This is a genomic window from Acetobacter sp. DmW_125128 (assembly GCF_008704325.1).
Lineage (GTDB): Bacteria > Pseudomonadota > Alphaproteobacteria > Acetobacterales > Acetobacteraceae > Acetobacter > Acetobacter oryzifermentans.
Genome location: NZ_VHOP01000008.1, coordinates 1 through 56,881 on the forward strand (window position 1 = coordinate 1; position 56,881 = coordinate 56,881).

A 56,881-nucleotide genomic window follows, 5' to 3' on the forward strand; every position below is an offset into this window, starting at 1 on the left:
CGCAAAAACCGTCAATCAAATCGCCAAAACCCAGAAATTACCGGCCAAGCACATCAATCAAGGGTTCTTCGATCCCTCCACCTGTTTGGGGCATGGCACCTCTTACAAGAGATCATCTTTTCGTGAGCGGAGATGATGATATAACGCGCATCCTTCTATTACAAAACGCGTATAAAACCCCTCTTTTCATTCTTTTTCTTTAGAGGAGAAATCATGACAGCCCGTACGGGACATGATGCCAAGCTGGTTATTGCCATTCTGCTGGTAACAATGGCAATGGGCATGCTGGATGCCATATCCCTACTGCATCTGAAGATTTTTGCAGGATATATGACAGCCACCATTATTCTTATGGCTGTTAATATTGCCACTTCTCAGGCCATTGTTCTTTCTGGTCTGGAAGCCATTGCCTGCTACTTTACGGGGGCCGTTATTGGTGGCCGCCTGGTGCGGCGTGAGCGCCATACGCGCCTTGTGGTGGGTGACATTCTGTTAGGCGTTGGCTGTCTTGTAGGGCTGGCCGCATTTGTATGGTGTGCGCACATTAACGGCAGCATTTACATTACGCTGGGTATGCTCTCGCTTGCTATGGGGCTGCAAACTTCTGCCACACGCCATGCCAAACTGCCAGATATGGTGTTGCCAGCCGCTACAATGGTGCTGCATGGGCTGGCCCATAACAGCACAGTGGCCGGTGGCACAAATTCTGGCACATGGCGCAGATTAGCCGCTATTGCCAGCCTGTTTGTAGGTGCTGTTATTGGCACGCTGGTTTCTGATAAAAATGTTGGAATTGGTATTGCCGCAGCCGGTATGACCATTTTTGCGGCGGGTGGCCTGCTGCATTGGCGCCGGCACCCTCTTGCGCTGCATCTGGATAAACTGAGTATTCCCTAAACTGCGGGAATACTCAGTTAAACGTAAAGTTCAGCCAGCTTTTTTGTTATTGGTGGCAAAGTAAACGGCCATAAGGTAGCACACCACTGTGCTGCCCATGGTTGCCAGAGCCGTCATCCGTTCGGATGGGTTCAGCAGCATAGCCACAAACACCAGCACCACACCGGCCAGCGTAAGGTAATTGCACAGCGGAAAAAACGGCAACGTGTAATTTTCTGCTTCTGTGCCAGCCTGCCGTGCTGCCCGGCGCGTCACAATGTAAGATGTTACAATCAGACTGTAGATTAACAGAATAACGCCACCACTACAGCTTAGCAGGAAAGCAAAGATGGTGCCCGGTGCAAGAATGGATGAGAAAGCCACCAACGTACCCGCCACACTGCTAACGATAATGGCCTTACGCGGCACAACAGCAGCCGAACTCCGCGCCAGAAACGCCGGGGCATCACCCTGAGCAGCCAGCTCTGTCAGAATACGCGATGTAATATACATGGCGGAGTTCAGGCAGGATAAAATGGCGCTTAGCACCACAATGCGCATCAGCAGCCCCGCGCCCGGTACGCCCATAACATCCATAGCCGCCACAAAAGGTGACTTGCCAGCTACAATGTTTGTCCACGGCACCACAATCAGGATCATACCCACGGCGGCTACGTAAAACAGTGTAATACGGCGGCCAAGGCTGCGGGTTACGCGGGCCACATTTTTACCCGGCTCTGGAGATTCAGCCGCTGCCACTGTGGCAATTTCCGAACCCATCATGGTGAACAAAATGGTGGGAATAATAGAAAGGAGCGCCACAATACCATGCGGAAAAAGCCCGCCATGCCCCAGCAGGTTTTCCTTTACAGAAACGCCGGGCCCAAACACATGCGCCACATATAAAAGAGAAATAGCAATAAAGGCGATAATGCTGAAAACCTTAATGGCAGAAAGCCAGAATTCACATTCACCAAAAACACGGGGGGCAGCAAAGTTGATCAGTTTAAGAATAAGAATCAGCACAATAGAAAGCAGCCAAACCGGCAGATGCACCCAATCCTGTAACAAAATGGCGCCGGCTATGGCCTCACTGCCCAACACCACCACCCAGAAGAACCAGTAAAGCCACCCAGCGGTAAAGCCCACCTTATCTCCATGTGCGGCGCGAATATATTCCACAAAGGACCCACGCCCGGGGTCCGCCACAACCATTTCCCCCAGCATGCGCATCACCAGGATAACCAGAAATCCTACCAGCAGAAACGCCAGCAGAACCGCAGGCCCTGTTGCTGCAATGGCAGCGCCACTGCCAACAAACAGACCAGCCCCAATAGTGCCACCCAAAGCGATCATGGCAATGTGGCGATTACGCAGCCCGTCTGCAGGTTTTCCCGCAGGGAGGGTTGTCGGTTCGGGCATCAGGAAATCCTTTGTTCTTGTTATCCTGTAAGTGTTTCTACCCCAAAACGTTTTGTTTTGGGAAATCTTCGTTAAAAATGCTTGTAAAAATAGGCTTCCAGCACGCCTGCATGCCGCCCGATATTGTGCATGCGATACCCCGTTGGCACCCCCGCACGAGAAAGCGCACGCCCTGCCGGGCCACTAAAGGCCGTGCCTGCGGCAACAGCGGCTGATGTGGTTTCATCCAGCATATATTCGGCCGTAAAATCCACTTCGTTTGAAACATGGCGGCCCACGTTCTTCAGCCCCATGCCAGAGGGATACAGCAAGGAGAGATCGTAAAAATGCACACCCAGCTTAAGCTCATCCTTTTTACGAAACAGGTGCACCGGTGGCGTGCCTGTTAGATCAAACTGGTGCACTTCCAGATCAGAAAGTGGGGCCAGATACATGCCCACAATTTCACCCGGCCAGTAACCGCCATAGGTGTAGCGCTTACCATCGTACAAAAAGAACGTATCGTAATTGCGCTTAACCGAACCTTCGGCATTTTTGCCGCCGCCAAAGCGCGTGTACCGATAAAACAGATGCGGCTTCCACGGCAGCATGGAAAACGTATAGCCGGGTTCGAAAAACATGCCGTAGGCTTCTACAGATTTGTAGCCATTGCCTGGGTGGCTGTTCTGCTCGGATACAAAGTTGCCATAGAACGTAAAGTTCTTGGAAATTCCCAACACCTTAACGGGAAACAACGTGCCGCCCCAGCTTAGAGCCGCCACGTTCATGCCGTTACGATCTGCACGCGTGGAATAATCGTAATGAGATGACCCATCTGCATCGCGCACATGGAAGTAGGTTAACGTTACATACGCAGCACGATCTGCATATGTAGAACCCCCATGCCCACCGGGTTTGTTCTTGAACCAAGATACATCAAACCCAACAAACTTGGTTTTGGGGCGGTCATACCCGCGGTCAATGTCGTTGTCGGAATTACTTTCCAACATAAAGACATCCCCACGCACGGAATCACCTTCCAGCTTGATCACGCCGGGGCCAGAAAACGCATATCGCGGTGCATACCACCATGCGCCTCTATCACCCGCGCTGTAGGTGCCTTTACCAATCAGGAAGCCATCATCCACCGCAAAGGCCTGCCTGCCGCCCAGCACCGTAAGAATCTGGTTGCCACCTGCCATCTTTAACGGCACTTCTACGCCCAGATTGGCTTCTTCCAGATAAATGGAACGCGGCGTGCCAGATGTTTGCGAAACTTCTTCCGCATCACCATCACCCAACGTGGTGGCGCCAATGGCAGATGCCTTGCCAATAACGGTAAAGCCCCAGCCTGTTTGCCAAGACCCCATGAGCATAGGCTTGCCGTAAAATTCGCCATATGTGCTGTTTTTATGCCGCACTAAAGCGCCGGAAGATTTGGTGCCATAAGACCCTGCGCCAAAGTTGGTATTGGGCAGGAAAAAAGCAGACCCACCAATATCCAGCGCACCCTGAAGGGTGATCCCCTTAACGGAAACAAGCGTTTGTTCTGCCCGCACTTCCTCTGGAGCGGCAAAAGCAGCCAGACCAAGCGCTACCAAAGAACAGCTTGCCTTAACAAACCCGCGAGACCCACGGCACACTGAAGTGGCATGAGAGCGCGCATGCCGGACAAAGGAATTATTCATCATCAGCCCGCGCCTGCATGAAGTTGAAACCCAGACGCACACGCACAAAAAAAGCGATAAAGCCGTTTCTGTACAAAAATGATATCCTGCATCAGATATGCCACGTGTAGAGGATCTCCTTGTTGCAATCTGTTACGGGACAGATATGTATTGCATATACACATCTCTTTTTATAATCATCACACAACAATATATGATATTCAAGAGATTATAATAAAAAAATCTGAATCTTTTTTACTTCTATATTTTGTATAATCAAAATGTATTGTTAAATAATAAAAAGAGTATTTTGTATTTCTTTCATGTATTCCAAAACAAAGAATGCTTACCATATCGGATGTGAAACAATAATTTCATAAAAAAATATCTTGCCACATGCACAATGTACATGCGCTTGAGCACACATCTGCTTTCTTAGTGTGGTTTGATTCTATGCGCGATATGTATAATTCTTTGTCTTAAAAATAAAATAACATATATACTATATTAAAAATTTGAGAATTGCAGTTACTGTCATGAATATATTTTTATATATTTATATTGATTTTCTTATTTATTAAAAAACTTTAAATAATATGATACATATATATTACTCTCACACCAAAAATCGGAACAAGTAACGCTTTACACATTCCCATGCCGCAAACACTTGGTCATTCTGGAAGGGCAAAGAAGCCATGCCCTGTTCCAATGTTTTATGGACGCATGACACCAACATTAAAACAGGGCATTCCCACATTACTGCGGCATGCTTGGGTATTTTACGGGCACGTGTTCAGATATACCGCCATCCCACACACCACCTTTGGTGGTATCCGGCGTATCCGGGTCTTCCACCTTTACCTTCTTGGCTGCCCCACCATCCCATACACCGCCTTTGGTTGTATCGGGCTGATCCGGGTTTTTGACCTCAACATGTCTTGAGACACCACCATCCCATGTGGCTGCAGAAGCACTCTGTACAAACCCGAGGCCAAGAACAGCGACACACATATAAAGTGTCTTTTTCATTCCTCTCTCCTCGTTTAACAAAACTGTAACAGAATGTATTTCTTATTTGTTTATTTTCAACACGAGTACTGTGCATTCTCCGTATATCTGCTCTTTAAAAAAGCAGTAATCGTAAGCAGCTCCGCGCAGCCATATCGCCACAAAAAAAGGAACCCAAAAGGGTTCCTTGCTCATGATTTATCTTGTGTAGAGAACATATTTTGCGAAATAAGTACCTTCTCATATCCATTGGAAGAACAACGGCTGACCACCACCAGCACGGTATATCGTGCTACTAGCTGAGGCTCGCAATTTATTGATTTATTTGTCTTCGGGAAGTTGGAGCGGATGAAGGGAATCGAACCCTCGTATGCAGCTTGGGAAGCTGCCGTTCTACCATTGAACTACATCCGCATCTTTATGGCGCGCACTATATCGATACATCTTACAAAAAGCAACGTGTCAGTTTCACTCGGCTTCCATTTCCGCGCTCACCAGATCAGAAATATGGCCGATTTCGCGCAGATGCAGCCCCTCCGGCGGCCGAGAGCGCGTATTACCGCGTGCAATGCGCCGGGGCAGCACGGCACGGTCGAACCCCAGCTTGGCGGCTTCCTTCAAACGGGCATCAGCCTGCGCCACCTGCCGCACTTCGCCAGAAAGACCTACCTCGCCAAAATAAACCTCTCCGGGGCTGGTGGGCACGCCGCTGGCGGCAGAAACCAGAGCCGCTGCCACGGCCAGATCTGCCGCAGGTTCCGCCACTTTCAAACCCCCAGCTACGTTCAGATACACGTCCATGCCAGAAAGTTTGAGCCCGCAGCGTGTTTCCAGCACAGCCAGCAACATAGAAAGGCGGCCTGTATCCCACCCCACCACGGCGCGGCGTGGTGCGCCATCTCCACTTTTAGGGGCCAGTAGCGCCTGCACTTCCAACAAAACGGGGCGCGTGCCCTCTAGCCCGGCAAACACGGCAGACCCGGCAATATTACCCCGCCGTTCAGCCAGAAACAGAGCAGATGGGTTGCTAACTTCCTCCAGCCCGCGGTCTGTCATGGCAAACACGCCAATTTCATCTGTTGCGCCGTAGCGGTTTTTGGCCGCACGTAAAATACGAAACTGGTGGCCTCTATCGCCTTCAAAATACATCACGGCATCTACCATGTGCTCCAACACACGCGGGCCTGCCAGCGCACCTTCCTTGGTGACATGCCCCACCAGAATAAGGCTGAACCCCCGGCGCTTGGCCGTGCGTATCAGCTCAAACGCACAGGCCCGCACCTGAGAGACCGTACCCGGTGCGCTATCTATGGTTTCCAGCCACATGGTTTGGATAGAATCAATCACCACCGCCCGGACATCGGGTTCGGCTTCCAGCGTGGCCACAATATCTGCCACGTTAATAGATGCTGCCAAATCCAGCTTGGCCCCGGCCACACCTAAGCGTTGCGCCCGCAGGCGGATCTGATCTACCGCTTCTTCACCAGAAATATATAGCACTCGCTCGCCCTTGCCTGCCAATTTGCTGGCGGCCTGAAGCAGCAGGGTGGATTTGCCTATGCCGGGGTCTCCCCCCACAAGCACAACAGAGGCAGGCACAAGGCCACCGCCTAAAACCCGATCAAGCTCTGCAATACCTGTTTGGGTGCGCGGTGGAAGTTTGATCTCCCCTTCCAGCGCCTGTAGCGCCACGCGCCGCCCCTTGCCACCACGCACTGCGGCAGAAGATGCGGCCAAGGGTTCTACAGCCATTTCTTCCAGCGTGTTCCATTCACCGCAGGCATCGCACTGCCCTGCCCATTTGGCATGTACAGCGCCACAGTTGGTGCAAACATAGGTGCGGGAAGGTTTTTTAGCCATCAGGCAAGCTCTTGTGCTATCCAGTTCATGCCCTTGATGTGGAATAAAACGGGAACAAACTCAAGGGCTCGCGGAAACTGTTTTTTATGCGTAGCCCAATTGCGCGTTCAGATCGGCCATGCCGGACTTATGGAAATACGCCTCAAACACATCACACCACGGGTCTGGCTGCTGCCGAACCTTGCCCGAAAATGTTGGGGTGCGTGCACCATATGTCTGCACAAACGCGGCAGACAGGCGCTGCGTGAACTCTGGATTGATGGCCTGCAATTTTTCAATATTATGCGGCTGCAAATCACCCTGCTTCAGACTTTCATAACGCAGCACAATACTTTGGGGCGATGTATCAGCAAGCATCATGCGGGCCATCTGGCGCACATGCTCCAGCCCACGTTCATGCTCTACAGCTAAAAAGGCCGCCACGCGGGCATCGCCTTCCTGCTCACGCCAGAATTGGCCCAGAAAATCATCTGGCTCAGGCGGGATCATGTATAGCAAAAAGCGGAACATGCTTTTCATGATATCACGCAGGTTCCGCACAACAGAAAGCACCACAACGCCTTGGCTGCGCACATGGTCTATTACGTGCTGAAAATCACAATGCGCCACAACGTGCCCACCTTGCAGCGTGGCTGTTACCAGATCCAACGGGCAATACAGCCGCACGCTTTCGGGCATAATGTGCACACGTTCATCCGGCAGGCCACGGTAATCATCCACCACATCCTCTCCACCCAGATGCAGGCGGTGGGAAGGACAGCCTGCCGCCTTTAACGCAGCTTCCACATAATACGTGCCTGCCTTGGGAATGGTGTTGACCATAACGGGCGGCAGGCCCGGTGTTTCACACGTGTTTGTTGTTATCAGGGTGTTAAGATACAGGGGGTATCTGCGGCCTTCTACTGTGCCAGCCCACCCGTTTCCCGTTCGATGATACCGGCTGCTCACCTGCCCCTGCATATTCAGCAGGCACAGCTCCTCTCCATCCATACGCCATGTATGTTCGTTTTCGTGCCGATACCCGTAAAGCTGCCCATCGGGCAGAAAGACAACCTTGCCGTAATTGGTGGTGCAAGGAGACCCAAATACAAAAACAGAACGGGAAACATCATCCATAATTGAACACCCCTATAGAGTGCCATTGTGCAAAATGGCTGGGGGGTGTTTGCCACCTCTGTTCATAAATTTAAACAAATATTTATTATTGCAAGACCACCATCCCCCAACCCCACCACGCAACGATGCTTTGACGAACCCGCCCGCACGGGTTACGGCTCTGGAACTGCCTTTTCACACTTCAGCAGGAACGGACAGTCCACACTCATGGACATGGTGCTTGATCTTGTGGCCCGCCTTGGCCGCGCTACACTTTCCCTTATTCGCGCGGCGGGGGCTTTGGCCCTGTTTGCGGCTTCTGGGCTTTCGCACATTGTGCGCCCCCCGTTTTACGGCCGGGTATTTTTATCCACTTTTTTAGAAACGGGCTTTTTCTCTCTGCCTGTTGTAGCCCTTACGGCGCTATTTTCTGGCGGGGTAATTGCGCTGCAATCCTATACCGGGTTTGCACAATACCACGCCCAAAGCGCCATTGCCGGTATTGTGGTGCTGGCCGTTACGCGTGAACTGGGGCCTGTGCTGGCGGGCCTTATGGTAGCAGGCCGCGTAGGTGCCGCCATGGCTGCCCAGATTGGCACCATGCGTGTAACAGACCAGATAGACGCGCTTACAACCCTTTCCACCAACCCCATGAAGTATCTGGTTGCCCCACGTCTGCTGGCCGGGCTGATTGCCCTGCCCCTGCTGGTGTTGGTGGCAGACATACTGGGCGTTGCGGGTGGCTTTACTGTAGCGGTGGTGAAGCTGGGCTTTTCTGCCCCTGCTTACATTACAGCCACGCTCAACTCTCTTAAGGCCATTGATGTCACGGTGGGGTTAGTAAAGGCGGCGCTGTTTGGGTTCCTTATTGCGCTGATGGGCTGCTATTACGGCTACAACAGTAAAGGCGGGGCAGAAGGTGTGGGCTCTGCCACAACAGCCGCGGTGGTGGCAGCCTCCATCATGCTGCTGGCCTTTGATTACCTGCTGACAGACCTGTTCTTTTCACAATGAGCCAGACCATGACAGGCACCACGCCTAAAATCCGTATTCGGGACCTGCACAAATCCTTCGGCACCAAAAAGGTGTTGGATGGTGTTTCCATGGATGTTGCGCAAGGCACATCCTTTGTTGTTATCGGCGGATCTGGCTCGGGCAAATCCGTGCTGCTGCGCTGTATTCTGGGACTGATTACGCCAGATTCTGGCATTATTGAAATTGATGGCGAAAACGTTCTGGCCGCTCCGGAAAAACGGCGTGAAAAACTGCGCAGCGAAATTGGCATGCTCTTCCAGAACGCCGCGCTGTTTGACAGTTTGACCGTATGGGAAAACGTTACCTTCGGGCTACTGGCCCTGCATAAGATCACCCGCAAGAATGCCCGCAACCATGCAGGCACCATTCTGGCGCAGGTGGGGCTTGATCCTTCTGTAGGGGATTTATACCCCTCCGAACTTTCTGGCGGCATGCAAAAGCGGGTGGGCCTGGCCCGCGCCATTGCCGCCCAGCCAAATATTCTGTTTTTTGATGAACCCACCACTGGGCTAGACCCCATTATGGGCGCGGTCATTGATGGGCTGATTGTAGATTGCGTGAAAAAACTGGGCTCCACCGCCATTGCCATTACGCATGATATGGCCTCTGCCCAACGCATTGGGGATGAAGCCGCCATGCTCTACAAAGGCAAGTTGATCTGGCAGGGCGCGGCATCTTCCCTCATGAACAGCGGCAACCCGTATGTAGATCAGTTCACACACGGGCGGCGTGAAGGGCCCATCAGCATGGAATTGCGGCGTTAATCATACTTGGCTGCAATCTCCACTTGCCCGCGCTGCCCTGCAATGAGATAGAAAAAGCAGACAAAACGGGTAAGGGATATTCGGTAAGATGAAACGCGCGGTTCTGCTGCTAGCCTGCACCTTGGGACTATCCGCCTGTGGCATGTTCAGCTCCAGCGAACCAAAGCATCTGACCACAGCCGCTCAGTGGGAAAAATACGGGTATCATGATCACCTGAAAACTGGTGATGACGACTAACCCCACCTCTTTTCCGATAAGTTGATTTTCACCCCTGCCGCTACTGATGGCAGGGGTTTGCCTGTTGGAATGTGCACAGCATATATGCTGCCTGCACAAAACAGAAACTTGCACATACTCTCCTTATAACACCTCGCTGCTTGCTTAAAAGTGGCGCAACCCCCTCTTGCGCCGCTACGTTACGGACATAAGGGTTATTTTTTCCAGACACCTGAAACACAAGGTTTTCTGATGCGTTTGAAGCGGTTCTGTTCTTTTTTTCTATCGTGCTTTGTACTCACGCAGAGTGCCGTGCTTTTTGGCACCAGTTCCCCCCTTCTGGCAGCAGATACAGAAAATGCACCAGTTACAGCACCGGCCCCAACAACCCTTATTACCAATACTGCGGATATTGTTAGTAACAGCACGCTGGAAAGTATTGGCACAGAAATAAGCGCCATTTACCAAAGCAGCCAGCAGGAAAGAAGCAACGGCCAAAGCACAACAGAGCTTGCCACCCTGCTGCGCCGCGCCAATGCTGTGGCCACGCAAACAGATACCCTGCAAGCCCGCCTAAAACCCTATCAGGCGGTTTATCAGAACTTTCTGGATATTCTGGGCAAACCACCGGGCAAGGATGACCCCGCAGAACCGGCCTCCATTACCGAGCAGCGCACGCTTCTGCTCAAAAAGCAGCAGGATATCAATTCCCGCATGACGCGGCTTAAGCTGTATCAGGTAGAAGCCCAACAGCTTGTAAGTGAACTGCGCCAACATGGCACTGCCATACAGCAAGCCACCTTATGGCAGCGCTTTCCTTCACCGCTTGGGGTCAACTTCTGGTCTCAGTTTACCAATCATTTCCATGCAGACGCCACGCGGTTCAGCGCTCTAGGGGGTGAAGCCCTGGGGGTGCTGGGGGTAGCTTTTGCTGGCAAGCGCATTTTTATTTCTCTGGGTGGCATAGCACTTTCCGCTTTGCTTCTGGTGGGGTGGTTTTTCTCACACGGGATTATCCGCCGGGTGGTAGTGCGTTTTTTGCCTGCGGGGCGTATCCGCCCCATTATTGCAACTCTTATTTGTGGTGTGCTCAGCCTGCTGGCTTGGGGCTTTTCCTTTCAGATTGTGTGGAGCGTTCTAGCCTTTGATAACTCTGCGCTGGATGAAGATTTAAGCACGCTTGGCAGTATGATGGGCGCGCAGTTTCCGCTTTGCGGGCTTGTGATTGAACTGGGGTTTTGCCTGCTTTCACGCCATCCGGAATGGCGTATCTTTCCGATATCGGACGCCATTGCGCGTAATTTACGGCTGTTTCCGCTCTGGTTGGCAGGCGCGCTTATTATGCGCGGGTTCCTGCGTTATATTGATACGCAAAGCGGCATTTCCATGCTGTCCGTACAATTAATGGATGGCCTGTATGTGTTGGCTGTAAGCCCCCTGCTATTTGCCATTCCGCGGGAATTGCGCATTTCCGATCAAACAGAAGATACCCTCAGCCAACCTTCCCGCACTCAGTTTTTAATCAGTCTGGCTATGGGCATTTCCATTATCTGCTGGTTGGCTGTTTTTTCTGGCTACATTCCGCTGGCTTATACCATCATCTCATGGATAAGCATGATGGCTATCAGCATGACGGGCCTTTTGCTGCTTTCTCTTTTGGTTACGGCTATGGCCAGCACGCTTTTTCCGGCCAGTGCACCTTTGGGGCGGCATTTGGTAGAACTGGGCCTGCCCCCGCGGCTTGTAAACCAGATGTGTGTGGTGGTGCCCGGTATTGTAAATGTGCTGTTATTGGCCGTAGCTTATGCCGTTGCCACCAGCGGCGATGGGTTTGACCCACAGCAGATATGGCACCAGCTTTACTGGCTGTTTCATGGTCAGGCCAGCACCGATGGTTCCCACATCTCTCTGGATGCCATTTTGCTGTGCGCTGTGTTGCCGGTGGCAGGCTATTACACCATCAACATTTTAAAATCCTGGTTCAAGCAAAGGTTTTTCCCCACTACACGGTTGGATATCGGGGCGCAGGCCTCTATCCTGAGTATTCTAAGCTATGCAGCATGGATTTTAGTTGGCCTTAGCATGCTGGCGGTGCTGGGCGTTACCGTTAAAAGCATGACATGGGTTGTTAGCGCGCTTTCTGTGGGCATTGGCTTTGGCTTGCAATCCATTGTGCAAAACTTTGTTTCGGGCATTATCCTTATGGCCGAACGCCCGGTTTCCATTGGGGATGTTGTTACTATTGCGGGCGTTACCGGCACGGTGGAACGCATTAGCGTACGCTCTACCGATATCCGGCTAGAGGACAAATCCACCATGATTGTCCCTAACTCGCAGTTTATTACCTCGGCGGTTAAAAACGCTACACGGGCACAAAAGCCCGGTGTGTTTACCATAGAACTCAACCTGCCATTTGCATCTGATCTGGATAAAGCCATGGATGTCATGGCTCGCACTCTGGCCGCGTGCAAGGATGTGGATGAAAGCGTGCAGCCAAGTGTCAGCATGTCTTCTGTATCTGATGGCTCTGCCCTGCTGATTGGATCTGCCAAGGCCGCAAACGGCACAGACATAAAAGTTGTGCGCAGTGCTGCTCTTTTTGAAATCTGGAAGGCGTTTCAGGAAAACAAGATCCCGGTTACGGTGCGGCAAAACCTGATAACCGTTTAACAAGGCCACTCTATTCCTGCGGGCCACCTGTATGGCCCGCAGAAACCCTGCCACGTTGTGTTTTAGGAAAAACGCTGGCGCAATATATCTCTACGTTCGTGCAGTGGCACATACGCCACCACACAACAAGCGTGAGAACTTTTTAAAGTTACGTGGATATTAGAAAGTTTTTACTAAAAAGGCCCCAGCATGCGGGGCCTTTTTAACAGGTTTAATGATCCTGATGAATGGTATCCAAATCTGCAAAGCGCGTGTATTCGCCTTCGAAAAACAGATTGATGGTACCCGTGGGGCCATGACGCTGCTTTTCCAAAATAAGCTCGGCTTTGTTATGCACCAAGCTCATCTTGCGCTGCCATTCATCCATCGCCACGGAGTATTTCTCCATAGATTCAAAAGCTGTTTCCTTGGGCATACGCTGTTGCAGGTAATATTCATCACGGTACACAAACATCACCGCATCGGCGTCCTGCTCAATAGATCCGGATTCACGCAAATCCGACAGCATGGGCCGCTTGTCTTCTCGGCTTTCCACCTGACGAGAAAGCTGGGAAAGCGCAATAACTGGCACTTCCAGTTCCTTGGCAATGGCTTTAAGCCCCTGCGTGATCATGGAAATTTCCAACACACGGCTTTCTGGGCGGGTGCCAACAGATGGCCGCATAAGCTGGAGGTAATCCACCACCACAAGGCACAGGCCCTGCGTACGCTTTAACCTACGGCAGCGCGTGCGCATGGCGGAAAGGGAAATAGCTGGCGTATCATCAATCACCAACGGCAGACGGGCCAGTTCATGGCTGACACGCACAAAGCGGTCAAACTCCTTCTGCCCAATATCACCACGGCGGATACGCTCGCCCGAAACCTCGGCCTGTTCAGACAAAATACGGGTAGCCAACTGCTCTGCCGACATTTCGAGCGAGAAAATAGCCACCGCCCCTTTGGGCTTTTCTCCTGTTTCCTCGGCATCATCCATAATGGCGCGTGCGGCGGAAAAGGCCATTTTAGTTGCCAGCGCCGTTTTCCCCATAGCAGGACGCCCGGCCAGAATCAGCAAGTCCGATGGATGCAGCCCACCTGTTTTTTTATCCAGATCGCGCAAGCCAGATGTCAGGCCTGTAACGTGGCCTTCATTCTGGAAGGCTTGGGCTGCAACAGAAATGGCCCCGCTCAGCGCCTTGTTGAAGGATACAAAATCCCCTTCATTGCCTTTTTCCGTTGCCAGTTTGAACAGGGCTTCTTCCCCTGCCTCAATCTGATCCTGCCCGGAAAGGCCCATGGTGGTGCCAAACGCGCTGTTCACCACGTTTTCACCAATATCAATGAGCTGGCGGCGGATCCATGCATCATGAATGGTGCGGCCGTAATCCCCGGCGTTGATAATCCCGACCATAGAGGACAGCAGCTTGGCCATATAGGCCATACCGCCCACACTGGCCAAAATGCCGGAATGCTCCAGCTCGGCCCGCATGGTAACGGGGTCTGCCAACTGGCCGTTTTCTATGCGCCGGGCAATGGCTTCATAAATCTGGCCATTCACGCGGTTGGCAAAATGCTCACCGGCCAAAAAGTCCGAAACACGATCATAGGCGCGGTTGTTGGTCAGCAACGCGCCAAGCAGCGCCTGTTCGGCCTCCACATTGGCCGGGGGCTGCCGAAGGGTAAGGGCCAGAAGGCTTTCGTCCTTCTGGCTGGGGGTATCTGTTGTTGTCATGCTCACAACACCGCTTGTATCAGATTCGCGCTGCTACGTCCTGCTTACACGCACATTTCCGCACAGCGTTTTTTAGGCCGATGGCACGTAGGCCTGTGCTGCCTGATCTAACGCATCATACGCCGTTACAATATGATAAAGCGAGCTACTTGGTATTTGCATAACGGCAGGCACGCCCTGTGCGTCCAGTTGATCCAGCCATGTGCCCGTGGGGCAGCCCGTAAAATACCGATCAAGCAGATTAGTGGCCATACGCGTAGCCCAACCTGCTTGATCCTGCGGATCATGGCACAGCGCGCCACGCAAGGCCTCGCCTTGCACCCAAAGGCGGAAGGTGGGTTTAAGCACCTGCCCGTTCCGCGCAACGGCATCGCGCACCAATGCTGTTTGGGTATCTACACCATATTGATGTGCAAAATGGTATAAGCGTGCGGCCTGCGCGGTAGTATCTACACCACTTTGACGGGCATAAGCCTGCAACAGCCAAACCCATTCAAAATGATGCCCCGGCTCGCACCACTGGCCTTCTGGCCCTGTGGCGGGTTGCCAGTCTGGCCCAAAATATTCGCCCAATGTGCCGGTGCGTTCATCCATAAAGTATTGGCTGAATAGCGCATATAACGCATGGGCCTGCGCCAGATCTGCGGCATCACCTGTGGTTTCATGCAGGGCAAGAACAGCTTCCAGCAAGTGCATATGGGGGTTTTGCTGCCGCCATGCACCATCGGCAGGCAGGGCATTCATAAACCCGCCGTTTGGCAGCGCCATAGCCTGCCCCAGCCACGCAAGCGTTTGCCGCGCCAATTCTACTGCCCGGCCTGTGCGTTCCACCCGGCCATACCATGCCAGTGCAAACAGCACGAAAGCGATATCGTACAAATCTGCACTGTCATCCAGCACCGCGCCATCACGCGCCAGAAGCTTAACCCATCCGCCATCTGGCCTATGGGCATTGAGCAGAAACCTGAAAAGACTTTCCGCCCGTTGCGCCGCTGGCTGCCAGCCTTTTAACGCAGCCCAAGAAAACACAAAAAGCTGCCGCGCCTGCACCCTTACACGCTTGTATGGCGGCAAGGCTGGCGTGCCCTGTAAGGTCAGACACTCCTGCGCCCCCAAAGCCGCCGGGTTTTGGGGCGTGCCATCACAGCCTGTGCTGGCCCAGAAAGGCAAGGCATCATCAAACAGCCAACGCGCAAAGCGATTGCGCACGGCAATAAGCGGCAGATTTTCTGCGCCGGGCAGGTCATGCACTGTCATGCCTTGCGAATCCGCCCGATTGTAGATGTGGTGGAATGCCCTTGCTGCAAATTGGCCAGCACCAGCTTGCCCCCTGCGGCCTGCACAATATCCGCCCCCACAACCTGTTCGGGCCGGTAATCCGCCCCTTTTACCAGCACATCTGGCATAAGGGCGCGGATAAGCTCCAGCGGCGTATCTTCATCAAACGCCACCACGGCATCTACATAACGGATAGCCGCCATAACAGCCGCGCGAGATTCCAGTGAATTAACAGGCCGTGTTTCACCTTTCAGGCGGCGGACGCTGGCATCTGTGTTCAACGCCACCACCAGCCTGTCACACGCGCTCCGGGCTTCTGCCAGCAAGCTGATATGGCCGGGATGGATGATATCAAAACATCCGTTGGTAAAACCCACACGCAGGCCGCGTGCCTGCCAGCGCGCCACCTGTGCGCAAGCGACCCCTAGTGGCATCAGGTGGGGCACTTCATCCGGGCCGGATTGTTCTTCCAGCTCGTGCAGAACTTCCTGAATATCAGCCGTGGCCGTGCCCAGCTTGCCCACCACCACGCCAGCCGCCGCATTGGCAACGCGCATGCCTTGCTCGAACGACATACCCGCACCAACAGCCAACGCCATAGTGGCAATAACGGTATCTCCCGCGCCGGAAACATCAAACACTTCCCGCGCACGGGCAGGCACTGCCAGCACCTCGCCCTCGCGCCTTACCAGCATCATGCCTTTTTCAGAACGGGTGGCCAAAATAGCCTGCGCATCGGCCTGCGCCATCACCTTGCTGGCGGCGGCCTCTACGTGCGCTGCGGTATCCACCGGCATGCCAGAGGCTGCGGCCAGCTCCTTGGCGTTGGGGGTAATGCAGGTGGCACCTTTGTAAAGTGTGTAATCGGTGGATTTGGGATCTACAAAAACAGGCACGCCAGCTTGCCGCGCCACACGGAACAGATGAGACAGCACGATTGGGCTGCACACACCTTTACCGTAATCAGACACCACCACTGCCTGACAGCCCCCGATATGTGCATCAATCTGGCGGCACAGGGCTTCTTGCTCGGGTTCCGCCATTGGCGCGTGGCTTTCTTCATCCACCCGCACAACCTGCTGATGCGCGGCAATAAAGCGCGTTTTGCAAATTGTGGGCCGGGCCGCACTTTGCACTGTAGCATCCACCAGCCGTTTTTTTTCCGCCAACGTGGTGCGCAGGCAGGCTCCGGCCTCATCCTGACCGCTCAGCCCCACCAGAATGGCCCGCCCCCCAAGCGAGATAATGTTGCTGGCCACATTACCGGCCCCTCCGGGCATTTCCCGCCGGGAATCGAGCAACAACACAGGCACCGGGGCTTCGGGCGAAATCCGATCCATGCTGCCGTATAAAAAACGGTCCAGCATGACATCACCCAAGCACAGCACGGTAATGGCAGAAAAATCCATGCTGTTCAGGCTCCAAAACTGGCAACAAAATCTAAAAGCCCTGTGCGCCTGCGGGTTTGCAAGCGTGCCGCCACCAGCACAGCGCGCGCTTCTGTAATGGCACGATCCAGATCCGTATTGATAATAACGTGATCAAACTCCTGCCAATGCGAGATTTCATCCCGCGCGGCGGCCATGCGGCGGGCAATTTCATCCGGGTGGTCTGATGCCCGGCCACGCAGGCGGCGTTCCAGTTCCTCTAATGATGGCGGCAGCACAAACAGGCTCACCACATCATCGGGCAGCGCGCGGCGGATTTGCTGGTGGCCCTGCCAGTCTATGTCAAACACCATATCGTGCCCGGCGGCCAATGCGGCTTCCACCGGCGCACGGGGGGTGCCGTACCCACGGCCAAACACGGTGGCCCATTCCAGCAGTTCCCCGTTGGCGGCCATGTGCTCAAAATTTTCCATGGTGCGGAAGTGGTAATGCACGCCTTCCTTTTCCCCCGGCCTTGGCTGGCGGGTGGTAACGGAAACCGAATGCTTGAGCGCAGGCTCCGAAGCACGCAGTGCATTGGCAATGGTGGACTTACCCGCCCCAGATGGCGCAGAAATAACCAGGCACACACCGCGCCGCTGTTCTGCTCCGTTATGGTGACCCTGTGCGTTGTGCGCCATGCTGCCTTCCCTGCGTGTTCTGTCTATCCGTCTTGCGCCTTCATGCCAGAAGCCGCCATGCTATGCCATAACCACCATAAGCAAAGGCCGATCTGTAAGATGAAGCATGATACCGTTCTGATTACTGGCGCATCCTCCGGCCTTGGGCAAACACTGGCCCAAACGCTGGCCCGGCCTGGGCGCACCCTTTATCTGGGCGGGCGCAACGTACAACGGCTGAAAGAAACCGCCAAAGCCTGCATTAGCCGAGGGGCCTCCGTGCATTTGCATATTGGTGATGTGGCAAACCGTGCAGAAATGGAGACATGGATCCGCAGCACAAATGGGCTGGATCTGGTTTTAGCCTGTGCAGGCATAACGGGCGGCACCCGCAAGCCGCAAACGCCCGATGGCGCACCGTATGAACCTGCGGCACAGGTTTATCGTATTTTTGAAACAGACATGATAGGCGTGCTCAACACCGTGCTGCCTGCGCTGGATGTCATGCAGCATCAACCGCGCGGAGCCGATGGCATGCGCGGGCGTATTTGCGCCATTTCTTCCGTTGCGGGCGTGGTATCTTATCCCGGCACGCCCTCTTATTCCGCAGCCAAAGCGGCAGTGGACAGGTTTATGGTGGCCACGGGTGGTGATGCCAAAAAGGCTGGTATCTTATTAAGCTCTGTTGTGTGCGGGTTTTTAGATACCCCTATGGTGGCCAAAAACGCCTTTCCCATGCCGGGTCTTACAGATGTTAACAGTGCGTGCCGCCGCATTTTGCGTGGGCTGAGCCGGAATGAGCGGCGCATTACTTTTCCGCTATGGCTGGTGGCGGGCTCCCGCTTTATGGATCTGCTCCCCATCCGGGTGGCAGAGTTCTATTACAACAATCAGCCTACAGGGGCCGCAGGGTCCATGCCCGAACCTGATCTTTCATGATACTGTAGCGCCACCCCCACCACAGCCCCACGCCACAGGATACGCTACCCATGATACAGACACCCCCTTCAGCCCCCCAAACTGGTGGCCTGATGGAGGATCTTTCCGCCGCATCTGTAAGAGAACCCGTTCCGGCGCCGCTAAAAACCATGCCGACCGACCGGGTGTTCTGGAGCCATTTTTCCCCCAATCTTGGCCCCGGCGGCTGGGTAACCGGGGCATTGCTTACAGGCATGGGGCTGGACTTTCGTACAGGTGTGGCCGCCATTATTGTTGGCAACATTATTGGCGCATTACCTGTGGCCCTTGCCGCCGCCATTGGCCCCAAAACCGGGCTAACACAAATGGAGGCTTCTCGCCGGGCCTTGGGGCAAAAAGGCCTGCGCCCTCCGGCGTTTCTAAACTGGATTTATTGCGTGGGGTGGGATGCGGTTAATAACGTGCCCGCCGCTACAGCCCTTATGGCGCTGCTGCTGTTGGCTGGGCTTTCCATGCCGTTCTGGCTGGCTTTGGGCATACTGGCCAGTATTCAGATGGTGGCTTCCATTTACGGGCACCATGTGGTGCAGGCCTTGCAGAAATATCTGGGCACAGTGCTGCTCGTGGTGTTTACGCTTATTGGCGTTGTGTTTGCCATAAAAGGGCAGGCTCCTCTGGCGGCGCATCATGCCGTCAGTTTTTCCACCTTTTTGTTGGCAACTGGCGTGTTGGTCAGCTTCAATTTGTCCTGGGCTTCGTATTCCTCAGATTACACGCGGTATCTGCCCGCCAATACCAGCCCCAAAAAGGTGGTGTTGCTGGCGCTGGCAGGGCTTTTGGGTTCTGCCATTCCGTTCCAGATTCTGGGGCTTATTTCTGCCGGGTCTGTGGCGGAGGCATCCCCCACAGCGGTTATTGCCTCGCTCCAGCAGGCCATGGGGCCGCTTGGGGCTGTGGCTCTTGGGGCTATTGCGCTTTCATCCATTACCGGCAATTCGTTTAACGATAATACTGCCAGCTACAGCCTTATTTCCGCTGGCCTGCATGTACCGCGTATTGCCGCAGCCATTCTTACAGCCAGCCTTGGTTATGTGCTGGCTGTGGCCGGTGCAGGCCGTTACACCACGCTTTATACAGATTACCTGCTGGTAACCATGTACTGGATTGCCCCGTGGATCGGCATTGTGCTGGCAGATTGGTATTTTGGAGACCGCACAGTGCACCCCATTCCACCGGGTTGGACACGTGGAGCTACCATTTTTGCCGTTGTATCCGTGCTGACCATTGCGCTGTTTTCAACCAGCAGCCTTTACACCGGCCCCGTAGCGCGCTGGCTGGGCGGGGCCGATATTGGCTATTACGTCGGCTTTTTTGCCGCGGCTTTTTGGTACGCGCTGGGCATGCCACGGCGCATCAGCTCATAAAGCCCCACAGCGGCCGCTACAGATACGTTCAGGCTTTCCATTTCTCCGGGCATGTAAAGCCCGGCAATTTCATCACAGCTTTCCCGCGTTAGGCGGCGCAGGCCCTTGCCTTCCGCCCCCAACACCAAGGCCACGCGGCGGCCATCAAAACTTGCGCCATCCAGCGTGGTGCCGCCTGCATCCAGCCCTACTGTCCAGCAGCCTGCCTTTTGCAACTGCTCAATCGCGCGGGAGAGGTTGACCTCACGCACCATAGGCACGGTTTCCAACGCACCAGATGCGGCCTTGGCCAGCACAGCCGTTTCTTCTGGCGCGTTTCTGTCCTGCACCACAAGGCAGGCCGCACCAAATGCCGCAGCCGAGCGTAAAATAGCCCCAATGTTGCGTGGGTCTGTTACCTGATCCAGCACCAGCACCGGGCCGGGGCGTTCCAGCGCTTCATCCAGCGGCATGGGGGGCAATATACGCGCCAGCAGCGCCACACCCTGATGCACCGCATCTGGCCCTAACAGATCATCCAGCCGTTGGCGTTGCACCAGTTCCGGGGTTACGCGCACATTTCGGCCAGAACGTGTGGCTTCTTCCAATGCCGGGTGGTTTTCTTCCGTTACCAGCAGGCGTTCATATACACGGCGCGGATTATTAAGGGCGGCGGCCACTGCGTGCGTGCCAAACAGCCAGCATGTGCCCGCCGGAGCCGAAGGCGCGCCTTCCCGCCCACCAGCAGAAGAAACACGAGGGCGCCGCGCAGAACGGCCATGACGAGGTTGACGCATAAACACACAGTTCCGGGTTATTATAGAGTGTAACAGATAAGGCCCTTCTAGCGCATTCCGCCTGCCTGCGCCTATCCCGCATATAAATGTGCGGCCCCGCCATAACAGCGCCATACACAACGTGCAGGAATGGACATTCCATCACGCCGGCTGTATCGGTCTGAAACACAACAGCATACAGCAACAGAACACGCAGGAGCGGGTTATGACCTCTGCCCCATCCGAAGGTGCCATTACACTGCACCGGAACGATCTTCCAGACAACGTGACCTTTACCGGGTCCGTGGCCGTGGATACGGAAACAATGGGCCTGAACCCGCATCGGGATAGACTGTGCCTTGTGCAGCTTTCTGCCGGTGATGGCACAGCGCATCTGGTACAGATCATCCCCACCTCCCTTGGGGGCAAAGGGTATGATTGCCCCAACCTCAAGCGTGTGATGGCTGATCCCTCCATTACCAAGATCATGCATTTTGCACGGTTTGACGTTGCCATCCTGCAGCACGCGCTGGGCATTACCGTAAGCCCGGTGGTGTGCACCAAAATTGCCGCCCGCCTTGTACGCACCTTTACAGACCGCCACGGCCTTGCCGCCCTGTGCCGGGATATGCTGGGGGTAGAACTCAGCAAACAGCAGCAGACATCAGACTGGGGCGCGCTGGAACTTAAACCCGAACAGTTGGCTTATGCTGCATCTGATGTGCTGTATCTGCACGCATTGTGGGATAAAATGTCCGCCCTGCTGGATCGTGAAGGCCGGCGTGAACTGGCACAGGCATGCTATGACTTCCTGCCCGCCCGCGCACGTCTGGATCTGCTGGGCTATGAAGACCCGGATATTTTCTCTCATCGCGCGTAAGCACGCGCTCCTGCATTCCTTTTTCTGATCAACCGGATCGGCTCGGCATGAACATGTCCACCCATATCAGCTCGCAGGCTTCCTCTTCCCCCGGCGTAGAGGCGGCTGACGTTGTACGTACGGAACGTGCAGGGCTGGATGCACTGGCAGAAGCACTGGAAAACCCCGTTGGGTTGGGTGGTGCCTTTGCTGAAGCGGTAGAGATAATTCTGGCGCTGCCGGGCCGGGTAGTTGTAACCGGCATTGGCAAATCCGGCCATATTGCCCGCAAGGTGCAGGCTACATTGGCCAGCACAGGCACGCCCGCCATATTTGTGCACCCAGCAGAAGCCTCTCACGGTGATCTGGGAATGGTGCAAAAAGGTGATGCCGTTCTGGCTTTTTCCAATTCCGGTGAAACAACGGAACTGGGAGACATTGCCGCCCACGCCCGCCGCTCGGGCCTGCCACTGCTGGCCGTAACCAGCCGTGCACATTCCACCTTGGCTTCTGCGGCCACGGTGGCGCTTACGCTGCCATCTTTGCCAGAATCCTGCCCGATGGGGCTGGCCCCCACCACCAGCACCCTTACCCAACTTGCATTTGGTGATGCCTTGGCCGTGGCCCTGCTACGCCAACGTGGTTTTACCGCCACGGATTTTGGCACCTACCACCCCGGCGGCCGCCTTGGCGCACGCCTGCGCACCGTGCGGGAACTGATGCGCACAGATAACGCCATGCCACTGGCCACCCCCAATACCCCCATGCGGGACGTTATTGTGGAAATGACGCACAAGGCGCTAGGATGCGTAGCCATTCTGGGCCAGAATGGCACCTTGGCGGGGCTGATCACGGATGGTGACCTGCGCCGCGCGCTTGATCACGATCTGACGACCACGCTGGCGAAAGATGTCATGAACGATTCACCGCTAACCATAGGGCCGGGAATTTTTGCATCTGAAGCCCTGCGGCTGATGAACGAGCGCAAAAGGCCCATTACATCCCTGTTTGTGCTGGATGATGACCGTAAACCCATAGGCGTTGTGCATGTGCATGACCTGATCCGAGCCGGGGTTGGATGACCAGCCCGGAAGACAAACGCCCGCAACGGGCCGATTTTGCCCGCTCGGAAGAAACCACGCGCCGCCAGCGCGAACGGCTTGCACCTTCCGCCCAGTTGCGCAAACTCCCGGATGCCGCCAAGCTGGCGCGCCGCCGCACTATGCTGCGCTGGGCCAAATGGGTGCTGCCTGCCACGGCTTTGCTGCTGCTGGCCACCATTGCCGTATGGCCCGAAGTAGACAGGCTGCTAAGCGCCAACCAAACCACCATTAAGGAACTGGCCAAGGTTAAGATTGAAAGCGGCAACCTGATAGGCGCTACGTATCGCGGGGTAGATGAACACAACCGCCCCTTTATGATTACGGCGGACAGTGCGCATCAGGTCAATGACAACCGTATGGATCTGATCCGCCCCAAGGCTGATCTGCTCACGCAGGGCGGAAGCTGGCTTTGGGTTGAATCGGAAAAAGGCGTTTACATGCAGCACGCACAGATTCTCGACCTAACCGGAGAAGTAACCCTGTACCGCGATGATGGCCTGATGATGCACAGCCCTGTAGCCGATATTGATGTCAAACGCGGCATTATTGCCTCCGATTCATGGGTGCGGGCAGAAGGGCCTTTTGGCTCGCTTGATGCCAAGGGCTATCTGCTGGCCCAGCATGAAGGCATTGCCCAGTTCCGCGGCCCCGGCCAGTTGATCCTGAATGATGATCGCCACAGTGATTCAGCCCCCAAAGGCAAGGCTTCCTGATATGCGCCGCCTTTTTTCCCGCCCTCGCCCTGCCCTGCGTCTTGCCTCTGCCGTTATGGCGGCATTGCCATGCGCCATGCTGGCCCTTTCTGGCACAGCGCTGGCGCAAGCCATTGATATGTCTCACGGTGGGCAAATTACCGTAACCGCCGCCGGTGGGTTTGACTGGGACCAGAACCAGAAAAAAGTTACCGCCTATGATCAGGCAAAAGCCATCCGTGGGGATGTTACGGTTACGGCAGACAAGCTGATTGCCTATTACCGTAAAAAAGCCCCTGCCCCCGGCGCGCCAGACGCTAACACCCCGGCTGAGGCAAATGGTGCAAAACCGGCAAGCGTGCAGGCCCCGGCAGCCAACGGCGCCACACCGGCCACACCTCCGGCCAGTACAGATCAGCCCCCACCGGCCCCTGCCACCAATGGCAGCGCAGATGCAGGTGGCCAGAAAGCCGCCGGAGGGGATGATCAAGATTCCGGCGCCAACGAAATTTTCCGGCTTGAAGCCATAGGCCACGTACATATCTTCACCCAGACCGATCAGGCATGGGGGGATAAAGCCGTGTACGACATGGATCAGGCCGTGCTTGTCATGACCGGCAAGGCCATGAAGCTGACCACCCCGCAGGATGTGCTGACAGCGCGGGATTCGATGGAATATTATTCGCAGCAGCGTATTTCCATCGGGCGTGGCAACGCTACCGTCACCACGAACGATCAGCGCCAGATCCGGGCTGATGTGTTGGTGGGCTACAGCGCCCCGCCAGATCAGAACGCCCAGCCACAGCAGCAGGCCAGCAACAACAGCAGTTCAGATCCGCTCAGCAGCGGTTCGGGCAAGCTGGAAAAGGTGAACGCCTTTGGCCATGTATGGGTGCACACGCAAACAGAAATCGTAACGGGGGAACGCGGGGTGTATGTGCCTGATACCGGCATTGCCCGCATTGTTGGCAATGTCCATATCACCCGTGGACCAAACCAGATTCAGGGCGCTGCCGCCATTATCAACATGCACACAGGCATAGCCACCATGACAGAACGCCCCGGCAGCCGGGTAAGTGGGTTGGTTGTGCCCAATAACGGCGATACGTCGGACAGGAAATAAGCATGAATCAGGAAGTCACCTGGACGTCGGAAGAAACGGTTCGTGAAGAAGTTGTAGGCGTAGGCGTTGGGCCGGAACCTACTGACATTCATGCCCCGCATCGCCCCGGCCACGGCCTGTACGCACGCGGCATTGGCAAAAGCTATAAAAAGCGCGAGGTGGTGAAAAACGTTTCCATCGAGGTACACCGGGGGGAAGCTGTCGGGCTGCTGGGGCCAAACGGTGCAGGTAAAACCACCAGCTTTTACATGATTGTGGGCCTTGTGCAGCCCGATACCGGCTCCATCACGCTGGACGGGGCGGATATTACGCAGTTACCCATGTATCGGCGCGCCCGGCTGGGCATTGGTTACCTGCCGCAGGAAGCCAGTATTTTCCGTGGCCTGAATGTGGAGCAGAACATTCTGGCCGCCTTGGAAGTGGTAGAGCCAGACCCAGACCAGAGGCAGGTGATGCTGGATGGTCTGTTAAGCGAATTTGGTATCAGCCATCTGCGCCGCTCGCCTTCCCTTGCTCTTTCAGGGGGGGAACGCCGCCGTCTGGAAATTGCACGCGCACTGGCCAGCCAGCCCCATTACATTCTGCTGGATGAACCACTCGCTGGTATTGACCCCATTGCCGTGGGGGAAATTCGTGATCTGGTATCCCACCTCAAAGATCGCGGCATTGGCGTGCTGATTACCGACCATAACGTGCGTGAAACGCTGGAAGTGATTGACCGCGCCTATATCATGCACAGTGGTCAGGTGCTGATGCAGGGTGTGCCAGAAGAAATTGTAGCCCATGAAGATGTGCGCCGCGTGTATCTGGGTGAAAGCTTCTCGCTTTAAGCTTTGGCCATTTGCGCCAACACGTTGGATGGCCCGGAGTCTAATATAGTTACAGGCGCACCCACCTCTATTATGCCGGGCTGTTCTACCACTGCGTTTTGCGCAAACATTATCCCTTTGGCCGTGCGGTGGAACGATGCCAACGTGGCCAGAGGCTCCTTGGGGTAAGGCACTTCTGCTGTGGTCTGATCAATCATTGTCACCACACAGCGCGAACATGGAGCCAGAATACGTAAAATGGCTGTGCCAACACGTATGCGCAGCCAGCCATCCTCGGCCCACGGTGCTGCCCCTTGCACCACAATATTAGGCCGAAACCGCGCCATAGGCACAGCCTGCCCCAAAGGCAAACGCGCGTTTAAATCCGCCAAAGATGCCGTATTAGCCACAAGCAGCGGGTATCCATCTGCAAAGGAAACCGGAACATCTGCCTGATCCAAATGGCGCAGGCGCGCTTGCTGGGGTGTATCCATCCACACCAGCCTGCACGGTTGCGCTAAAGCCTCGGCCAGCCAAACCGCTGCGTCTTTCCCCGCATCCCGTGCCTGCACCGTATCTTTCCATACGGTAACAGAGCGCATGGGCGCGTTGGTATCTGGAAAGCGCACAACGCACGGGGGCATATTGGCCTTGCCCAGTTCCAGCCCTTGTGGCGTAGGCAAAGCAGATATCAGCGCCATATCCCGGCAGGTTCTTTGGGTTATAAACCGGCCTTGTGGATCTGTAATCATCCACCGCCGGTCTGCTTCCAGCCCCCAAGGCCATAATCTGGCTTGGGTGGGAGAAAGCCCGCGCAATCCCTTAACAGGGTAAACATGCACGCCAGCAACGCTTAAATCTGTCATGCAGCAAACTCCCTGTATATCGCCAAACCCTAACTAGCGGCGGTGCCCCGCATGGCGCAGCACCAGCTTTGGGGGTGGAAACTGAACCGGCGCAGGTTGCACAAGCTCTGGTTCAATAGGTGCTGGCGCAGGCGGAATAACCATAGGCAGCTTGATAAAGCGGATAGCAACCCGTGCTGCCGGATTGGGCCGTGGGGCTATTTTTTCATGCGCCAGATGCCATACAAACGCGCCGTACAGCACACCCAGCCCAGCCATGCAGCCCAGCTTAACGCGCACCATCTGCCCGCGGGGCATTTTAGGCATTTCAACCGGCGGAGCAGAGCGCAGCAGCATGGAAAATATACTCTCCTGTCAACAACGGCAGGCAGGCTGCCCCGTATTGTTCTGGCCTTATTGTGTATTGTTAGGCATGGCGGTTTGCCCACTGCAAGCCTGCTAAGTGCTTTTTACGCAGCCATGCAACCGAGAGGCCTAGCCCTGCATTATATTTAAAACAAAGGCATGGACAGCAACCGCCACCCATGCCCAAATGTGAAAGAAGCGTTACAAACACTTCGCGTAACGTAACAAGGCTAACCAGTTGAACCTGATAAAACCCGGTTCTGGTATGGCACCGGTGTTGATTCAGATCTGGAGATTCTGCCACTTAGCAGCAAGGAACGACGTTCTATGCATATTCAGGTTTCAGGTAAACAGATTGATCTGTCCGATGCGCTTAAGCACCGGGTCAATTCCCACCTCGGCAACCTAGCGGAACGATATTTTGACAAAGCCCTGCAAGCACAGGTGACATTCAGCAAGGCGCGTTCGTTCTTTACCTGCGATATTAATGTGCGCACAGGCAGTGGCCTTGTATTGCGCGGTGAAGGCGAAGCCGCAGATGCTAATGGGGCATTTGATGATGCCGCTGAACATATTGCCAAACGCCTGCGCCGGTATAACCGCCGGGTTACATCCCACACACGCGGCGCCCAAAGGCAGGCAACAGCACAAAGCGGTCGCACCTATGTGCTACAACCGCTTAATGAAGATCCGGTGCCATCTGAAGACAGCACAGAAAAACCCGTGCTTTCCACCCAGCCAGAAGGCACGGATACAGAAACTTTTGCCGCCATTATTGCCGAGCAGCCTACGGATATTCCCTTACTAAGCGTTGGCGAGGCCGTTATGCGGCTTGATCTGGCAGGTATTTCCTTCCTGCTGTTCCGTAACGCGGCCAACGAGCAGGTGAGCCTGGTTTACCGGCGGGATGATGGCAATATTGGGTGGATTGATACCAACCCACGCTAAGCCAACAGCGTGATGCGCATAAAAAAGGATCGGCTCATCACCGATCCTTTTTCTATCTGGAAAGACTGAATGGCCCTTGGGCCGCCGCCGCTACTGCAAGCTGGCGGGGATCATATCGTTCTGTACAATTGCGCCCCATGCCGTTTCCAGATCTTCCACCACAGCCAGCAAAGATCCGTCCGCCGCGTAAATGGCGCAACCCACTTCATCATCTTCCATCAGCGCTGGGCGCGTATAGGCAACCTCCCGCAGCCCAAGGGAGCGGAACTGGCTTTCTGAAAGCTGGCGAACATTTGCTGGGCGTTCAGCCGCATGCGGCATAACGGGGGCGCTACCGTTGTAGATGGAACTTTTCATGGCGTCCTCCTTATTGGGTCAGCTTTCATCCACGTCCATCACTGGGCGCAGCATGCGCGATGAGCGGGTTTTAAGCACGCTGCCGCTACCAGCAGCAGGCGCGCGGCCATTTTTTTGCCCACCCTGCACAATTTCAATGCGTTTCACACGCACCTCCGGCTGGGGGCGAAACAGGTCTATATGCAACAGACCGTTATCCAGCCACGCCCCGCCAATTTCTATCCCTTCCGCCAGCACAAATGCTTTTTGGAACTGGCGAGAGGCAATACCTCGGTGCAGAAAAACGCGTTCTTCTCCGTCTTCCATCTGACGACCACGAATAACAAGCTGATTATCTTCCTGCGTAATCTGCAAGTCATCCATTTTAAAGCCTGCTACGGCCAAAGTGATCCGTAGGCCGTTGGGGGCAATCTGCTCAATGTTATAGGGCGGATATCCATCGCCCGATCCCTTGCTGGCGCGTTCAAGCATCTGCTCCAGATGGTCAAACCCTAAAAACATGGGTGAGCCAAACAGTCTTCCAGACATCCAAGCCTCCTCCTTCCTTGAGCGAGACAGAAAAATCAGACCCGTTACAGCATCTGATCTTATCACGATATGGGATAGGCCCGCTGACACGCAACCCCGCCCCCATGCCTGTATCTGGCCAAATGGGGGTATTGGACAACACACTGTGGCGGTGGTGCAACAGGTTTTAAGGCCAGAGGCAGATTTTCCCTGTGTTTTCCTCTGGCATCAGGCGCAGTGGAGCGCTACATCCCGCAGTATGACACACGCAGCCAATACAGACATCTCTTTTTCTGCTGCATCGGATGGCGCAGCACCCCTTCAGATCCTTACGCCGCCGCACCCTGTGCTGCGCCAAAAGGCGCGGCTGGTAAAGCCGGAAGACGTGGCAGACATTCGCAAGATTCTGCCCAACATGTTCTCGGCCATGTATCAGGCCCCCGGCATTGGGCTTGCCGCGCCGCAGGTGGGCCTGAGCCAGCGCTTTCTTCTGGTTGATCTGGGAGAAAAGGATGCGCGGGACCCGATTGTCATGATCAACCCCGAAGTGATTGCAGAAACCGAAGACATGGCCGTGCGGGAAGAAGGCTGCCTTTCCCTGCCCAACCAGTATGCAGAAGTTGTGCGCCCGGAAAAGATTCGCGTGCGCTGGAACAACATCAATGGCGATGTGGTGGAGCGCGAAGCCGAAGGCCTGCTGGCCACCTGCATCCAGCACGAAATAGACCATCTGGAAGGCGTGCTGTTTGTAGACCACCTTTCTGCCCTGCGCCGCAACATGATCCTGCGCCGTCTGGCCAAGGAACTAAAGCGTAAATAAGCCTAAGGGGCCGCCAACCATGCGTCTTGTCTTTATGGGCACGCCGGATTTTTCTGTTCCGGCGCTGCGTGCGCTCCATGCCGCGGGGCATGAAATTGTTGCTGTGTACTGTCAGCCGCCTCGGCCCGCAGGGCGCGGCAAAAAACTTCAGGCTTCCCCCGTGCAGCAAGCGGCGGAAGAACTGGGGCTGCTGGTGCGCTACCCGCTCTCTCTGCGCAAAAATGAGCAAGAATGGGCAGATTTTGCAGCACTACAGGCCGATGCCGCCATTGTGGCCGCCTATGGGCTTATTCTGCCCCAAGCCATGCTAGACGCCCCGCGCCTTGGCTGCCTGAACATTCATGCCAGCTTGCTGCCGCGCTGGCGCGGTGCCTCCCCCATCCAAAGCGCTATTCTGGCTGGAGATACCCAAAGCGGTGTTACCATCATGCAGATGGAAGCCGGGTTAGACACAGGCCCCATGTTGCTGCGTGAAGCCGTGCCCATTACCGCCACCACAACCGCCACCAGCCTGCATGATGCCCTGAGTGCTCTGGGCGCAGATATGGCGCTGCGTGTGCTGGCCGATATGCCCGCCCCAACTCCACAACCAGAAGAAGGCGTAACCTACGCCCCCCGCCTAACGCGTGAGGATGGGCGCATAGACTGGGCCAAAACCGCCACGGAAATAGACCGCCAGATTCGCGCACTTACACCGTGGCCCGGCACCTTCAGCACCCTGCCTGATGGCACGGTGCTGAAAATTGGCGCAGCCACCCCCCTGCCTGATACCAAGCACAGCGCCCAACCCGGCACATTACTGGATGATGCCCTGACCATTGCCTGTGGCAACGGCGCCGTGCGGCTGAACCGCCTGCAAAAACCGGGCCGCGGCATGATGGATGCTGATGCCTTCCTACGTGGCCAGCCTTTGGCCGCTGGCACGCTTTTAGGGGCCAAACAGCCAGACGCCGCATGATGGAAGAAGAACTTGCTCCCGTTCAGCGCTGGGCCGTTAAACTGGAATATGATGGCACCGGCCTTGTGGGCTGGCAACGCCAGAAATCCGGCCTTTCCGTGCAAAGTTTGTTAGAAGCGGCGGCTGCACGGCTGGCCGGTAATCGGCCTGTAAGCAGCATTACCGCCGGGCGTACAGATTCCGGCGTGCATGCGCTGGCACAGGTGGCACATCTGGATTTTCCCACAGATGTGCGTTTCTCCCGCCATTCTGTGCGGGAGGGGCTGAGCTACCACCTCAAACCGCATAACGTGGTGGTGTTGGATGCCGCGCAGGTGGATACTGACTGGAGCGCTCGTTTTTCTGCCACGTGGCGTTCATACCAGTATCGTATCCTCAACCGCAGATCGCGCCCTACCTTGCTGGCAGGCAATGTGTGGCACGTTAAAAGCACGCTGGATGTAGAAAAAATGCAGGAAGCAGCCAATATTCTGGTTGGCCCGCATGATTTCACTTCTTTCCGCGCCGTGGCCTGCCAGGCTCATAGCCCTATGCGTACGCTAGACCAGCTAGATGTTTCCCGCCACGGAGATGAGGTGATTGTTTTTGCCAAGGCCCGTTCCTTTTTGCACCATCAGGTGCGGAACATGGTGGGCACGCTTAAACTTGTGGGGATTGGCGCTTGGCAGCCAGAGCGTGTGGCAGAAGCTCTAGAGGCCCGCAACCGCTGCGCCGCAGGCCCTACCGCCCCGCCAGAGGGGCTTTACCTAAACGGCGTGGGGTATGATCCAGACCCGTTTGATTAAAACAGGTCTGGCACAAAACTTTCTTCAGGAATTGTTCATCACAATCATGGGCTGGAGCAGATCGGTCAGCACCTTGTAATGGGGTGGCAGTAGCGCGGCCAAACCATACAATGCCAGCGTGGCCAGCAGCACAGAGGCATACAGCACAAAGGCACGTCCACCGCTAATGCTTAAGCCCACGCGGGCCACAAACCATTGCAGCCAGAGTTCATACACAGCGGCTGTCATCACCAATGCGGCCATAAAGCCCGGCTGTTGCGCAATGGCAGGAAACAGCAGAGCAGCCAGCAGCGTAGCGGCCAGAGAAATCAGCACCACAACCCAGTTGCACCATGTGGCTGCCGTAATGTAGCGCAGCCATAGCGCCCCACGCCCCCAACGCTGGGCGTAAAAATGAGACACAACAGCAGGCAGCAAGGTAACGCACAAGGAAAGCAGAACCTTGATAAGCGCCATAATCTTGTCGGTCTGGAGGAAGACCTGCAACAGCCCCACCACCAAAAACGCCAACTGCGGTGCAAGTGCTGCGCCAAAAGCATCCAGCGTGCCATCAAAACACGCTATGCCATCTCTGCGCCCACTGGCCAGCAGCAACATGCCCTGCAATGTACGCCGGATAACACCGGGCTTGCTGGTATCGGGAATCATGCCTGCGCTCCTTCCAGAAAAGTCTGATAGATCCGTGTCAGCATTTCCAGATCCGCAATATCCGTGTGTTCATCAACTTTGTGAATACTCGCCCCCACCAGCCCGAATTCAGAAACCGCACAATACCGGCTGATAAAGCGTGCATCCGATGTGCCGCCCCCGGTATCCAGCTTGGGTGTGCGGCCTGTAACCTGCTGAATGGCCTCTACAAGGGCTGTGGTTTCCTGCGTGGGAGACGTAAGGAAAGATTCGCCGCTGATCTTGGTTTCCACGCGGGAACGCGGGGCATGCTGGCGGCAGATAGTTTCCACCCAGCCCTTGAGCGCGGCACCTGTATGCAGATCATTAAACCGAATGTTCAGCCGTGCTTCCGCCCGTGCGGGAATAACATTGGTGGCCCCATTGCCCACATCTACACTGGTAACCTGAAGGCTGGAGGGTTCAAAATACTCGGTGCCGTTATCCAACGGCGTGGCGCGCAAAGCTTCCAGCACGGCCAGCAGACGATGCACCGGGTTATCTGCCCGATGCGGGTAAGCCACATGCCCCTGCGTACCTTCCACCACAATATGCGCGTTCAGGCTGCCACGGCGGCCCACCTTCACCATTTCGCCCAATACCTTGGGGTTGGTGGGTTCACCTACCAGACAGTAATCGGGAATCTGGTTGTGCTGCGCCATCCATTCCAACACCTTTACCGTGCCATAGGTGGCGGGGCCTTCTTCATCCCCGGTTATCAGAAAACTGATGGAGCCTTTGCCCGGCCCTGCGGCCACATGCCGCGCCACGGCAGAGACAAAAGATGCAATGCCGCCCTTCATGTCACACGCGCCGCGGCCATACAGCACGCCATCCACAATATCTGCCGCATAAGGGGGGTAAGACCAATCGGCCTCATCCCCCGGCGGCACCACATCGGTATGGCCCGCATAGCAGATATGGGGGCTGCCCGTGCCCAAACGGGCAAAGAAATTGGGCGTGCGCTCCGCTCCCTCACCAAACGGAAGATGCGTTACCTCAAACCCCAAGCGCTCCAGCATGGCTGCAAGCAGATGCTGAGATGCGCCAGGATCTGGCGAGACAGAAGGCAGACGGATAAGCGCCTGCGCCACTCCAACCGGATCTGTCAGTGCCAGATTGGCCGGAATACTCACCTGCGCTGCGTCCGCCATGCTTTTCTGCCTCTTTTCGCTTTTTAGTCTGCCAGATCAGTCACGCAGCAGATCGTTAATGGAGGTTTTGGAACGCGTGCGTTCGTCCACCCGCTTAACAATAACAGCGCAGGCCAGAGCAGGATTGGGGCGGCCATCCGGGCCAACCGGCTTGGAAGATGGCATGGTGCCGGGCACGACAACAGAATAAGCCGGAACGCGGCCCATGTAGATTTCACCCGTTGCACGATCCACAATCTTGGTGGAAGCCCCAAGGAACACGCCCATGGAAAGCACGGAGCCGCGTTCCACAATCACGCCTTCCGCCACTTCGGAACGTGCGCCGATAAAGCAGTTATCTTCAATAATCACCGGGGCAGCCTGCAACGGTTCCAGAACGCCGCCAATGCCTGCGCCACCGCTGATATGGCAGTTTTTGCCAATCTGGGCACAGCTTCCAACAGTGGCCCATGTGTCCACCATGGTGCCGCTATCTACGCGTGCGCCCACATTTACAAAGCTGGGCATCAGCACAGCACCGGGCGCAATAAAGGCGGAGCGGCGCACAACAGCACCCGGCACCACGCGGAAGCCAGCCTTATCAAAACGGGCCTGATCCCAGCCAGCAAACTTCAGCGGCACTTTGTCATACGCAGGAGCACCTGCTGCGCCACCGGGAATGGCTACGCTATCATTCAGACGGAAGGAAAGCAGAACAGCTTTTTTCAGCCATTCATTCACCTGCCAGCCATCTTCCTTGGGTTCGGCCACACGCAGCGCACCAGAATCCAGAGCTTCCAGAGCCGTTTCAATGGCTTTGCGGTCTTCCCCCGTTGTAGCGGAGGAAATCTGATCCCGCTTTTCCCACAAGGCTTGAATATGCGCGCGCAAAGTTTCGTTGGTCATAACACACCGTCAGACAGGATGGACAAACACCGGGCCTGCACCACAGCCCCGGCAGAAAAAACACAGAGCGACCATGCGGACACACACGCAGCGTGTCAACGCATGGCACCCCGGAAAATGGCAGGTAACCGCGGCGTTATTCCGCCCGGATCATGGTGCCGGAGCCAGATGCCGTAAACAGTTCCAGCAGGCAGGCATGAGGCATGCGGCCATCAATAATGACGGCGGCACGCGCACCGGCCTGCACGGCCTGAATGCAGGTTTCCACCTTGGGAATCATACCACCGGTAATCACACCATCCTCAATAGCCTGCATGGCCTGCGCGGCTGTGAGTTCGGGTATCAACTTACCATCGGCATCCAGCACGCCGGGCACATCTGTTAGCATCAGCAAGCGCGTGGCATGCACCGCACCGGCTACAGCACCCGCTGCCGTATCGGCATTGATGTTGTAGGTAGCCCCGTCTTCCCCAAAGCCCACTGGTGCAATAACCGGAATAAGGCCAGAGCCAGACAGCGCATAAATCACCCGTGGGTCTACCTTTATGGGTTCGCCCACAAAGCCCAGATCCAGCACGCGTTCAATCTGGCTTTCCGTATCCCGCACCTTGCGCTGCAATTTGCGGGCGGTAATCATTTTACCGTCCTTACCGGAAATACCAACAGCCAGCGCACCTTCACGGCTGATAAGCTCCGCCACTTCCTTGTTCACGGAGCCAGCCAGAACCATTTCGATAACATCCACCATGTTGGCATCTGTTACGCGCAGGCCATCCACAAAGGTGGAAGGAATTTCCAGCCGCTTGAGCATCTGGTTAATTTGCGGGCCGCCGCCATGCACCACAACCGGGTTGATACCCACCAGCTTGAGCAGCGCAATATCGCGCCCAAAGGTTTTGGCCAGATCTGCATTGCCCATGGCGTGGCCACCATACTTGACCACAATGGTATCTCCCGCATAGCGGCGCAGATACGGCAGGGCTCCGGCCAGAATGGCGGCTTCCTGCGCCGCATCATGATGGGAATGGGAAGAAGGAACCCGTGGTTCTGTCATGTTCTGCACGTCCTGCTTGTCATCATCAGATCATGGCGTCTTGGGCAGGGCAAATTCTGCCAGTTCCGCCCGCAAGCCCTCAATACCTTCACCTGTCTGGCTACTTGTTAAAGACAGGTAGGGAAAAGCCGCGGGGTGGCGGCGAATTTCCGCTTCAACTTCTGCCTGCTTGCGTGCCAGCGGGCCGGGTTTAACGCTATCGCATTTGGTAAGCACAACCTGAAAGCTGACGGCCGCTTTATCCAGCAGATCCATCACTTCCAGATCATGGGCTTTCATTTCCACCCGGGCATCCAGCAACAGCACCACACGCTGCAAACTTGGGCGGCCACGCAGGTAATCAAACATCATATCCTGCCAATCTTCCTTTACGGATTTGGCAGCTTTTGCGTAGCCATAACCCGGCATATCCACCAGCATCAGCCGGTCTGCCAGATTAAAAAAGTTGAGCTGCTTGGTACGCCCCGGTTCGGAAGAGGCCCGCGCCAGCGTTTTGCGGCCCGTAAGCGCGTTTACCAAGCTGGACTTACCCACATTGGAACGTCCGGCAAACGCAATTTCTGGCAGGGTTTGCGGTGGCAGTTGCCCCAGCCGTTGTGCGCCAAACACAAATTCGCATGAACCCGCAAAAAGCCGCCGCCCCTCTTCCAGGGCGGCGGCAATACGGGCTTCATCCTTTAGTTCTCGGAAAGAGGATGCGGCATCATCTGTCATTTGGGCTTAACCAGTTGGGGTTTGGCATCTGCCGCTTTGAGGCGGGAGATGATGACAACCTGCTGCACAGCCGTAAGGATGTTGCTCCAGCAGTAGTAGATCACCAGCCCAACCGGCTGCCGCGCCATAAAGAACGTGAACAGCAGCGGAATGAACATCATCACCTTCTGCTGTGATGGGTCCATGTTGGCAGAGCTGGAACTCACCTTCTGCATCAGGAACAGCGTGGCCCCATACATGATCGGCCATGCACCCAGCGCCAAGAACGGCGTGATGTGGGTGGGATCAAACGGGATAAGACCAAACAGGTTGAACAGGTTGGTGGGGTCTGGCGCAGAAAGATCTTTCACCCAGCCCACAAACGGTGCGTGCCGCATTTCGATGGTAACGTACAGATCCTTATACAAGCACCAGAATACAGGCGCCTGAATAAGCAGAGGCAGAAAGCCCCCGAACAGATTGACGTTTTCCTGCCGATACAGCGCCATAATCTGCTGCTGCATGGCCATTGGGTCATCCTTCAGGCGGGAGCGGATAAGATCCACCTGCGGCTTCAGGCGCGCTGTTTTCCATGTCATGCGCATCTGCTTGATGGTAAGCGGCAGAAAGGCCACTTTCACAATCACGGTAAACGTTAGCAGCGCTAGGCCAAAGCTGCCCAGATGTTCGTTCAGCCAATCCAGCACAAAGAACACAGGGCGGGTAAGAAAGGAAAGCCAGCCAAAATCCACGGCTTTCCAGAACATGGGCACGTGCAGGTCTTTTTCATACTGTTCAAGCAGGCGCACTTCCTTGGCGCCCGCAAACACGTGGGCCTCGGTAGAAGCTGTCTGCCCCGCGGCCACCTGCACAGGTGCTGTAGCCGTAAAGCCAACCTGATACGCGCCCTGTGCTGCCTGAAAACCATAAGTGCCAATTACGTTAGCGTTCTGGTCTGGCAGCACGGCCATCAGCCAGTATTTATCTGTAATACCAGCCCAACCGCCGGTGCCCTGATGGCTCCATGCAATGTTGTCCGGCGGTACGCCACCCGTGCGCACCGTTTTGTAGGAGCCTTCGTTCAGGCGGCCATCAATAACCGAGATCGGGCCTTCATGCACCAGCATGCCGCCGGTTTCTTCTGGCGTGTAACCACGGTTTACGCGGTAGAAAGGATACAGCGCCACAGCCTGCCCGGTGCTGTTATGCACCTGCTGGCTGATGGTGAACATGTAGTTCTGGTCCACCGACAAGCGGATATCAAAGGTTAGGCCCTGCCCGTTATCCCAAGAAAGGGTAAGCGGGTGTTCGGCATCCATCTGGGTGCCAGAGGCTTTCCACAATGTGTTGGCATCTGGCAGACGCACAGAAACATCGGAAGGCGCACGCCAACCGAAATCTACATAATCTGCATGGGTGGAAGCGGAGTTAAGAACACGCACATCCGGGCTATCTGGCTTTACGGTTTCCCGATAATGCTTGAGCACCAGATCATCCAGCCGTGCGCCACGCAGGTTTAGCGTGCCCTGTACGGCAGGGGCATTAATGGCCACACGGGTTTCCGGGCCATCCTTTACCGGGGCAGCGGCTTCTGCCTGCGTGTTTTCAGCCGGAGCGGCTGCACCAGAAGAGGCAGGGGCCGAAGGCGCTACAGCATGTACGCCCTGCTGCGGCGGTGGCACGGGCTGATGCTGTGGGAAAAAATAGTCATACCCGAAAAGTACCAGAGCTGACAGCAATGTTGCCAGTATCAGACGTTTTGAATCCATAAGCTCCGGCCTTGCGGCCCCCTGCACATACAAATTGGAAAACTTAACACCCGTAAAAAACCCGGAGTCTTAAACGGCATACAGGTTCCAGCGCAGGACGAGCATGAATGCAAGGCAGGATATCAGGAATCCCGCTGGCACAACGCTAATGCTTTACGGAAATCAGCCACCAGCGCCACAAATGGGCGATTTATGGTGGCGCTACGGCCTATAAGAACAAGGTCCAGACCGTTTAGCGGCGTATCGGCTTCTACAATACGCACAACTTCGCGCAACCTGCGGCGCACGCGGTTACGCACCACGGAGTTGCCGACCTTTTTGGTAACCGTAAAGCCTACACGCGCGACATCCGTATCCGGACGCCGGAAAAGCTGCAAAACAAGCCCCGGCACAGGCGCTTTACGCCCGCGAGAAGCCAGAAAGAGGAATTGCTTCCTCTTTTTAAGCCGCAGAGATCGTGCAGATTCCGCCGCTGGCTGCTCCTGCGCTGCAGGCCCGTCCATCAAGCCGGACTGCCGGGCAGTTCTTACGCGGAAAGGCGCTTACGGCCTTTGGCACGACGGTTGCCGATGATCTTGCGGCCACCAACGGTTGCCATACGCGCGCGGAACCCGTGACGACGCTTGCGAACCAGCCGGGACGGTTGATAAGTGCGCTTCATGGCGGCACTCCCTTACTATTTGAATACGGTTATCCGGTGGCCTGTTAAAGACCACGCCTCTTGAAGCTGCGGCTTATAGAGTTCAGATAAGGAACCGTCAATCTATACCGTAGAGTCGTTACCGCAGCCTTGCGGCAGAATCCCCCGCAAGATGGAGAAAAACATGAACACCATGCCCTTTCCCGCCCGTGCCGCAGCCGTTATTTTCTGCCTGCCCGTAGCAGGTGCCGTGCTGGCCGGAGCGCTGGGGCTGGCCTTCCCCGTTGCGTTAGGGCCTATTATTTGTGCGGCAGCTTTAGGCGCATGGCTGGGCATAAAGCTGCAACCACATACAGCCGCCCCCACTCCGACGGCTGCACCTCCAGCACCGGCCCCAACAACAGATTCCAAACTGCGGCACGATATTCGGGGCATTGTCTCCCCCGCCATGCTGGCAGCAGAGCAGCTTGATACATATTCCGACCCAGCAGTGCAGAAAGCTGCCAAGACCATTAATGATTCGCTAGACCGCCTGACCGCACGCCTAAAGCAACACCCGCAAAGCTAAGCTGCCTTTATTCTATTCAGCGCGCTCAATCAGCTCGACCTTATAACCATCGGGGTCTTCAACAAAAGCAATTACGGTGGTGCCAAATTTTACTGGCCCGGCTTCTCGCGTCACCTTGCCACCACCGGCCCGCACACGTGCTACCATTTCCGCCACATTAGGCACGCCTACGGCAAAATGACCAAACCCGGTGCCCAATTCATAGCCGTCATCTTCACCCCAATTATAGGTTAGCTCGATTTCAGCTTGCCCGGCAGCATTATCTGCATAGCCGATGAACACCAACGTATAACGTCCTTCCGGCACCTCGCGTCGGCGGAGTTCGTGCATGCCCAGCAGTTTGTAGAACGCCAGACTTTTCTCCAGATTGCGCACCCGCACCATGGTATGCAGAAAACTTGCCATCTGTTTGCTCCTTGTTTTGAAGTATCAGACAGACTGCACGCTTGTTCCTGCATCTTCAACAGGATTGAAGGCCAGAAGAAACAAGCCCAGCCGGTCTGCTTCCTCTATACAACGCCGCCTGTCTGTCAGCAGTGTGTGGGCGGCCTCAAACGCAATACCGCGCAGGCCTGCCGCATGGGCATTCTGCACGGTTACAGGCCCTATTGTGGGCATATCCGCCCGTTTTTCCTGCCCCGGCTTAAGCATTTTTACCAGAACGCCACCTTCACCCGGCTGCCTGCATTCACCTGCACGGGCCAGCATATGGTCTGTGCCTTCCATGGCCTCTACCGTTAGCACAACGCCATTCTGCACCACGCAGCCCTGCCCGATATCCAGCCGCCCCAGCGCCTGCACCACAGTAATGCCGCGCTGAATATCTGCTTGTGCCTGTGCATCTGGCTGCATGCGGCCCAATACACCGGGTTGTGCCACAGCCTGCGTAAGAAATTCGTGCGCTCCACGAATGTGAAAGCCTTCCTCGCCCAGAATGCGCACAAGGGCACCCAGCAGGCCATCATCTCCCGCAAACAGAGCACGACCTAAACGCGCCAGAATACGTGCGCCTTCGGCATCCGGGCGCAAATTGCGCCAGGAAGGCCGACGGATTGGCCCGATAAGAACCAGATCCGAACAATGATGTTGCCGTAAAAGGGAAAGCATACGCCCGGCTGCACCCAGCCGGACACATTCGTGCGGCCAAGGGCCGATCACTTCGGGTTCGGCAAAACCTTCAAACCCCAGAATAAAAACAGGTCGCCCTGCTGCTGTGGCTGCTTCTGCCACTCTGCCCGGCAGAGGGCCACCGCCCGCCAGAATACCAACAGCGGAAGGTGTGCTCACGCGCCCTCGGTTTCTGCACGCTCCAGATCCTGCCGTGCGGGGCGCACAAGGCCGCGCCGACTAGGAGCATCTATAAAGTCCAGAATTTCACGCACACGGGGGTTATCACCAAATTCTGCACGCACCCGTTCCAGACGCACAGAAAACGGATCTTCCCCACAGCCATTTTTAGGGTACAGCGTGAGAAACGCCTTACGCATCCGATGGATTTCATCAGACTGCACGCCATTCCGGCGCAGCCAGATCCAATGCAGGCCAATTAGCCGCGCGCGGTTGCCCAGCACACTGCCGTAAGGGATAACATCGGCTTCCACCCCAGCCACACCGCCCACAAGGGCTGCATGCCCAATGCGGACAAACTGATGAATGGCAGCGGAGCCCATAATACGGGCATCATCCTCAATGCTAACATGCCCGCCCATCACCACGTTATTCACGATAATAACGCGATCACCCAGCACGCAATCATGCGCTACGTGGGCGTTGGCCATGATGAGCACATTCTGCCCCACCTTGGTAAGGCCAGACCCCGTGGCGGTGCCACGATGGATGGTAACGTGTTCACGCACCACTGTACCAGCCCCGATCTCGCACCGGGTTGGCTCACCTTTATACTTCAAGTCCTGCGGGGCCATGCCCACGGTGCAAAACGGAAAATAGCGTGAACCCGCCCCCAAACGTGTGTGGCCATCGACCACCACATGAGAGATCAGCTCAACCCCGTCTTCAATCGTGACATCTGGCCCGACAGAACACCAAGGGCCGATAACCACCCCCTGCCCAAGCCGCGCACCGGGAGCAACAAGAGCCGTTGGGTGGACAACGGTTGATCTGGCTTCCTCTGCAGCGTGCACCAATTCAGTTCCTTATTTCCGTTCACCGTTGGCCGGGCAAATTTGCCCTACCTTACCCTTTTGTAAAAAAAATCTGGGCAGTTTAGGGGCAAACCTGACTTGCCTTAACAGAATGATGTGAACAGGCCGGGTTCTCAACCCATAATCATGGCGCTGAATGTGGCTTCCGCCACCACAGTGCCTTCTACGCGGGCTTCACCGCGGAATTTCCACACATTGGAGCGATGGCGTTCCTTGGCCACATGAATGCGCACCTGATCCCCCGGCTCTACCGGGCGGCGGAATTTTGCGCCTTCAATGGTCATGAAGTACACCAGCTTGCCCTCAAAGTCCTTACCCAGTGTAAGCACAACCAAGGTTGCGGCGGTTTGCGCCATAGCCTCAACCAGCAATACACCCGGCATAACAGGGCGTGCAGGAAAATGCCCCTGAAAGAATGGTTCATTGACCGAAACATTCTTGATACCTGTTGCCTCTTCTCCCAGGACGATATCTTCCATCCGGTCGATCAGAAGAAAAGGATATCTGTGCGGAATCGCCTGCATGATACGGTTGACGTCAATTCTGTCGATCGTCTGAGCGTCCTGCTGCGATTCTTGTTTCGTCTCCACGTCCCCGAAACCACCCTTTGCGCCGGTAACAAGCACCGACCTTAGTTTATCCCTTGTCCGAACCGTTCTTGGCCGATCCAGACGCTTTTTTTGCCAGCTTGCGCAATACCGCTACGTTCCGGAAAAATTCCCTGAACGGCATAGCTGGGCTGCCAATAACATCCGCGCCGCCTTCTATATCCGACATTACGCCACATTGCGCGCCAATACGCGCCTTTGCACCAATGCGGATATGCCCGATAAGGCCAGCCTGCGCGGCAATTGTTACATAGTCTTCCAGCACGGTGGAGCCAGAGATCCCGGCCTGCGAAACCACAATACAACACCGCCCCAGACGGGCGTTGTGGCCGATCTGCACCAGATTGTCGAGACGTGATCCTGCACCAATAACCGTATCATTCACCGAACCACGGTCAATTGTGCTGTTGGCGCCAATTTCTACATCGTTTTCCAGCACCACGCGGCCAAGCTGCGGCACGGTTTCAAACCCTTGCGGGCCAACTGCAAAACCAAACCCATCCTGCCCAATGCGGGAGCCGGGCAGAATAATAACCCGTTCGCCCAACACAGCGTGGGAGAGTGTAACATGGCTGCCAATACGACAATCCTGCGCAAGCTGCACGCCATCTCCCACCACGGCGTGGGAACCGATAATACAACCCGGCCCAATTTCCGCCTTGGCCCCAACCACCACAAACGGCCCAATTTCTGCCGTGGGGTCTATGCTGGCTGTGGGATCTATACATGCTGAAGGATGCACCCCCGCACGCGCTGGCACCCGTGGGTGAAACAACCGCGCAATGCGAGACCACGCCAGATACGGCGTGCCCGTTACCAGTGCGGCACACCCGGCAGGCACCTTATCTGCAAAAGCAGGTGCAACAATCACCAGTCCGGCCTTGGTTTGCTCCAGCAAAGGGGCATACCGGCGGTTATCCAGAAAGCTGACATCATGCGGGCCTGCGGCCTGTAGCGGCGCAATACCCACAAAGCCTTTTTCTGGCAGGGCATCGGCTTTAGGCAGCACCAGTTCCGCCCCTGCGGTTTCAGCCAGCGTGGCCGCATCAAACGGCCCCGCCCGGGTGAAAAAACGCGGGTCTGCCGGCCCGGAAAATGTTGTACCCTCAGCCACGATTACTGCTGCCCGGCTGCCGGTGCCACTACTGGAGCCGGACCTGTGCGCGGGCCTTGATCTGCATCTGCCGTTGTGGGCATTTTGCCAGATTTAGCCAGTTCTTCGGGGTCTACATTAGCTTCTGGAATGAATACAGACGGCAGAATCTTGTTTAGCTGCACGGCCACTTCGTTGGTGATATCCTGCCCATCAACATGCAGGGCCACCTGTTCGCTATGCAGCACAAGGTTCATGCCATGTGCGGCAGCCACTTTCTGGATAACCTGCACCAGCTCACGTTCAATCTGGCCCAAGGAAACCTGTGCTGCTTCCTGAATGATGCGGTTGCGATTACGGAAATCGCGCTGCGCTTTCATCACGCGGGCTTGCAAGCTGCGTTCACGCGTCTGAATCTGCTCGGATGTCAGAGACTTGGCCTGTGCCTGAAGTTTCTGCTGTTCATCACGCCAGCCAGCCTGTTCCTTCTGGAGATCCTGCGCCAGTTCATCACGGCGGCCACCCAAAGTACGTTCAACCTGCATGGCTGCGGAAGACTGACGCATAACGCCGCCAACGCTAATTACGCCAATAACTGTTGTGGGCGGCGGAGCTTCCTTGGCAACTTCTGGCGCAGATGGAATAGGCGGCAACGGCAGTACGGGCGGAGCCTGATCTGCTTCCTGGCTATCTGCTGGCGGTGCGGGCAACTGCACCGGAGCGGGAGCGCGACGGGCCGCAGCCGGATGCTGTGCCGGAGCCTGTGCAGCAGGCTGCTGGGTTTTGGGCACAAACCACCCGCCCCCATTCTGCGCCTGTGCACAAGGCACAAAAGCCGAAGAGAAAGACAGGACAACAGCCCCCAGCAGGGCAGTTCTGGTGGAAAAACGCATCATTACCTCAGAATTGCTGGCCGAAGCCAAAGCGAAGGAGCTGCGTGCGGTCATTATGGCTCCGCATAACTGGCACACCCAGATCGATGTTCAGCAAACCAAACGGACTTTTCCATGAAAAACCAGCACCAGCACTTACACGTGGGCGCAATGTATCACCGCTGACAGGCGTGTAATAGATACCATCATTCGCCTTGCTTGTATAAAGGCGCTTCACACGCAAACCAGCGACACTCCCTGTATCCACAAACGCACGCCCGCCAATACCCATGTCAGACAGGAACGGAATAGGGAAGTTAAGCTGGGCAGAAGCGTTATACATAAAGCGCCCACCCAACAGATCTTCGGACGAATGGTTGAGGATACCCACACTACGCGGGCCTGCACCACCATCCAAGAAGCCGCGTAGGTTGTTACCACCCAGATAGAAGTTATCAATAATATCGTGGCGGCCATTACCCCAGTCAGCCATGTACCCGGCGCCACCGCGCACCATGAACGTCCAGCTATGGCTGTTGGTAATATCATCCAACGGCACATAGTACGCCCCGTTAACCTTACCGCGGACGTATTTTTCATCGCCACCAATACCGGCAAAGTCACCGCCAACAGACACATAGTACCCACTATGCGGCGCCATGCGGTTATCACGCGTATCATACATAAGGGTGGTGCTCAGCTGCGAGAGCAAAGACTTACCCTTCTGATCCAACACGTAATAGGAGGACTGATCCCATGTATCACCCACCCAACGGCGGATCAGGCTGTAGTTCCAGGATTGGGACAGATACCGGTTGTACGAATACCCCATACGCAGGGTGATACCGTAGCGCCCTTCAGAATAGTTCTGATAGGTCTGGTAGTTGTTTTCAACAAAGAAGATATCCGCACCAGCAACAAGGTTGCGCCCCATAAATGCAGGGTTGGTGATGGAGATATCCGCCTGTTTTTGCCACTGCGAAACGGTGCCAGAGAACCCGGCATCAACCCCGGTGCCCAGCAGGTTATGCTGTTTTAGCCCAACGTTACCGATCACACCCACGTCGGTTGAGTAACCACCACCAAGCGAGAATTCCCCGGTGGGTTTTTCCACCACGTTCACCGCAACGTTGGTGCGATCAGGCGTAGACCCCTGAGCGGTGGAAACATCCACGCTTTTAAAGAAGCCCAGATCCTGCACAGCTTCCTTGGCGTATTTCTTGTAGCTGGTGGTGTAGGGGTCACCCTCAGCAAACGGCAACTGACGGCGAACCACATTATCCTGCGTGATGGTGTTGCCGTTCACATCAATACGCTCAACGTAATGGCGTGGGCCTTCGCTCACATCAAACAGCAGGTTGACTATCCGCTTTTCCGGATTGCGGGCAATGGTGGGGCGTACTTGTGCGAACGGATGCCCCTCGGCCTGGAGGATTTCCTCCATATCCGTAGCGTTATCCTGCACGGCCTTGCCATCGTACCACTGATGCGGGAACAGCTCGACATACTTACGCAAAGATTTAGCTGGCACATGGCGCAGGCTAGAGCGGATATCCACCTTACCCAAACGGTAACGCACACCTTCATCCATCGTGAAGGTGACGTAGAAAGACTTCCGATCCGGCGAAAGCTCGCCTTTTACGTCCTTGATCTGAAAATCCACAAACCCGTTGCGCAAGTAAAACCGACGCAGCAATTCTGCATCGTATTTAATACGTTCGGGGTTGTACTCATCGGATGAGGACAGGAAGTGGTACCAAGCTGTTTCCTTGGAAGAAACAACGCCTGCCAGACTGGATTCGCTGTACGCCTTATTGCCTACAAACGCAATCTTGCTGATGAGTGTCTGCGGCCCTTCGTTAATCTGGAAAACCACATCCACACGGTTATGCGCCAGCTTGATAATCTGTGGCGTTACCACCGCAGCAAAGCGGGCCTTCTGGGCGTACACTTCCAGAATACGCTGCCGATCATCCGCCGTGGTTTCGGCCGAGAACACTGCACGCGGGCGCAAAGCCAGCACCTTTCGCAGGTCTTCATCCTTAGCGGCGTGGTTCCCCTCGAACACGATACGGTTGACGATGGGGTTTTCCTTCAGGCGTACCAGCAGGATGTTGCCATCACGGCGCAGCGTAACATCCTTGAACAGGCCGGTGGCGTAAAGAGTTTTGAGCGAACGATCCAGATCATCCTGACTGAACGGATCCCCCACACGCGCAACCATATAGGACAGCACGGTGTTGGTTTCGATACGGGTGTTACCCGATACCCGAATATCTTCAATATATCCGCCCGTAGGCGCAACAGATGATGTGGATTCGGAAAGGCGCGGCGTGCGCGCATGTATGGCGCGGGATGGCGCCACCACCGCAGCAGGTGCGGCGGCACTTGTACCTTCTGTTGATGCGGCGGATGCCTGTCTGCCATCCACCATCACAAAAGGTAGCACACAGACAGAAACGAACAGGGCTGAACGCTTACCCGTCAAGATCTGCTTCCTTCCATCCGGGTCGCTTTTCGTACGAAAGCCCATCTTCCGTTCTCATTCCGCCCGCAACGGGAGGTATCCGAAATCACCCCTGTCACGCAAGCACTTCCCTTCCTGTTCCCGCCGTCATTCATCCTACAAGCGAAGCAATCCACCTGAACAGGCCAAAACCTGAAAGGTCATTGAACGTGGAGAACAGGAACAGGCCCGCAAGCAATGCAAAACCAACCTGAAAACTGATCTCTTGCACCCGCTTGGAAACCGGGCGGCCTCTTATTGCCTCTATGGCATAAAAAACCAGACGTCCACCATCAAGAAGCGGCACGGGGAAGAGATTAATCAGCCCAAGGTTAACAGAGAGCAGCGCCATAAAGGACAACAGGCTGGCAAACCCATACTGCGCCACCTGCCCGGAAAGTTGCGCAATCTTGAGCGGACCGCCCAAATCTTTGGCTGTATGCTGGCCGGTTAGAATTTGCCACACGCCATCCAGCGTTTGCACGCTGGCGTTCCATGTGGCTTTTACGCCCGCCACCACAGCCTGCGGAAATGGCAGTGGCTTACCAACTTCCGTGGCAAAAATAATACCAAGCTGACCATGCGGCTTTTGAGGAGTCGAATCCGGGGCCTTGCCGATGGTAATGGGCAACGTCACGCTCTGTTCGCCACGTTTTACGGTGAGCGTGGTTTGTGCCCCAGCCTGCGTGGAAATGGAGGCCTGAATATCTTCCACGCCGGTAACATCATGGCTGCCGATACGCTGAATGACATCGCCCTGTTGCACACCAGCCACAGCCGCTGCGCCATTTGGCATAACGGTTGCAATCTGATCGCGCACATGCGGCTGGCCTGTTGTGGCAAACAGCACAGCAAACAGCACAAAGGCCAAAATGAAGTTAAAAATCGGGCCTGCCAGAATAACAATAGCGCGGGAAAAAACCGATTTATCGTGAAAGGTACGGCCCTTTATCCATGCAGCTTTTTGCTCTGGGGTCGCGTCTTCGGGGTCTTCAAACCCGTGGGGGCGCACGTAACCACCCAAAGGAATGGGGCAGATACGCCATTCCGTGCCGGATTTATCGCGCCAGCGGAACAAGGCCGGGCCAAACCCAAGCGAGAACACCTCAACATGCACGCCACGCCACTTGGCCGCCAGATAGTGGCCAAGTTCGTGAAAGCTCACCAACACACCCAGCACGAAAACGAAGGAAAGCAGTGTACGCAGGTAATCGTGTATCATCATTCTTCCGATATCGGCTGGGGGCTGCGTTTTCTCAAGCCGCGTGAACGGGAATCAGGCGCTGTGCGGCACGGCGTGCCTCAGCATCCCAATGCAGCACGGCGTCCAGCGTATCTGCTGGCGGTGCGCCAAGCGCCACCATAACTTCTTCCACAATGCGGGAAATATCCAAAAAGCCGATCTGTTCGTGCAGAAAGGCATCAACCGCAATTTCGTTAGCCGCGGACAGGATGGCAGGTGCGGCCCCACCCTTACGCAGTGCCTCACGCGCAAGGCGGAGTGCTGGAAAGCGCACTTCATCCGGCGCATAAAATTCCAGCTTACCAAAAGCCGCCAGATCCAACTGAGGAGACGTCGTGGCCATACGCTGCGGCCAAGCCAGCGTGTGTGCGATGGGGATACGCATATCAGCAGAGCCCATCTGGGCAATCAGGCTGCCATCTGTGTACTGCACCATGCCGTGCACCACAGACTGCGGATGCACCAGCACATCAATTTTGTCTTCCGGCAGATTGAAGATACGGGCGGCCTCAATAACTTCCAGCCCCTTGTTGAACATGCTGGCAGAATCGATGCTGATTTTGGCCCCCATGCTCCATGTTGGATGCTTAAGCGCCTGCGCACGGGTGGCTACGCGCATTTCTTCCAACGTGGAGGTGCGGAACGGGCCACCAGAAGCCGTGAGAATAATTTTTTCAACCTGATCGATCTGCCGATCAGCCATGGCCTGAAAAACAGCATTGTGCTCAGAATCCACAGGCAGCAGTGTCGCGCCCGCTTCCTTTACGGCACGCAGCATCACATCACCGGCGCACACCAAGGCTTCCTTGTTGGCCAGCGCAATGCTTTTGCCGTTTTTAACGGCAGCCAGCGTGGGTTCCAGCCCCGCAGCGCCTGTAATGGCGGCCATTGTCCAATCTGCCGGAAGGGCTGCGGCATCAATCACCGCCTGACGGCCACAGGCAACTTTTGTGCCACTGCCTGCCAGCAGGGTCTTCAGTTCTTCAAACGCGCTTTCATCAGCCAGAACAGCCAGTTCCGCCTGTAGGCTACGGGCCTGCTCTGCCAGTTTGGCAGCATTTTTGCCCCCCACAAGCGCCCGCACCCGAAACTGGTCTCGCGCCTGCTCCAGCAGATCTACGGTTGAACAGCCAATGCTGCCAGTGCTGCCCAGAACGGTTACGGTTCTCATGCTTAACGTCTTTCCAAACCTGAAAATACAAACGGCGGCAGGCCGCCCAACAGGCAGCCACACCACCCATTGGCCCTACCCCGGCAGATGGCCTGCCAGAGCCCTTAAAATAGTGCGTGCGCCTGCTGCCCAAAATGGCATGGAAGCCCCCGCACATACAGAAACCAGTGCCGCCACCGGTGCAGCCACCACCAACCCATCAAACCGATCCAGCAGGCCACCATGCCCCGGCAGCAGCTTACCCGAATCCTTTACGCCCAAGGCGCGCTTCATTGCGCTTTCGGCCAGATCTCCTGCTTGGGCGGAAATACCCAAGATACCCCCCCATACCAGTGCAGAACCCATGCCACCTAAGCCGGAAAGTGTGGCAACAATACCGCCGGTTGCCACAGCGCCCACCAAGCCGCCAACAGCACCGGAGCGCGTTTTACCCGGAGAGATACGCGGTGCCAGCTTGGGGCCTCCAAAAATGCGCCCCGCCACATAGGCCGAACTATCGCTGGCCACCACAACGGCAATCACAAACAGAACGGGCCAGAAGCTGGCCTGCCGCAACCATAGCAGCGCCGTGCCTGCCAGAATAATCACGCACATAATGGCGCAAAGCGGGGCACCAAACACCAGAGAGCTGAGGCAAAAAACAATAAAATAAGCCCAATGCCCGGTAGCCGCAGAAAGCCCGGCACAAACAGCCCACAGCATATACAGCACGCCGCGCCAGCTTTTAATGGAAAGCCCAAACAAGGCTGCGGCCTCTACCGCCATGCCGCCCATCATGCCCAGAATAAGGGCATCATACGCCAAGCCACCCAAGCCAATGCATGTACCGGCCACAGCCACCAGCACAGCGGCAGACATAAGCCGCGGGCGCAGATCACGCCATGCTGAGGTATCCTGCGCGTTTGTGCTCATGCCGGGCCTTGAGGGCGTGCGCCAAAACGCCGTTCTCGCTGGGCGTATTGGTCTAGCACCATAGCAAAATGTCGTTCGTTAAAATCGGGCCAGAACACGTTCAGAAACACCAGCTCAGCATATGCGCTCTGCCACAGCAAAAAGTTGGAAAGCCGACATTCGCCACTGGTGCGCACCACCACATCGGGGTCTGGCACGCCGCTGGTCCATAAAAAGTTGCTGAATACGCTTTCTGTAATCTGCTCTGGCGCAATGCGGCCATCCTTGACCTCCTGCGCCAAACGCTGCGCCGCCTGCACAATATCCAGCCGCCCACCATAAGAAAGCGCCAGAATAAGCGTAAGCTTGCTATTGCCGCGGGTTAAGGATTCGGCCTGTGCCAGCTCCTCTCGCAAGCTGTCATCAAAGCGGGCCAGATCACCAATAAAGCGCAGGCGCACGCCTTCCTTATGCAGTTCACGCACCTTGTGGCGCAGGTAATACCGCAAAAGACCGGTGAGGTCTGAAACCTCCTCCTGCCCCCGTGCCCAGTTTTCCGATGAAAATGCATACAGCGTTAAATACGCCACACCACGCTGCATGGCTGCGCGCACGCAACGGGCCACGGCTTCCGCCCCTGCCCTGTGCCCGGCAAGGCGCGGCAGACCGCGTTCGCGCGCCCAGCGCCCGTTTCCATCCATGATGACAGCAACATGGGTTGGAATTGCCGGTTTTTTATCAGCTAGCCGCGTGGACATAACAGGCAGGGTTCCACCCCATTAACGTGCACAAACACATCCGAAGAAGCCCCAATACTGCCTCAGACCTGTTTGATTTCCTTGTCTTTATCGGCCAGCATATCATCAATTTTTTTCACGTACTGGTCTGTCAGTTTCTGAATGGCGTCAGACCAGGTTTTAACATCGTCCTGGCTGATTTCACCTTTCTTTTCGAAACCCTTGGCTTTGTCCATGCCATCACGGCGCACGCCACGCACGGCCACCTTGCCGCCTTCTGCATAACGGGCGGCAGCTTTTGCCAGCTCGTTACGGCGTTCTTCTGTAAGCTGCGGAATGGGCACGCGGATGGTCTGCCCTTCCCCCGCCGGGTTCAGGCCCAGGCCGGAATCACGGATAGCGCGTTCTACAGCGCCAGCCAGTGCGCGATCCCACACCTGCACGGTAATCATACGTGCTTCTGGCACGGCAATGGAGCCAACCTGTGTGAGCGGCACTTCACCACCATAAGCTTCCACCCGCACAGGTTCCAGCAAAGCCGGGCTGGCGCGGCCAGAGCGCAGGCCAGAAAAATCACGGCGCAGGCTATCCAGCGCGCCATCCATACGGCGCTTCAGGTCATCCAGCAGAGCATTCAAGTCAGACACGGTGTTTTCTCCCGTTGCATCCTACAGCAGGGCATGGCCTTACATGCCCCGTTCAGTTTGTCGGTCATTCTGGCGACACAGAGTGCCAGAATGATGCGGCGCTTTTCAGGCGGCTTCGATAATCCGTGTGAAAGGCCCTTCATTGCGCATCACACGCGGGAAGGCCCCTTCCTCGCCAATATTGAAAACAATGATAGGCAGACGGTTTTCACGCGCAAGGCTAATGGCGGCGGCATCCATCACGTTTAGCTGGTTGGCCAGCACGTCCATGTATGTCAGCTCTTCATAGCGCTTGGCGGTGGGGTCTTTTTTAGGGTCTGCGGAATAAACGCCATCTACCTGCGTGCCTTTCAGCAGCATGTCGCATTCCATTTCCGCGGCGCGCAGGGCAGCGGCTGTATCCGTGGTAAAGAACGGGTTGCCTGTACCCGCAGCAAAAATAACCACACGCCCTTTTTCCATGTGCCGCACGGCGCGGCGGCGGATATATGGCTCCGCAATGGAAGACATATGGATGGCGGACATTACCCGCGTTGCAATCTGCTCGCGCTCTAGCGCGTTTTGCAGCAGCAGCGCGTTAATAACGGTGGCCAGCATACCGGCGTAATCACCCTGCGCACGGTCCATGCCCTTGGCGGCAGCGGCCAGCCCGCGGAAGATGTTGCCACCCCCCACAACAAGGCACACTTCTGTGCCAGAACGCACGACTTGGCCAATATCATGGGCAATGCGTTCTACCGTCTGCTGATCCACTCCGAAGGCGCCATTGCCCATCAGGGCTTCCCCCGATACCTTGAGCAACACGCGTTTACGGCTTGGCTTTTCGCCTACAGAAGCAGTCATTGGCCCTCGATCTTGCAGAAAGTCCCACACAGATCCCACACCGTATGCAGATACGGCGAGATCGCCCCCTCTTATCCTTCATGGCGCACGGCCACAAGCGCCCATGCGGTAGTTTATGGCACGTCGTCCAGACCAATGGCGCGTAGGCGGGCGCGCTCTTCATCCCATCCGCCGCGTTCCTTTACGTTCAGAAACAGGTGGCAGGGGCGTTCGAGCAGGCTGGAAAGCTGCTTGCGCGCGCGTTCTCCAATCTGGCGGATTTTCTGCCCGCCATTGCCAATCAGAATAGCCTTATGCCCCGCGCGGGACACATAGATGGTAGCATCTATACGCACAGATCCATCTGGCCGCTCCTTATAACTTTCGGTTTCCACCGTGGCGCTGTAGGGCACTTCTTCATGCGTTTGCATAAAAATCTGCTCACGCACCAGTTCGGCAGCCAAAAGCCTGTCTGGCAGATCTGTTAGATCATCTTCTGGGTACAGGTACGGGCCTTCGGGCAGGCTTGCAGCCAGCTTGTCCAGCAGGTCTTCCACACCATTGCCGGTGCGTGCGCTCACCATAAACACGTGCTCAACCGGCAGTTTTTCCGTAATGGACGCCGTAAGCGGCAACAGGGCCGTGGCGGGCACAAGATCGGTCTTGTTCAGCACCAGCCAAACCTTGCGCTTGGTTTCTGCCAGACGCTCAATAATGGTCTGCACGGCTTCTGTCAGGCCGCTGCGGGCATCTACCAGCAGCAGTGTGATGTCTGCATCTTCTGCACCTGTCCACGCTGCGGCCACCATAGCGCGGTCCAGCTTACGGCGCGGGCGGAAAATTCCCGGTGTGTCTACCAGCAGAATCTGGCTGTGCCCGCGCATAAGAATGCCCAGAACCCGAAAACGCGTGGTTTGCGCTTTGGGTGACACAATGGATAACTTGGCACCCGCCATGCGGTTAAGAAGTGTTGATTTGCCTGCGTTTGGCGCCCCCACAAGGGCAGCAAAACCGCAGCGCGTGGTATCATCAGCCATGCTGGGCTACCCCTCCAGTTTTTCTAGTAAATCAGCGGCGGCGGCACTTTCCGCAGCACGTTTGCTGCCTGCCCGACCTTCACCAAACAGGCCGCCCGCCGTAACGCGCACCACAAACAGCGGTGCGTGAGAAGGGCCATCCGCCCCTATTGTTTCATACACAGGCAGGCTTTGCCCTCGGCCAAGCACCCATTCCTGCAACGCGGTTTTGGGGTCTTTGGGCGGGTGGGCCTGTGCATCCAGCGCAGATCGCCACCAATCCCGCACCATCTGGCGTGCAGGCTCCAGCCCGCCATCCAGAAAAACCGCGCCCAGCACAGCTTCCAGCGCATCGGCCACCACATTGGCGGCAGTTTGCACACCTGCGCGGGCTTCATGCGCGGCCACGGTAAGAGACTGCGGCAGATCCAGCCTATCCGCAATTTCCGCCAAGGAAACGCGGGAGACCAGATGCGCCAGCCGAGACCCCAAAGCACCTTCCTGCTCATTTGGAAAGCGCTCTAGCAGCCATTCCGCCATCAGCAGGCCCAGAACGCGGTCCCCTATAAATTCCAGCCGCTCATTAGAGCCAGCACCCTTGGCCTTCTGGCGCTTACGCCCGCCTGCCTTCTGGTGCGCGGCAGAACGATGCGTCAGTGCCTCCTGCAACAGATCAGGATTAACAAAGCGATAACCCAGACGCACTTCCAGCTCTTCTAACCGAAAGCGTGCGGCATCGGAAATATTGCTTGGTTTTCTCACGATACGCCCCGCAGAATGCGCGCCCAGCGGATTTCAACTGGCCAGTACCAGACCTGCCAGAACGGGTGAGAAGACTGAACCGAGAAGAAAATACGCTGCGCCCGGCCGACCAGATTTTCCATGGGCACAAAGCCCAGATCCTTGGGGCCATCACCCATAAAGCGGCTATCTGCGCTATCATCCCTGTTATCACCCATAGCAAAAAAGTAACCGGGCGGCACAACATATTCGGGGGTGTTGTTCTGCGGGCCTTCATCCGTCAGCTTAAGGATATCGTGCTTGACCACCGTGCCATTGGCGCTGCCTGGCAGTTGCTCTGTGCAGGCTTCGCCTTCCATATCCACCTGCGTTTCATCCCGCGTGGTATAGGTATGGGGGTTCAGGCACGGCACTTCCTGCCCGTTTAGAATAAGATGGCCATTTGTAACGCGGATATGATCCCCCGGCAGGCCGACAATGCGCTTGATGTAATCAACCGATGTATCCTTGGTGTAGCGGAACACAGCCACGTCACCCCGGTGCGGTTCTGCCCCCCACACCCGCCCTTCAAACAGGTTTGGAGAGAACGGGAAGGAATATTTGGAATACCCATAGCTAAACTTGGACACCCAGATGTAATCCCCCACCTGTAAGGTTGGGATCATGGAGCCTGATGGGATCACAAAAGATTCAAACAGGAAGGTGCGCACCACAGTTACCACCAGCACCACCGTTATAATGGTGCGCAGGGAGTCCAGCACGGTATTTCCGCCCTTTGCGGGCTGACCTGCCCCGGTGGTGGGAGGATGTTCCGGTGTGCTCATGCGTTATCTCGCCCGTTCCTGCTGTTCAGTAAAAAAGAAAAATCCGGCGAATCAAGCCGCGCAGGGCGCTGGATGTCAAGCAGGCGTTCATGCCTTGCGGGCTGATATCAGCACCTGCGCCAACGCGTATGGGGGCTCATCCGTCATGCTCAGCACAATATGGGGCACTGTGCCGGGGGGCATAAGCTGCGCCAGTTTTTGCGCAGCTACCCCGGTGAGCACCAATGTTGGCTGGCCAGATGGCAGGTTTTGCACGCCTATCTGGCTATGCGCCACCCCTTGCGCAAAGCCGGTGCCCAATGCCTTTGCGCAGGCCTCTTTCGCGGCCCAGCGTTTGGCATAAGACCCTATACGGGCCTGGCCGGATATGCTTTCCGCCTTTGCGCGCTCCTGCTGCGTGAACACACGCTGCGCAAACCGATCTCCAAACCGTTCTAGAGCCTGAGCAATCCGGCGCATATCGCACAGATCCACCCCGGCGGAAATCAGTGTCATGATTTTACCCTATCTGCCTGCGTAATGCCCGGGGCAGCACGCAGGCTGGCAATAACCGAGGAGAGATGGCGCAGATCCCGCACTTCCACGTCCACAAGAATTTCCGTGAAATCAAGCTGACGATGCACAATTTTAAGGTTCACCATCGCGGCATCGGATTTGGAAATGGAGTTGGTGATATTGGCCAGCACAGCGGCCTCGTTTTCCGCCACAATGCTGATACGGCCAACCCGCATCTGCCCCGCCCCGCCAGAACGGGCCATGGCATCGTAATCCCAATCCACATCCAAAAAGCGTTCTGGGGTTGCAGAAAAACTTTCCAGCGTCTGGCAGGTGCGGGTGTGAATGGTCACACCGCGGCCCGTGGCCACCACGCCCACAATTCTATCCCCCGGCAAAGGGTGGCAGCAGGCGGCGTAATGCACAGCCACACCAGCACCCAGCCCCACCAGTGGCACCGCAGCGTTGGAGGAGCGGCGGCCAGAACCACCTGCCCCGCGCGCCCGTGGCCCAGCCGTACCCAACACACCGGGCAGGCCAGAAAGCATACGCGGCACACGCTGCACGCGCTTGAGTTCGGGGTACGCTGTATGCACCACATCCCGCGCGGGCAGATTACCTGCGCCCACAGCCACATACAGATCTGTAAGCGAGCTTTGTTTGAGCGGCTTGAGCGTGGTTTCCAGAATCTTTTCAGACCCATCCACACCTTCCTGACGGAAGGCTTTAGCCAGCGCGGCACGCCCGCCATCCAGCGAGACCTGACGCTGCTGCTGCGCCACATAACGGCGGATGCGCGCACGCGCCTTGCCGGTAACAACAAACCTTTCCCACGAAGGAGAAGGCGCGCCGCCACGGGCCGTCATGATTTCGACCTGATCACCGTTTTCCAGCTCATGCCGCAGGGGCATCAGGCGGCCGTTGATCTTGGCGCCCACGCAGGTATCACCCACATGGCTGTGCACGGCATAGGCAAAATCTACCGGAGTGGCCCCACGTGGCAGAGAAATAAGCTGGCCTTTGGGTGTGAAGCAGAAAACCTGATCCTGATACAGCTCCAGCTTGGTGTTTTCCAAAAACTCATCCGGGGCGGATGAAGCTTCCAGAATTTCCAGCAGATCTTGCACCCAGCGCGGGCGACGCAAGCCGCCATAGCCGCCTTCCTCCGTGCCTGTGCCTTCCTTATAGGCCCAGTGCGCGGCCACACCGTTTTCTGCCACATCGTGCATATCCTGCGTGCGGATCTGCACTTCAATTTTCTGGTTGCGGGGGGAACGGAGCGTTACCCCCGTATGCAGGCTTTGGTATCCGTTGGCCTTGGGGGTAGAGATATAATCCTTAAACCGCCCGGCTATCATGGGGTAGGCCGCATGCACGGCACCCAGCGCCATGTAGCAATCCTCCCGCGTGTCTACGATCACACGGAAAGCCATGATGTCTGAAAGCTGCTCAAACGCCACATTGCGGCGCTGCATCTTTTCCCAAATGGAATACGGAGATTTCTCGCGCCCCGAAACCTGAACGTTCTTCAGCCCGGCTTCATGGCACAGGCGCAGCAGTTCGCGCCGCACTTCTTCAATAACATCCGCACCCTGCCCGCGCAGGTAGTTCAGGCGCGTACGGATGGTGGCATCAGCTTCTGGTTCAAGCTGCGCAAAGGACAGGTTTTGCAACTCTGTCTTAACGCGGTCCATACCAATGCGCTCGGCCAGCGGCGCATAGATATCCAGCGTTTCACGCGCAATACGCTGCCGCCTATCCTGCCGCTCCACAAAATGCAGGGTGCGCATGTTGTGCAGCCGGTCTGCCAGCTTGACCAGCAGAACACGGATATCCTTGGACATAGCCAGCACAAGCTTGCGGAAATTTTCTGCCTGCTTGGTGCGGTCTGATTGCAGTTCCAGCCGTGTCAGCTTGGTTACGCCATCTACCAGATCCGCCACTGTGGGGCCGAACTGCGCCTTAAGCGTATCGTAGGTAACGCCGGTATCTTCTATGGTATCATGCAGCAGAGCGGTGCAGATAGACTGCACATCCAGCCGAAAGCGGGCCAGAATCATGGCCACGGCAAGCGGGTGAATTATGTACGGGTCACCATTATCGCGCTTCTGGTTTTCGTGCGCTTTGCTGGCTACTGCAAAAGCACGGCGGATACTTTCTACATCCGCCTTGGGTGCGTAAGTCAGCACCCGGTTAACCAGACGCTCGCAGTTCAGCTCACCCCGCCCGCCATTTTCTGGCGCGGAAGCCGGTGCGGCAGTTTTTTCTGCAGAAGCGTCTGTTTTAACAGGCTGCAACACGCCCTCCCCCGAGTCCTTAACGGAAACCGGAACCGGAGGAGAATGATCGCCGCCCGTATGCGCCACCCGAATTACCGACGTGCGCGACCGGTAAGTGCAGCCTCAATAGCCCGCACATCATCAGCGGCTTCTTCTTCTGCAGAAACTTCCTGCAAGCCAAAGATGTTCTGCTCGGTCGGAACCAGATCCTGCACTTCTTCTTCCACGGGTTCGGGCTCGGGTTCACGGGCCTGAGAACGGATCAGATCATTGCGCAGAGCGGGCAGAGAGACGGTTTCGTCTGCAATTTCACGCAGAGCGACAACGGGGTTTTTATCGTTATCCCGATCAACTGTCAGCTCTTCCCCGCGAGAAATATTGCGGGCGCGCTGTGCGGCATAGACCACCAGTTCAAAACGGTTCGGGACCTTTTCCACACAG

The 56,881-nt window shown here is 56.0% G+C and carries 58 protein-coding genes and 1 tRNA gene (1 of these 59 cut by a window edge); 17 read left to right on the plus strand and 42 right to left on the minus strand.

Translation table 11 applies throughout. The annotated features are described in order from the left end of the window. Window positions 1-213 precede the first annotated feature (213 nt). A complete protein-coding gene (locus FKW19_RS02935) occupies window positions 214-897 on the plus strand; it encodes a YoaK family protein (protein WP_089178718.1) in 684 nt (227 codons plus the stop codon). Between the two features lie 30 nt (window positions 898-927). Here FKW19_RS02935 and FKW19_RS02940 read toward each other — a convergent pair whose 3' ends face one another. From FKW19_RS02940 to FKW19_RS02965, 6 genes are all read right to left on the minus strand, one after another. Beyond that, window positions 928-2,298 (minus strand): amino acid permease, encoded by a 1,371-nt coding sequence (locus FKW19_RS02940; RefSeq protein WP_116100299.1) that lies wholly within the window; start codon window positions 2,296-2,298, stop codon window positions 928-930. 71 nt (window positions 2,299-2,369) lie between these two features. Then, window positions 2,370-3,965 (minus strand): hypothetical protein, encoded by a 1,596-nt coding sequence (locus FKW19_RS02945; protein ID WP_089178716.1) that lies wholly within the window; start codon window positions 3,963-3,965, stop codon window positions 2,370-2,372. Window positions 3,966-4,703: 738 nt separating this feature from the next. Further along, complete coding sequence (locus FKW19_RS02950) at window positions 4,704-4,976, minus strand: hypothetical protein (RefSeq protein ID WP_035354085.1); 273 nt, start codon at window positions 4,974-4,976, stop codon at window positions 4,704-4,706. Window positions 4,977-5,295: 319 nt separating this feature from the next. Then, a tRNA-Gly gene (locus tag FKW19_RS02955) sits at window positions 5,296-5,369 on the minus strand. 54 nt (window positions 5,370-5,423) lie between these two features. Further along, the gene (radA, locus tag FKW19_RS02960; RefSeq protein ID WP_089178715.1) at window positions 5,424-6,815 is read right to left on the minus strand and encodes a DNA repair protein RadA; all 1,392 of its coding nucleotides are present in this window, start codon (window positions 6,813-6,815) and stop codon (window positions 5,424-5,426) included. Between the two features lie 84 nt (window positions 6,816-6,899). Next, window positions 6,900-7,931, minus strand: a complete 1,032-nt coding sequence (locus FKW19_RS02965) for a hypothetical protein (protein ID WP_089178714.1) — start codon at window positions 7,929-7,931, stop codon at window positions 6,900-6,902. 207 nt (window positions 7,932-8,138) lie between these two features. Between FKW19_RS02965 and FKW19_RS02970 the strand changes: the two genes are divergently transcribed. The 4 genes from FKW19_RS02970 (at window position 8,139) to FKW19_RS02980 (ending at window position 12,596) form a co-directional block, all read left to right on the plus strand. Next, entirely contained in the window at window positions 8,139-8,924 is a 786-nt protein-coding gene (locus tag FKW19_RS02970; protein ID WP_003629138.1) for an ABC transporter permease, read from the plus strand. Further along, the gene (locus tag FKW19_RS02975) at window positions 8,921-9,709 is read left to right on the plus strand and encodes an ABC transporter ATP-binding protein (protein ID WP_006116305.1); all 789 of its coding nucleotides are present in this window, start codon (window positions 8,921-8,923) and stop codon (window positions 9,707-9,709) included. The genes FKW19_RS02970 and FKW19_RS02975 overlap by 4 nt, the downstream gene beginning before the upstream one ends. An 88-nt stretch (window positions 9,710-9,797) precedes the next feature. Then, window positions 9,798-9,947, plus strand: coding sequence for a hypothetical protein (locus FKW19_RS15335; protein WP_003629136.1), 150 nt, complete (start codon window positions 9,798-9,800; stop codon window positions 9,945-9,947). Window positions 9,948-10,178: 231 nt separating this feature from the next. Then, a complete protein-coding gene (locus FKW19_RS02980) occupies window positions 10,179-12,596 on the plus strand; it encodes a mechanosensitive ion channel domain-containing protein (RefSeq protein WP_089178713.1) in 2,418 nt (805 codons plus the stop codon). A gap of 211 nt (window positions 12,597-12,807) precedes the next feature. Here the strand turns inward: FKW19_RS02980 and FKW19_RS02985 are convergent, their stop codons facing one another. From FKW19_RS02985 to gmk, 4 genes are all read right to left on the minus strand, one after another. Then, entirely contained in the window at window positions 12,808-14,310 is a 1,503-nt protein-coding gene (locus tag FKW19_RS02985) for a replicative DNA helicase (protein WP_035354090.1), read from the minus strand. A gap of 72 nt (window positions 14,311-14,382) precedes the next feature. After that, window positions 14,383-15,567, minus strand: a complete 1,185-nt coding sequence (locus FKW19_RS02990; protein ID WP_089178712.1) for an AGE family epimerase/isomerase — start codon at window positions 15,565-15,567, stop codon at window positions 14,383-14,385. Further along, window positions 15,564-16,997, minus strand: a complete 1,434-nt coding sequence (gene hldE, locus FKW19_RS02995; protein WP_063353701.1) for a bifunctional D-glycero-beta-D-manno-heptose-7-phosphate kinase/D-glycero-beta-D-manno-heptose 1-phosphate adenylyltransferase HldE — start codon at window positions 16,995-16,997, stop codon at window positions 15,564-15,566. Before hldE ends, FKW19_RS02990 begins: the two co-directional genes overlap by 4 nt. A 5-nt stretch (window positions 16,998-17,002) precedes the next feature. Next, entirely contained in the window at window positions 17,003-17,656 is a 654-nt protein-coding gene (gene gmk, locus FKW19_RS03000; protein WP_063353700.1) for a guanylate kinase, read from the minus strand. 99 nt (window positions 17,657-17,755) lie between these two features. Between gmk and FKW19_RS03005 the strand changes: the two genes are divergently transcribed. Both FKW19_RS03005 and FKW19_RS03010 read left to right on the plus strand, forming a co-directional pair. Next, on the plus strand, window positions 17,756-18,574 hold the full coding sequence (locus FKW19_RS03005; RefSeq protein ID WP_162870721.1) for an SDR family oxidoreductase: 819 nt from the start codon (window positions 17,756-17,758) through the stop codon (window positions 18,572-18,574). A 50-nt stretch (window positions 18,575-18,624) separates the two neighbouring features. Then, a complete protein-coding gene (locus FKW19_RS03010) occupies window positions 18,625-19,977 on the plus strand; it encodes a cytosine permease (RefSeq protein ID WP_089178711.1) in 1,353 nt (450 codons plus the stop codon). Here FKW19_RS03010 and rlmB read toward each other — a convergent pair. After that, window positions 19,911-20,753 carry a 23S rRNA (guanosine(2251)-2'-O)-methyltransferase RlmB gene (rlmB, locus tag FKW19_RS03015; protein WP_035354270.1) on the minus strand — a complete coding sequence of 281 codons (843 nt, stop codon included), beginning with the start codon at window positions 20,751-20,753 and terminating at the stop codon, window positions 19,911-19,913. The two genes, FKW19_RS03010 and rlmB, sit on opposite strands and share 67 nt — an antisense overlap. Window positions 20,754-20,958: 205 nt before the next feature. Here rlmB and FKW19_RS03020 point away from each other — a divergent pair, with 205 nt between their 5' ends. From FKW19_RS03020 to lptB, 5 genes are read left to right on the plus strand one after another with little or no spacing between them, the layout of a single operon-like run. After that, window positions 20,959-21,612 (plus strand): ribonuclease D, encoded by a 654-nt coding sequence (locus FKW19_RS03020; protein WP_035354091.1) that lies wholly within the window; start codon window positions 20,959-20,961, stop codon window positions 21,610-21,612. 47 nt (window positions 21,613-21,659) lie between these two features. Beyond that, window positions 21,660-22,673, plus strand: a complete 1,014-nt coding sequence (locus tag FKW19_RS03025) for an SIS domain-containing protein (protein WP_006116320.1) — start codon at window positions 21,660-21,662, stop codon at window positions 22,671-22,673. Then, the gene (lptC, locus tag FKW19_RS03030; RefSeq protein ID WP_019089779.1) at window positions 22,670-23,407 is read left to right on the plus strand and encodes an LPS export ABC transporter periplasmic protein LptC; all 738 of its coding nucleotides are present in this window, start codon (window positions 22,670-22,672) and stop codon (window positions 23,405-23,407) included. Before FKW19_RS03025 ends, lptC begins: the two co-directional genes overlap by 4 nt. 1 nt (window position 23,408) lies before the next feature. Next, window positions 23,409-24,509 (plus strand): LptA/OstA family protein, encoded by a 1,101-nt coding sequence (locus tag FKW19_RS03035; protein WP_089178710.1) that lies wholly within the window; start codon window positions 23,409-23,411, stop codon window positions 24,507-24,509. Window positions 24,510-24,511: 2 nt separating this feature from the next. Further along, complete coding sequence (gene lptB / locus FKW19_RS03040; protein ID WP_006116323.1) at window positions 24,512-25,339, plus strand: LPS export ABC transporter ATP-binding protein; 828 nt, start codon at window positions 24,512-24,514, stop codon at window positions 25,337-25,339. Here lptB and FKW19_RS03045 read toward each other — a convergent pair. Both FKW19_RS03045 and FKW19_RS03050 read right to left on the minus strand, forming a co-directional pair. Next, entirely contained in the window at window positions 25,336-26,184 is an 849-nt protein-coding gene (locus FKW19_RS03045) for an MOSC domain-containing protein (protein ID WP_089178709.1), read from the minus strand. The two genes, lptB and FKW19_RS03045, sit on opposite strands and share 4 nt — an antisense overlap. A gap of 33 nt (window positions 26,185-26,217) precedes the next feature. After that, window positions 26,218-26,520 carry a hypothetical protein gene (locus tag FKW19_RS03050; protein ID WP_006116325.1) on the minus strand — a complete coding sequence of 101 codons (303 nt, stop codon included), beginning with the start codon at window positions 26,518-26,520 and terminating at the stop codon, window positions 26,218-26,220. A 336-nt stretch (window positions 26,521-26,856) separates the two neighbouring features. On the opposite strand from FKW19_RS03050, the gene hpf reads away from it, so the two are divergent. Next, a complete protein-coding gene (hpf, locus tag FKW19_RS03055) occupies window positions 26,857-27,477 on the plus strand; it encodes a ribosome hibernation-promoting factor, HPF/YfiA family (protein WP_089178708.1) in 621 nt (206 codons plus the stop codon). A 90-nt stretch (window positions 27,478-27,567) separates the two neighbouring features. Here the strand turns inward: hpf and FKW19_RS03060 are convergent, their stop codons facing one another. Then, a complete protein-coding gene (locus tag FKW19_RS03060) occupies window positions 27,568-27,834 on the minus strand; it encodes a hypothetical protein (RefSeq protein WP_006116328.1) in 267 nt (88 codons plus the stop codon). An 18-nt stretch (window positions 27,835-27,852) separates the two neighbouring features. Next, window positions 27,853-28,362, minus strand: coding sequence for an Hsp20 family protein (locus FKW19_RS03065; protein ID WP_006116329.1), 510 nt, complete (start codon window positions 28,360-28,362; stop codon window positions 27,853-27,855). Window positions 28,363-28,600: 238 nt separating this feature from the next. Here FKW19_RS03065 and def point away from each other — a divergent pair, with 238 nt between their 5' ends. The 3 genes from def to truA are packed head-to-tail and all read left to right on the plus strand — an operon-like array spanning window position 28,601 to window position 30,904. Beyond that, on the plus strand, window positions 28,601-29,161 hold the full coding sequence (def, locus tag FKW19_RS03075) for a peptide deformylase (protein ID WP_035354273.1): 561 nt from the start codon (window positions 28,601-28,603) through the stop codon (window positions 29,159-29,161). A 19-nt stretch (window positions 29,162-29,180) separates the two neighbouring features. Beyond that, window positions 29,181-30,119, plus strand: coding sequence for a methionyl-tRNA formyltransferase (gene fmt, locus FKW19_RS03080; RefSeq protein WP_089178707.1), 939 nt, complete (start codon window positions 29,181-29,183; stop codon window positions 30,117-30,119). Continuing rightward, window positions 30,116-30,904, plus strand: a complete 789-nt coding sequence (gene truA, locus FKW19_RS03085; RefSeq protein WP_089178706.1) for a tRNA pseudouridine(38-40) synthase TruA — start codon at window positions 30,116-30,118, stop codon at window positions 30,902-30,904. The genes fmt and truA overlap by 4 nt, the downstream gene beginning before the upstream one ends. A 24-nt stretch (window positions 30,905-30,928) precedes the next feature. Here the strand turns inward: truA and FKW19_RS03090 are convergent, their stop codons facing one another. From FKW19_RS03090 to rpmH, 8 genes are all read right to left on the minus strand, one after another. Continuing rightward, window positions 30,929-31,552 (minus strand): hypothetical protein, encoded by a 624-nt coding sequence (locus tag FKW19_RS03090; protein ID WP_035354101.1) that lies wholly within the window; start codon window positions 31,550-31,552, stop codon window positions 30,929-30,931. After that, window positions 31,549-32,724, minus strand: a complete 1,176-nt coding sequence (dapE, locus tag FKW19_RS03095) for a succinyl-diaminopimelate desuccinylase (RefSeq protein ID WP_006116334.1) — start codon at window positions 32,722-32,724, stop codon at window positions 31,549-31,551. The genes FKW19_RS03090 and dapE overlap by 4 nt, the downstream gene beginning before the upstream one ends. Window positions 32,725-32,760: 36 nt before the next feature. Then, window positions 32,761-33,609, minus strand: a complete 849-nt coding sequence (dapD, locus tag FKW19_RS03100; RefSeq protein WP_089178705.1) for a 2,3,4,5-tetrahydropyridine-2,6-dicarboxylate N-succinyltransferase — start codon at window positions 33,607-33,609, stop codon at window positions 32,761-32,763. 136 nt (window positions 33,610-33,745) lie between these two features. After that, the gene (gene argB, locus FKW19_RS03105; RefSeq protein ID WP_012812628.1) at window positions 33,746-34,663 is read right to left on the minus strand and encodes an acetylglutamate kinase; all 918 of its coding nucleotides are present in this window, start codon (window positions 34,661-34,663) and stop codon (window positions 33,746-33,748) included. 30 nt (window positions 34,664-34,693) lie between these two features. Next, on the minus strand, window positions 34,694-35,377 hold the full coding sequence (gene yihA / locus FKW19_RS03110) for a ribosome biogenesis GTP-binding protein YihA/YsxC (RefSeq protein ID WP_089178704.1): 684 nt from the start codon (window positions 35,375-35,377) through the stop codon (window positions 34,694-34,696). Beyond that, window positions 35,374-37,125 (minus strand): membrane protein insertase YidC, encoded by a 1,752-nt coding sequence (gene yidC / locus FKW19_RS03115; protein ID WP_089178703.1) that lies wholly within the window; start codon window positions 37,123-37,125, stop codon window positions 35,374-35,376. Before yidC ends, yihA begins: the two co-directional genes overlap by 4 nt. Before the next feature lie 122 nt (window positions 37,126-37,247). Continuing rightward, complete coding sequence (gene rnpA, locus FKW19_RS03120; RefSeq protein ID WP_050793129.1) at window positions 37,248-37,628, minus strand: ribonuclease P protein component; 381 nt, start codon at window positions 37,626-37,628, stop codon at window positions 37,248-37,250. A gap of 23 nt (window positions 37,629-37,651) precedes the next feature. Continuing rightward, the gene (rpmH, locus tag FKW19_RS03125) at window positions 37,652-37,786 is read right to left on the minus strand and encodes a 50S ribosomal protein L34 (protein WP_035354109.1); all 135 of its coding nucleotides are present in this window, start codon (window positions 37,784-37,786) and stop codon (window positions 37,652-37,654) included. A 151-nt stretch (window positions 37,787-37,937) separates the two neighbouring features. Between rpmH and FKW19_RS03130 the strand changes: the two genes are divergently transcribed. Beyond that, window positions 37,938-38,333, plus strand: coding sequence for a hypothetical protein (locus FKW19_RS03130; RefSeq protein WP_089178702.1), 396 nt, complete (start codon window positions 37,938-37,940; stop codon window positions 38,331-38,333). A gap of 12 nt (window positions 38,334-38,345) precedes the next feature. On the opposite strand, the gene gloA is transcribed toward FKW19_RS03130, so the two are convergent. The 19 genes from gloA to rpoZ form a co-directional block, all read right to left on the minus strand. Then, window positions 38,346-38,738 carry a lactoylglutathione lyase gene (gene gloA, locus FKW19_RS03135; protein ID WP_003622570.1) on the minus strand — a complete coding sequence of 131 codons (393 nt, stop codon included), beginning with the start codon at window positions 38,736-38,738 and terminating at the stop codon, window positions 38,346-38,348. 24 nt (window positions 38,739-38,762) lie between these two features. Beyond that, a complete protein-coding gene (locus FKW19_RS03140) occupies window positions 38,763-39,620 on the minus strand; it encodes an LpxI family protein (RefSeq protein ID WP_089178701.1) in 858 nt (285 codons plus the stop codon). After that, window positions 39,617-40,474: an acyl-ACP--UDP-N-acetylglucosamine O-acyltransferase gene (gene lpxA / locus FKW19_RS03145; protein ID WP_063354867.1), complete on the minus strand. Its 858-nt coding sequence runs from the start codon at window positions 40,472-40,474 to the stop codon at window positions 39,617-39,619. Before lpxA ends, FKW19_RS03140 begins: the two co-directional genes overlap by 4 nt. 134 nt (window positions 40,475-40,608) lie before the next feature. Then, a complete protein-coding gene (gene fabZ, locus FKW19_RS03150; protein WP_306302303.1) occupies window positions 40,609-41,046 on the minus strand; it encodes a 3-hydroxyacyl-ACP dehydratase FabZ in 438 nt (145 codons plus the stop codon). 85 nt (window positions 41,047-41,131) lie between these two features. Further along, window positions 41,132-42,217 carry a UDP-3-O-(3-hydroxymyristoyl)glucosamine N-acyltransferase gene (lpxD, locus tag FKW19_RS03155; RefSeq protein WP_116100300.1) on the minus strand — a complete coding sequence of 362 codons (1,086 nt, stop codon included), beginning with the start codon at window positions 42,215-42,217 and terminating at the stop codon, window positions 41,132-41,134. Window positions 42,218-42,219: 2 nt separating this feature from the next. Next, window positions 42,220-43,092 (minus strand): OmpH family outer membrane protein, encoded by an 873-nt coding sequence (locus FKW19_RS03160; protein WP_006116349.1) that lies wholly within the window; start codon window positions 43,090-43,092, stop codon window positions 42,220-42,222. A gap of 4 nt (window positions 43,093-43,096) precedes the next feature. Then, complete coding sequence (gene bamA, locus FKW19_RS03165) at window positions 43,097-45,601, minus strand: outer membrane protein assembly factor BamA (RefSeq protein WP_063353689.1); 2,505 nt, start codon at window positions 45,599-45,601, stop codon at window positions 43,097-43,099. Between the two features lie 85 nt (window positions 45,602-45,686). Continuing rightward, the gene (gene rseP / locus FKW19_RS03170; protein WP_006116351.1) at window positions 45,687-46,799 is read right to left on the minus strand and encodes an RIP metalloprotease RseP; all 1,113 of its coding nucleotides are present in this window, start codon (window positions 46,797-46,799) and stop codon (window positions 45,687-45,689) included. 31 nt (window positions 46,800-46,830) lie between these two features. Beyond that, window positions 46,831-47,988 (minus strand): 1-deoxy-D-xylulose-5-phosphate reductoisomerase, encoded by a 1,158-nt coding sequence (locus tag FKW19_RS03175; RefSeq protein ID WP_035354121.1) that lies wholly within the window; start codon window positions 47,986-47,988, stop codon window positions 46,831-46,833. Window positions 47,989-48,063: 75 nt separating this feature from the next. Beyond that, window positions 48,064-48,900 carry a phosphatidate cytidylyltransferase gene (locus FKW19_RS03180; RefSeq protein ID WP_089178699.1) on the minus strand — a complete coding sequence of 279 codons (837 nt, stop codon included), beginning with the start codon at window positions 48,898-48,900 and terminating at the stop codon, window positions 48,064-48,066. Then, window positions 48,897-49,637 (minus strand): polyprenyl diphosphate synthase, encoded by a 741-nt coding sequence (uppS, locus tag FKW19_RS03185; RefSeq protein ID WP_006116355.1) that lies wholly within the window; start codon window positions 49,635-49,637, stop codon window positions 48,897-48,899. The genes FKW19_RS03180 and uppS overlap by 4 nt, the downstream gene beginning before the upstream one ends. 62 nt (window positions 49,638-49,699) lie before the next feature. After that, entirely contained in the window at window positions 49,700-50,221 is a 522-nt protein-coding gene (frr, locus tag FKW19_RS03190) for a ribosome recycling factor (RefSeq protein ID WP_044583078.1), read from the minus strand. Between the two features lie 147 nt (window positions 50,222-50,368). Beyond that, window positions 50,369-51,106: a UMP kinase gene (pyrH, locus tag FKW19_RS03195; RefSeq protein ID WP_035354124.1), complete on the minus strand. Its 738-nt coding sequence runs from the start codon at window positions 51,104-51,106 to the stop codon at window positions 50,369-50,371. A gap of 113 nt (window positions 51,107-51,219) precedes the next feature. After that, the gene (gene era / locus FKW19_RS03200) at window positions 51,220-52,122 is read right to left on the minus strand and encodes a GTPase Era (RefSeq protein WP_003622545.1); all 903 of its coding nucleotides are present in this window, start codon (window positions 52,120-52,122) and stop codon (window positions 51,220-51,222) included. A gap of 6 nt (window positions 52,123-52,128) precedes the next feature. Continuing rightward, window positions 52,129-52,845 carry a ribonuclease III gene (rnc, locus tag FKW19_RS03205; RefSeq protein ID WP_035354288.1) on the minus strand — a complete coding sequence of 239 codons (717 nt, stop codon included), beginning with the start codon at window positions 52,843-52,845 and terminating at the stop codon, window positions 52,129-52,131. A gap of 14 nt (window positions 52,846-52,859) precedes the next feature. Further along, window positions 52,860-53,666, minus strand: a complete 807-nt coding sequence (gene lepB, locus FKW19_RS03210; RefSeq protein WP_006116359.1) for a signal peptidase I — start codon at window positions 53,664-53,666, stop codon at window positions 52,860-52,862. Between the two features lie 87 nt (window positions 53,667-53,753). Continuing rightward, entirely contained in the window at window positions 53,754-54,161 is a 408-nt protein-coding gene (acpS, locus tag FKW19_RS03215; protein WP_006116360.1) for a holo-ACP synthase, read from the minus strand. Beyond that, window positions 54,158-56,527: a bifunctional (p)ppGpp synthetase/guanosine-3',5'-bis(diphosphate) 3'-pyrophosphohydrolase gene (locus FKW19_RS03220; protein WP_089178698.1), complete on the minus strand. Its 2,370-nt coding sequence runs from the start codon at window positions 56,525-56,527 to the stop codon at window positions 54,158-54,160. Before FKW19_RS03220 ends, acpS begins: the two co-directional genes overlap by 4 nt. A 5-nt stretch (window positions 56,528-56,532) precedes the next feature. After that, on the minus strand, window positions 56,533-56,881 hold the 3' portion of the coding sequence (gene rpoZ, locus FKW19_RS03225) for a DNA-directed RNA polymerase subunit omega (protein ID WP_003622533.1). Its footprint extends 23 nt past the window's final position; the window shows 349 of its 372 coding nt (coding positions 24-372); the start codon falls outside the window, past its right edge; the stop codon is at window positions 56,533-56,535.

Coding starts and splice junctions, on each gene's coding strand:
- FKW19_RS03065 (WP_006116329.1), bottom strand. CDS start 28,362: ATGTCTGGAAGACTGTTTGGCTCACCCATGTTTTTAGGGTTTGACCAT.
- def (WP_035354273.1), top strand. CDS start 28,601: ATGACACACGCAGCCAATACAGACATCTCTTTTTCTGCTGCATCGGAT.
- FKW19_RS03005 (WP_162870721.1), top strand. CDS start 17,756: ATGAAGCATGATACCGTTCTGATTACTGGCGCATCCTCCGGCCTTGGG.
- truA (WP_089178706.1), top strand. CDS start 30,116: ATGATGGAAGAAGAACTTGCTCCCGTTCAGCGCTGGGCCGTTAAACTG.
- gloA (WP_003622570.1), bottom strand. CDS start 38,738: ATGGCAAGTTTTCTGCATACCATGGTGCGGGTGCGCAATCTGGAGAAA.
- FKW19_RS03060 (WP_006116328.1), bottom strand. CDS start 27,834: ATGAAAAGTTCCATCTACAACGGTAGCGCCCCCGTTATGCCGCATGCG.
- FKW19_RS02950 (WP_035354085.1), bottom strand. CDS start 4,976: ATGAAAAAGACACTTTATATGTGTGTCGCTGTTCTTGGCCTCGGGTTT.
- rnpA (WP_050793129.1), bottom strand. CDS start 37,628: ATGGACGGGCCTGCAGCGCAGGAGCAGCCAGCGGCGGAATCTGCACGA.
- FKW19_RS02975 (WP_006116305.1), top strand. CDS start 8,921: ATGAGCCAGACCATGACAGGCACCACGCCTAAAATCCGTATTCGGGAC.
- FKW19_RS03180 (WP_089178699.1), bottom strand. CDS start 48,900: ATGAGCACAAACGCGCAGGATACCTCAGCATGGCGTGATCTGCGCCCG.
- pyrH (WP_035354124.1), bottom strand. CDS start 51,106: ATGACTGCTTCTGTAGGCGAAAAGCCAAGCCGTAAACGCGTGTTGCTC.
- hpf (WP_089178708.1), top strand. CDS start 26,857: ATGCATATTCAGGTTTCAGGTAAACAGATTGATCTGTCCGATGCGCTT.
- gmk (WP_063353700.1), bottom strand. CDS start 17,656: ATGGCGCACAACGCACAGGGTCACCATAACGGAGCAGAACAGCGGCGC.
- lepB (WP_006116359.1), bottom strand. CDS start 53,666: ATGAGCACACCGGAACATCCTCCCACCACCGGGGCAGGTCAGCCCGCA.
- FKW19_RS03130 (WP_089178702.1), top strand. CDS start 37,938: ATGGAGAAAAACATGAACACCATGCCCTTTCCCGCCCGTGCCGCAGCC.
- FKW19_RS03175 (WP_035354121.1), bottom strand. CDS start 47,988: ATGAGAACCGTAACCGTTCTGGGCAGCACTGGCAGCATTGGCTGTTCA.
- acpS (WP_006116360.1), bottom strand. CDS start 54,161: ATGACACTGATTTCCGCCGGGGTGGATCTGTGCGATATGCGCCGGATT.
- yihA (WP_089178704.1), bottom strand. CDS start 35,377: ATGACAGATGATGCCGCATCCTCTTTCCGAGAACTAAAGGATGAAGCC.
- rlmB (WP_035354270.1), bottom strand. CDS start 20,753: ATGCGTCAACCTCGTCATGGCCGTTCTGCGCGGCGCCCTCGTGTTTCT.
- FKW19_RS02940 (WP_116100299.1), bottom strand. CDS start 2,298: ATGCCCGAACCGACAACCCTCCCTGCGGGAAAACCTGCAGACGGGCTG.
- lptB (WP_006116323.1), top strand. CDS start 24,512: ATGAATCAGGAAGTCACCTGGACGTCGGAAGAAACGGTTCGTGAAGAA.
- FKW19_RS03025 (WP_006116320.1), top strand. CDS start 21,660: ATGAACATGTCCACCCATATCAGCTCGCAGGCTTCCTCTTCCCCCGGC.
- FKW19_RS03090 (WP_035354101.1), bottom strand. CDS start 31,552: ATGATTCCCGATACCAGCAAGCCCGGTGTTATCCGGCGTACATTGCAG.
- FKW19_RS02935 (WP_089178718.1), top strand. CDS start 214: ATGACAGCCCGTACGGGACATGATGCCAAGCTGGTTATTGCCATTCTG.
- bamA (WP_063353689.1), bottom strand. CDS start 45,601: ATGGGCTTTCGTACGAAAAGCGACCCGGATGGAAGGAAGCAGATCTTG.
- rseP (WP_006116351.1), bottom strand. CDS start 46,799: ATGATGATACACGATTACCTGCGTACACTGCTTTCCTTCGTTTTCGTG.
- FKW19_RS03020 (WP_035354091.1), top strand. CDS start 20,959: ATGACCTCTGCCCCATCCGAAGGTGCCATTACACTGCACCGGAACGAT.
- FKW19_RS02990 (WP_089178712.1), bottom strand. CDS start 15,567: ATGACAGTGCATGACCTGCCCGGCGCAGAAAATCTGCCGCTTATTGCC.
- rpmH (WP_035354109.1), bottom strand. CDS start 37,786: ATGAAGCGCACTTATCAACCGTCCCGGCTGGTTCGCAAGCGTCGTCAC.
- dapE (WP_006116334.1), bottom strand. CDS start 32,724: ATGGCGGACGCAGCGCAGGTGAGTATTCCGGCCAATCTGGCACTGACA.
- FKW19_RS03050 (WP_006116325.1), bottom strand. CDS start 26,520: ATGCTGCTGCGCTCTGCTCCGCCGGTTGAAATGCCTAAAATGCCCCGC.
- FKW19_RS02945 (WP_089178716.1), bottom strand. CDS start 3,965: ATGAATAATTCCTTTGTCCGGCATGCGCGCTCTCATGCCACTTCAGTG.
- FKW19_RS02965 (WP_089178714.1), bottom strand. CDS start 7,931: ATGGATGATGTTTCCCGTTCTGTTTTTGTATTTGGGTCTCCTTGCACC.
- yidC (WP_089178703.1), bottom strand. CDS start 37,125: ATGGATTCAAAACGTCTGATACTGGCAACATTGCTGTCAGCTCTGGTA.
- FKW19_RS02985 (WP_035354090.1), bottom strand. CDS start 14,310: ATGACAACAACAGATACCCCCAGCCAGAAGGACGAAAGCCTTCTGGCC.
- FKW19_RS03010 (WP_089178711.1), top strand. CDS start 18,625: ATGATACAGACACCCCCTTCAGCCCCCCAAACTGGTGGCCTGATGGAG.
- FKW19_RS15335 (WP_003629136.1), top strand. CDS start 9,798: ATGAAACGCGCGGTTCTGCTGCTAGCCTGCACCTTGGGACTATCCGCC.
- dapD (WP_089178705.1), bottom strand. CDS start 33,609: ATGACCAACGAAACTTTGCGCGCGCATATTCAAGCCTTGTGGGAAAAG.
- fmt (WP_089178707.1), top strand. CDS start 29,181: ATGCGTCTTGTCTTTATGGGCACGCCGGATTTTTCTGTTCCGGCGCTG.
- FKW19_RS02970 (WP_003629138.1), top strand. CDS start 8,139: ATGGACATGGTGCTTGATCTTGTGGCCCGCCTTGGCCGCGCTACACTT.
- FKW19_RS03045 (WP_089178709.1), bottom strand. CDS start 26,184: ATGACAGATTTAAGCGTTGCTGGCGTGCATGTTTACCCTGTTAAGGGA.
- argB (WP_012812628.1), bottom strand. CDS start 34,663: ATGACAGAACCACGGGTTCCTTCTTCCCATTCCCATCATGATGCGGCG.
- FKW19_RS03160 (WP_006116349.1), bottom strand. CDS start 43,092: ATGATGCGTTTTTCCACCAGAACTGCCCTGCTGGGGGCTGTTGTCCTG.
- frr (WP_044583078.1), bottom strand. CDS start 50,221: ATGGATGGCGCGCTGGATAGCCTGCGCCGTGATTTTTCTGGCCTGCGC.
- radA (WP_089178715.1), bottom strand. CDS start 6,815: ATGGCTAAAAAACCTTCCCGCACCTATGTTTGCACCAACTGTGGCGCT.
- FKW19_RS03035 (WP_089178710.1), top strand. CDS start 23,409: ATGCGCCGCCTTTTTTCCCGCCCTCGCCCTGCCCTGCGTCTTGCCTCT.
- FKW19_RS02980 (WP_089178713.1), top strand. CDS start 10,179: ATGCGTTTGAAGCGGTTCTGTTCTTTTTTTCTATCGTGCTTTGTACTC.
- era (WP_003622545.1), bottom strand. CDS start 52,122: ATGGCTGATGATACCACGCGCTGCGGTTTTGCTGCCCTTGTGGGGGCG.
- hldE (WP_063353701.1), bottom strand. CDS start 16,997: ATGGATTTTTCTGCCATTACCGTGCTGTGCTTGGGTGATGTCATGCTG.
- lptC (WP_019089779.1), top strand. CDS start 22,670: ATGACCAGCCCGGAAGACAAACGCCCGCAACGGGCCGATTTTGCCCGC.
- uppS (WP_006116355.1), bottom strand. CDS start 49,637: ATGTCCACGCGGCTAGCTGATAAAAAACCGGCAATTCCAACCCATGTT.